Here is a 48,254-nt window from a genome sequence, read left to right on the forward strand (position 1 = left end):
GTCGGTGCCCGATGCCGACAGGGTCCCGCTGTTGGACAGCGTGCCCAGCGTGCCGCTGGACGCCACATAGACGCCATAGGTCACACCCGTGATCGTCGCCGTATTGCCCACCGACGTCTGGCTGTCGCCAATATAATAATTGCCGACCTGCATCACCAGATTGGTGCCGCTGGTCATGCCGGAAACCGCCAGACCCGTGATGCCGCCGCTGCTGGCCAGGCTGACACCGGTATAATTGGAACCCACACCACCCGAAACCAGCGTGCTGCCCGCCGAACCGTACAGATAGGTCGAGGTGCTGGACAGGCCCCCTCCCGACACGGTGCCACCGGTGATGCTGGCCGCCTGGGTGACCACCAACTGGCCGCTATTGCCCAAATTCAGGCTGCCGCTGGTCTGCGTGAAATTGCCAGCCACATTGACGATGGTCGACAGGGTGATATTGGCACCCAGATTGCTGATCGTCACGATGCTGGCGGCGACGCCCACAGCCTTGATATTGTCATGCAGCAGCAGGTCACCCGACGCAAAGACCAGATTGCTGCTGACCCCGAACGTGCCCAGGGTCGTGCCGCTGTAACCGGTCAGCGTGCCGATCGTGCCGCCGCTGCCGCCGATGATCGTGTCGACCCGGCCGCCATCCTTGTTGATATTGCCTTTGATGATGCCGCTATTGATGATGGTTCCGAACGTGCCGGCCACGGCATTACTGCTGCCCGTCAGGGTGCCGCTGTTATTGATCAGCGTGATCACGCCATTATTCTGGATGGCGTTGCCGCCACCATTGATGACGCCGCTGTTGGTCAGCGTACCGATGGTGCTGGAATTCAGGATGGCCCAGCTTGAATTGGTAATTGTACCGCTGTTGCTCAACTGGCCGATGCTGCCCTGGTTCCACAGGGCCGTGAAATTGTCATTGGTAATGCGGCCGGAATTCGCCAGCGTGTCAATGGTACCACGGTTGTTGACGCCGAACTGTGCGCCGCCCAGGGTACCGCTGTTGGTCACCGTGCCGACACGGCCCGTCGTGGCCACATAAAGGCCCGTGTTGGCACTGGTCAGGCTCGCGCTGTTGTTCAACGTAGTCAGCGTGCCGCCGACATAATGATTATTCACGTTCAGCAACAGCTTGTTGCCGACCGTGCTGGTGCTGCGATCCAGGGCCGTGATGCTGTTGATCGACACTGTGGCGCCGGTCATGTTCAGGCTGGACCCGCTGACCAGCGTATAGGCGCCCGCCAGGTAATTGCCTGTGCTGACAAAGGTGGACATCACCGTGCCGCCGGTAATGCCGGCCGCACCGCTGGCGATCACGCCGCCCTGTGTGGGATCGACAATCAAAGTGCCGCTGGTCTGGTTGAAACCGCCAGTAACATTGACGATGCTGTCCAGACGCAGCGATGCGCCGATATTGGACACCGAATGGCCGGTAACATTGATATCGTCATTCAGCAGCAGGTTACCGCCGGCGAACACCACGTTGGACAGCGTGTTGATGATGCTGCCCCGGTTGGTCACTGTGGCACCGGTCAGCGTGCCGATGGTGGCGCCGGTGCCGCCGCTGATGGTCAGGGCGTTGGTGCTGAGATTGACGATCTTGCCAGCAATCAGCCCACTATTGGTGATGGCACCCACGGTGGCGCCGGACGCGGCGTACAGGACGGTGGGGCCGCTGAGAGTGCCGCTGTTGTTGAGGCTGCCCAGGATACCGCTAAGATAGATACCCCTGCTGCTGGCGGTGATGGTGCCGCTGTTATTGATGAAGCCGACGGTGCCGCCATTGATGGAAAGACCCTGCGCACCCAGGATCCGCCCTGTATTGTTCAAGGTGCCGAGAGTGCCCTGGTTGTAGATGCCGCCGGTGGCGGCACTGATCAGCCCGCTGTTGGTGATCTGGCCAATCGATGAAACATTCTGGTTCAGGCCGATGCCGCTGCTGGCACCGCTGATGATGGTACCGGTATTGACGATGGTGGCAATGGTACCGGCATTGGCGATACCGCCAGCCGCCCCCGCCCCTGCCACGGCCACAATCCGGCCCTGGTTGGTGATGGTGCCGACCTGGGCGCCGAAATTCAAATAGATGCCGCGCGTCGTGCCCGACAGGGTGCCCGTATTGCTGAGGGTACCCACCGACCCGGTGGCGGCAATATAGACAGCGGTCTTCGCGCCGCTGATAGTGCCGGTATTGCTGAGGCTGGTCAGCGTGCTGCCGATATAATCATTGCGGACGGTGGTGATCAGATCATTACCGCTGACACTGCTCAGGGCCGACTGGCCGGTGACAGTGTTGGTGACCAGACTCAGTCCGGTATAATTAGACCCCGTGGCTCCGGCGATGATCGTATAGTCGCCGACGAGATAATTACTGATCGAGCTGAGGCCTGACACGACCGTGCCGCCAGTCAGGCTGACGGGACGGTTGACCACAAGCTGGCCGGCACCCGGAACAAGATGGATCGTGCCCGCCGTCTGGGTCAGCGTGCCGGTGATGCTGAGCGAATTGGTGATGCTCAGCGATGCGCCGGCGTTGGTGACGGTGTTGGTGCCGACATTGATATGATCGTTCAGATAGATCTTACCGGCGCTGAACATCAGACCGGCATTGGCGCTGGTGATGGTGCCGACGCTGCCCAGGGTGCCGGTGAAAGTTCCGATGGTGCTCAGCGTGCCGCCGGAGATGGTGGGCGTGATGGTGCCGGAATTCAGAACATTGCCGATGATCTGTCCGGAATTGGAGATCGAATTGATGCCACCGACACCCGTGATGGTCACGGCATTGATCGTGCCATGGATGGTGCCGGTCCGGGTATTGATCAGGGTACCAATGGTGCCCTGGCTGTAAACGGCGCGGTCGCCATAGATCAGGCCGCTATTGGTGAAAGTCCGGATCTGCGCTTCATTGTCCCAGGTAAAGGACGAATAGGTCAGCGTGCCGGTGTTGGTAAAGGCACCGATCGTGCTCTGATTGACCAGCCGGCCGTTGATCAGGCCGCTGTTGGACATGGTGCCCAGCGAGCCAGCATTCCACAGCGCATAGGTGGAAGCGGTGACGGTGCCGCTGTTGATGAGGGCCGCTACGCTGCCGGCCTGGATGAACAAGGCACGGCCATTGGCCGCCGTGTCGGTGATCTGGCCGTTGTTCAGCAGCGTACCCAGTTGCGACCCGGCCGTGCCCGTGATGGTGACGGCATAGGCGTTGGTGGTATTGATGGTGCCGCTGTTGGTGATGGTCAGATTGCTGTTGGGGTTCGCCGTCCCGCTCCACACCGTGCCTGTGGTGATAGAACTGCTGATGGTGATGTCAGCGGCGTGCGATGGCAGAACGACAACCAGATGAGCGGCAAGTATCGCCGGAGAGGCGCCCGCCATCAGCATCTGGCGGAGCTTCTTCTGTCCGAATGTTACCTGCACTTTGCGCCCCATTCATATCCATGGCGAACATCGCCATACCTCAAACGACACTATAGGCGGCTCTCCATTTGGGAACACACCTTAAAAGACAAAGTTTCTGAAATAAGAAATTATATTTCTACGAATAAGAAACCATATCTCCACGAATTGGTTGGAATCGAAAGGGATTAGGTAAAAAATCTGAAAAACAGGAATAAAAGCTGTTTTTCATAAAAATTTGCGGCCAAACGGGATTTGGACACAACGGGCAGCAAACTCCCTCCATGACTCTATGAAATACAATATTTTATTTTCTAAAACGCCAATTATTTAGGATCAGGCCAACTGCGATTGTTACGAATCGGGGCACAGTGCCCGATTTACAGCCGAATGACGAACCGATCAGGCGCCAGACCGGACGGGGCAGACCACGTATCGGGCATATGGCCACCTCCCCCCTCTTCCCATGGCGGTGCCGACCGCATTCCTTGATACCATCGACACCGGATGGGGAAGCCAATTGCCGTGCTTGCAATTAACGTAATAGTTACGTTATAATATAACTATCCCTATCGCCAACACCCGGCCCAGCCCGCGTCGAGTACGCAAGAGGACCCAGCCCATGCCCCCCCCGCCTTCCCGTCACTGTCCTGTCCGGCTTCCTGGGCGCCGGCAAGACCACCTTGTTGAACCATGTGCTGAACAACCGTGAGGGCCGCCGCGTCGCCGTCATCGTGAATGACATGAGCGAGGTGAATATCGACGCCGATCTGATCCGTGCCGGCGGCAGCGACCTGTCACGCACGGATGAGAAGCTGGTCGAGATGAGCGATGGCTGCATCTGCTGCACCCTGCGCGACGATCTGTTGCAGGAGGTGCGGCGGCTGGCGGCGGCCGGGCGGTTCGATTACCTGCTGATCGAAAGCACCGGCATCGCCGAGCCCCTGCCCATCGCCGCCACCTTCGATTTCCGCGATGAGGAGGGGCAAAGCCTGTCGGATGTGGCGCGGTTGGATACGATGGTGACCGTTGTCGATGCCGTGAACCTGCTGCGCGACTATGCCTCCACCGATTTCCTGCGGGATCGCGGGGAATCCCTGGGCGATGATGATAACCGGACCCTGGTCGACCTGCTGGTGGATCAGATCGAGTTTGCCGATGTCATCCTGCTGAACAAGCTGGACACCGCCACGCCGGAACAGGCGGATACCGCGCGCAAGATCATCCGGTCGCTAAATCCCGGTGCCGACCTGATCGAAACCGCACAAAGCCGTGTCGATCTCAACCGGGTACTGGATACCGGCCGCTTTGACTATGAAAAGGCACAGGAACACCCGCTCTGGTTCAAAGAATTGCACGGGTTCAAGGACCACAAGCCGGAAACGGAGGAATATGGCGTCTCCTCCTTCGTCTATCGCACCCGCCGGCCCTTCCATCCGGCCAAACTGCTGCAGTTTTTTCAGGAGGAATGGCCCGGCGTAATCCGTGCCAAGGGGCATTTCTGGCTGGCCACCCGTCCTGACTGGGTGGGCGAAGTCAGTCAGGCGGGCTCCCTGGTCCGGCATGAGGCCCTGGGTTTCTGGTGGGCCAGCGTCCCGAAGAACCGCTGGCCCGACAGTGATGAATACCGGCAGATGATCCAGCAGAACTGGCACCCGGTCTATGGCGACCGGCGCCAGGAACTGGTCTTCATTGGCACCGGCATGGACGAGGCGGCGATCCGCCGTCGCCTGGACAGCGCCTTGGTCGGCGATATCAACGCCCGCGACATGCCGGTCAATGCCTGGAAGCGCCTGCCCGATCCATTTCCCAAATGGAAAAGGCAAGGGGAAGCGTAAGGTGGCGATCACCATAAGCAGCCCGCTGGTCCGTAGCCCCGACATGGCCGTTCTGTCCAAAATCCTGAACCCGGATGTCAGCCTTGCCGTCTGGGACCGTTCACGACCCCACACGCTGCTGGATGGGATGGCGGGCCTGTGCCCTGCGCATCTGCCGCAGGGACGGGTCCTGGTCTGGTTACCGGATGCGCCGTCCGCCCTGTCCGGCATTCTGGCTGAAACGCCGATCGCTGCCACGGCATTGGGCCGGGCGTTGCGTGACGATATATTGATGCTGGTCAGGCGCTTCGCCGTCATCGCCGATACCGACATCGTCGATATCCGGCTCGACCGGCTGCGGCATGACGCCTGCTGGAAGTTCCACCGCGATCAGGTGCGGTTGCGCCTGCTGGCGACATATCGCGGGCCGGCAACGCAGATCGTGCCGCAGGTCCAGGCGGAGGAGGCATTGCGCGACCAGCAGCTCTATCACGGGCCGCTGGAGGAGTTTCCCGACGGGGCCGTCGCGCTGTTCAAGGGCACGCAGGCGGGACCGGTGGGGGGCGTGGTCCACCGCTCCCCGCCCATCGCCGGGACGGGCACCGTCCGGTCCCTGCTTTGCCTGAACCTGCCGTCGGATACCTCACCCCGGCTGTGGGAACCGTGACCCGGTCAGTGGCACCAGAGCGTGCCATCCACACCGGGGTGACAGCATTGGACCGAATTGGCCATGGCGGCGGCACGGGCACGGTAAAGGTCCAAGGCCCGCTGCCGCATGTCCCGCGTGTCGGTTTCAGCGGGTCCGCCGGTGACGGGCGCTTCGGGCGGGGCCTGCTGTTTCAGCTTTGCCTCCGCCTCCTTCTGGCGGGCCAACGCCTCTTCATACGCGGCAGGCCCACAATCCTGATTCTGATACAGCTTGCCGCAGCTTTCCTGCGCCAGGGCCGGACCGGGAACCAGAAGCAACAGCGCCGCCACCAGCAGCGCCTCAGGATTTCGGGACGACACGGGCGTTCTCCAGATGGAAATAGATGCCATTCACATCCTCGGCCGACAGGCGCAGGGTGCCTTCCAGCGTCACCTGATCCAGCGTGGCCGTCACCGGCTGCGTCGCGCTGACCTGGATCAGGTCGGCCGGGCCCGGCGGCGGGCAGAAGGGACAAGTGGGCGCCAGGGAGGACAGCAGAAAGGACCGGCTGGCCTCCCCCGTATCCAGCGGCAGGAAGAAGCCGGCCACGGTGATGGGCTGGCCATCCAGCGCCCTGACCCCCGGTCCAAAGACCGCGACAAGCCGGTCCACATCCTTGATCCGCTTTTCCGTCTCCTGCGTATCGGCCAGCTTGTCCCAGCCCAGGGTGGCGCGGGGCACGGCACGCGGGTCGTGCGGCACGGCCTGTGAGGCCAGGGCCGGGTCCTGTACCTGCTTGAAAGCCAGGGCTGGTAACGCACCCGCAAGCATGGCCCCAAGCAAGATGATCTTGACGGTCTTCATCCCCTTACCCCCTCGCCAAAAGCCGGGTGACATCCGCACGGTAAGCCCGGATGGCGGGCAAGGCGGCGGCCAGCAGGGCCACCAGCATGGAGAGCGCCAACAACCACGCCTCCCCCATCACGAACTGCCCCGCCGACAATCCCAGATCGCGGGCGCGAGCGGAAAAACCGGACAGGGCTGCCACGCCGCCATGGGCCAGGGCAATGCCCAGTAAGGTCCCGCCCAGCGCCACCAGCATCGCCTCCATCAGGATCTGTCCCATGATCCTGCCCCGGTGCGCGCCCAGCGCCCGCATCACCGCCAGATCATATTGGCGTTCCTGCAAGGCATTGGCCAAGGCCACGAAGGTGGACAGGCCCGCCGCCAGCACCAGAACCAGACCCAACAACCGCATGGCATCCAGCCCCACACCCATCAGGGCACGCAGGCGCAGCATCTCTGCCGCCGGGCTGGCCGCCTGCATACTGGTCTGGCTGTTGATCTCTCGCGGCAAGCGGGCGGCGGCCAGCGGCGTGGCATAGCGAACCAGGATCGCCGTCACCTCCCGGTCATGGCCATCGGCGTCGCCAGCGGTTTCACGATCGTGGTCGTGGTCATGGTCGTGGTCAGGTTCCTCGGCCTTATCATCGTCATGATGGTGATGATGTTGGTCATGCACCGCCCAGACGCTGGCCACGGGTGTGAGGACCAGACGGTCCAGCACCGTGCCCGTGCGCGCCAGGATGCCGACAACGCGGTAGGGCATGTCGGCATGGGTCTCTCCCCCCGCTGTCAGGCCATGGCTGCCGACAAGGGCACTGTCCAGACCAAGACCGGATGAAGCGGCGACCTCGGCCCCCAACACGGCTTCCATCGGACCTTCAAACATCCGGCCCGTGACCAGCCACCCGCCAAAAAGATCGATATAGGCGGTTTCCGTGCCCAGGATGCGGTAGCTGCCGAAACTGTCCCCCATGGCGACGGGAACGGCCTGTCTGACCATCTTGTTGCGGCGGAGTTCCTCCACGGCGGCCAGCGGCACATTGCCTGTGGGCACATCCACCTGCAGCAGGGCCGACAGGACCAGTTGCAGGGGGCTGCCCTTGGCCCCCACCACCATGTCGATACCCACCACATCGCGCGACAGCCGGTTTTCCAGCCCCCGTTCCAGCAACAGCAGAAAGGCGATCAAGGCCACGCCCAGCGCCAGCAGCAGCAGGTTCAACCCCGTGGTCAGCGGCCGGCGGCGCAGATAGGCAAGACTCAGTCCCAGCATGTTCATGCCGCCCGCTCCATCGGCTTGGACAGTTCCAGCAACACCGGCAACCGGGACATCAGCCGCCGGTCATGGGTAGCCACCAGCAGGGTGGCCCCACTCAACGCCGCCTGCTCCAGAAGCAGGTCGATAACGGCCTGGCAATTGGCATCGTCCAGGGCACTGGTCGGCTCGTCGGCCAGCAGAAGGGCGGGCTGGTTGGCCAGCGCACGGGCCACGGCCACCCGCTGCCGCTCGCCTTGTGACAGGTCGGACGGCGACGCATCCGCACGGTCGCCCAGCCCGACACGCGTCAGCAGTTGCCTCAGCCCCTTTTCATCCGGCGGCTTGCCGGCCAGCCGCCGGGCGAGACGCAGATTGTCGGCAACGCTAACGGCATGGATCAGGTGCAGTTGCTGAAAGATGATCCCCACATGATCGGCACGCAAACGGTCACGCCCCGCATCGCCAATGGCGCGCAGATCATGCCCCAGAAGCGACAGGCGGCCCTGGCTCGGCACCAGCAGGCCCGCCAGCGCGTGCAGCAACGTTGTTTTGCCACTGCCGCTGGGTCCCAACAGAAGACCGTGCCGGCCCGGCGGCAGGGTCAATCGTTCCACGAACAGAATGGAACGCCCACCGGCATGGTGGACCACTTTATCCAGGTCAATCAGATTGGAATCGCGCATGGCAGGTCACGTGTCCGGCAAGAGAATGCATACGATATATCATTACATTCATCGAAACAGCACGTACCGAACAGTGAATTCCCTGTCATGCGGACGGATACCGTGCCGACGGGCGCAGCGGCATGACAAGCCTTATCTGGCCCGATAGGGATCGGTCCGGGGAAGACCGGCCCGTCGGCGCAAGGCCCGGCTGGTGATGAAGTCACGCAAGGCGCGGGGAACGGCATCCCGGCGCGTCCAACGAATGGTCAACCGGGCCTGGCGGCATTCCCAGGCCAGTTCCCGGCCATTCTCATACCGGTGCTGTTCATACTCGGTCATGGCATCCAGAGCGGCATAATCGAACGGCTTGCCAGACATGGCCTCTACAAAACCGGTATGAAAGGCCTGATGACAAACAGCGTGACGGGCTGACCGCCAGGAACATGCACCGTGGATCATATCGTTCGTGGACATCTGTCAGACAGGAGTAATTATGTGATGTTATAACGTTATTATTAAAGTGACCCCGGATCAAGAGGGACGGATCGGTCGCGCCCAGCCCGGACAGCATAGGAGAGAGACCATCAACGGGTCAGAGCGTTATCGGCTCGGCGCTCATAGCCGAATTTGGTCATGCCGTGCGGCCTTCGCCCAACCACCCCGCCGCCAGCGCCCCGAACGCCGCCGGGTCCTCCAGCATCGGGTAATGCCCCACCCCCGCCAACACCCGCAGTTCTGCCGCCGGCAGCGCCGCGATCCAGGTGGTGCGGACCAGATCGGCGGTGATGGCCAGATCCTGCTCGCCGACCAGCACGGCAACGGGCACATCCAGCCCCGCGACACGGTCGGCGAAATCATCGCCGGACCAGCTTTCGAAATAGGCGGCGAAGGCGTCTTCGCGTGACTGGGCAAAGGAACCGGCCACCAGTTCACGATACAGATCGGGCGACAGAAGGTCAGACGTGGAATGGCGGATGATGCCTTCCCGCGCGCCGGCATCGCCCGCCGCCGCACGGAACAGCGCCCGTGTTGCCGCGTCGAACGGGGCAGCACCCGCCCAAACGGGTGTGACGGCCAGCAGCCGTTCCACCCGCGCCGGTGCCGCCACCGCCACGCGCAGCGCCGCCTTGCCGCCCATCGAATGGCCGATCAGGCTGAACCTTTCCCAGCCCAGCCGGTCGGCAAGATCCAGCGCATCGGCGGCGATGGTGGCAATGTCGAACGGCCCGCCCTGGTCACGGGACAGGCCATATCCGCGCTGATCCATCAGCGCAAGGGTCCAGGTTTCGGGGTCGAAGGCCGGCAGTGCCGGCCCATAGACCCCATGGTCGCCGAACCAGCCATGCAGCAGCAGCGCATGGCGGGGTCCGCGACCATGGAGACGATGGCCGATCATGGGCGATGATACCTTTCGATCTTCTGGTCGATGGCGCCGAACAGCGACCGTCCGTCGGACCCGAACATTTCCATCCGCACCCGGTCGCCAAAGCGCAGATAGGGCATGGCGGCCGCGCCATGCTTCAATTGTTCATGCGCCCGTTCCTCCGCGATGCAGCCGCTGCCACACCTTTCATGGTCGGCATTGGCCAGCGCGCCGGCCCCGATGACCGTGCCTGCGCGCAGTTCGCGCGTGCGGGCGGCATGGGCGATCAACTGGGCGTAATTGAACGTCGCGTCATGACCGGGTTCCAGTTCGCCCAGGCGTTTTCCATTCACCTCCACCAGATACCGGCCCGACAGCAACCGTCCGTCCCAGGCGGCGCCCAGTTCGTCCGGGGTGACGGCGACCGGCGCCATGCTGGAGATGCACTTGCCCTGCAAAAAGCCGAAGCCGCGCGTCAGTTCCGGTGGGATCACACCGCGCAGGGAATAATCGTTCAACAGGGTGATCAGCCGCACGTAACGCGGCGCCTCCTCCGCGCTGACGCCCATCGGCACGTCACCGGTGATGATCACCACTTCGGCCTCCAGGTCGATGCCCAGCCCTTCATCCTCCGTCAGGCGCAGCGGTGCCGCCGGCCCCAGCATCGGATCGGACACACCCTGATACATCAGGGGCACCTGGAAAAAATCGTCGGGCACCTTGGCCCCGCGCGCCGCCCGCACCACCGACATGTGATGGTAATAGGCGCTGCCATCCAGGAACTGATAGGCGCGCGGCAATGGCGCCAGGGCGATGGTCGGGTCGAAGGGGAATTCCCGTTCCACCGGGCCGGCGGCCAGCCGATCGGACAGCACATGCAGGATCGGCCCCACACGGTCCCAGTCATCCAGGGCGGCCTGCATGGTGGCGGCGACGCCGGTGGCGCGCACCGCGCGGGTCATGTCGGGGGAGACGACGACCAGCGTACCGTCGCGCCCGCCCTCTTTCACGGTTGCCAGCTTCATTGCAGAACCTCGCGCTTGTAACCATGGGAAGACCCGAACACTTCGGCCCGGCGCGACCAGTCATGCGTGCGGCTCCACAGATCCAGCACGTCCATCGCCTCCCGTTCGAACTGTGCTTCCTGTTCCTTGGTCGCGGTGCGGGCCGTCAGTTCCAGACGGTGGCCGGACGGATCGAAGAAATAGATGGAGAGGATGAAATCATCATGATTGGTGGGGCCGATGACATCGACCCCCTTCGCCTCCAGTTCCGCCTTGGCGCGCAGCAGGGTCGGCACGTCCGCCACCTCGAAGGCGAAATGCTGGACCCAGCCGGGCGTGTTGGTGTCCTTGATGCCCGGCGGGGATTGCGGCACCTCGAAAAAGGCGATGTTGGAACCGTCCTCCATCTCAAAGAAGATATGGATATGCGGGCTGTATTCGCCGGTGGAGGGCACATGGTCCTCCCCCATGGCATGGGTGAATTTCAGGCCCAGGACGGTGGTGTAGAACTCCACCGTCTCCTTGGCGTCCACGCAGCGAAAGGCCGCGTGGTGCAATTTCTTGCACAACATGGGGACATCTCCCTGTTTCGGGTGATCGAACCGGGCCGCCGGATGGCGGCGCCGGCGATTGACGGATGTTGAAAATCAGAACTTGGAGCGGACGCCGACGCGGAACTGCCGGCCGATAACGTCATAGAGATAGCCGTTGACGCCCGACTGGATGGTGCTGGAGGTCGACCAGTTGGGAGAGGCCGGCGGGTCCTGGTTCAGCAGGTTGTAGATCGACGCATAGATCTGCGTCTGGTCACCGATGCCGCCCAGCGTATAGGTGGCCGTCAGGTCGAAATAGGACACCGCCTTCACGCGGTTATTGTCGATATCCACACCTTCCTTGAACTCCCGGTGCAGATGGCCGGCGCCGATGAAGCGGTTGGTCAGCGTGGTGCTGAAGGAACCCGTGTCCAACGTGGCCGACGACAGCAGGCGCCAGCGCGGCACGGCCGTGGGGAAACGCTGTTCATTGGCATTGTCGCCGGCATAGTTCACCGTGATGCCATTGGCCGTGACGGAGCGTTCATCGGCATAGCTGGCGACGGAACGCAGGCTGAGCCGGCCGATATCGCCCAGATCGCCCTGCCACCCCGCCTCGAAATCGATGCCGCGTGCCCGTTCGGCGTTCAGGTTCTGCGGCAGCAGCGTGATATGGGTGATCAGGCCGGCGGCATTGCGGGTAATGAAACCGCACTGGTCGGTGGAACCGGCGGCGCAGCGGGCCAAGACGTTGGTGGCCTCCAGCGTCGTGATCGATCCCTTGATCTTGATATCGTAATAATCAGCCGACAGGGACAGACCGTCCAGCCAGGACGGGCGGTAGACAAAGCCCAGCGAACGGGTATCGGCCTTTTCCGGGGCCAGATCGCGATTGCCGGTGGTGATGGCGCGGATGGAATAGGAACTGTTGGTGACCGGATCGTCGATGGTCTGGTTCAAGGTGATGCCGGCCGCGAACTTCTCCGCCAGGTTGGCGGCGCGGATGTCACGGGACGCCACGCCACGGATGCGGAACTGATCATCCAGATCCCAGGTGGCGCCCAGCTTCCAGGTGGCGACCGACCCGCTGGTGGAATAATCGGTGAAACGCACGGCACCGTTCAGGTCGAGTTGTTCCAGGAATGGCAGGCCCTGGGCCAGCGGTACCACGGCTTCGGCAAACAGGTCCTTCACCGTGTAGCTGCCATGGGCCGGCTTGTAGTTGCCGACATAATGCGCGTCGACCAGCGACAGGCTGTCAGCCGTGGAGCGATAGCTTTCGCGGCGATATTCCGCACCGATGGCGGTGGAAACCGGGCCGGCCCAGATGGCGAACGGCTCGCCCCGCAGCGTGAAGGCGCCGACATCCTGACCGAAGCGGACATTCTGCACGGCGTTACCATTCACATAATCCAGCGCTGCCTGGGACATGTTGCCTTCGCCGAAAATATTGAACGGCGCGCAGAAATTATTGCGGTCGGTCAGGGTGGAACGGCAGACGATGCGCCCGTCCGGTCCCACCACGGCATCCACGGCCCGGTCGAAATTGGCCAGGATGGGGTTGTTGTCGAACCCGCCGAAGGAGAAATGGGTGCGGCCATGCTGGAAATAGCTGTCCCAGCTCCAGCCATTGCCGAACACGCCTTCCGCGCCGGCCACGTAACGCTGCTGCGCCCGCTTCGACCGGCCGCTGACGCCGCCCATGTCCAGGAACATGCGGCCGACATTGATGGTGGACAGGCCCAACTGCGCCATCTGCTGCTTCACGGCGGCAGGCAGATAGGCATTGTCGGCACGGATCACCTGATTGGTGATCTCGAACGCGCGGCCCACCACGTCGTTGCGCGCCTTGCCGTAACCCGCCTCCCCAAACACCGTGATATCAGGCATCAGTTCATAGGAGACGCGGCCATAAGCAGTGCCGTAGCGCAGCGGCAGGGCCAGACGGATGCGCCCGCCGACATCCTGGCTGTCACCGCCGATGGCCTGGATACCCGTCACCAGACCGGGATTGAAGGGCAGCAGTTCCACATTGGGACCGAACTGCTTGTTGTAAAGCGGGTTGGCCGTGCTGACGCCGTTCACCATAACCGTGCGTGGGCCGGTGATCAGGCCGCCCGTGGTCTGGTTCGACTTGCCCACATGGTCGGCCACCAGCCGGCGCGGCTGGCCGTTGGTGGGTGTCCAGGCGGGGTTCAGCACGGTCTTGCGGCTGGTGAACCAATCGCGGCTGTCGGGGAAGCCGGCCCCGCCTTCGGAATGGTATTCACCGCTGACGATGACATGGCCGCGCCCTTCCGCGAAGGGGGAGCCGACGGAAAGCTCTCCCTTGAAGGATTTGGCGTCACCTTCGTTGGAGATGCCATATTGCGCGCCGGTCTTCACACCCGTGAAGGTGCGGTCCAGCACATAGTTGACGACGCCGGCCACGGCGTCGGAGCCCCAGGCCGCCGAGGCACCGCCCGTGATCACATCCACCCGCTGCACCAGCGCCTGCGGCAACAGATTGGCGTCGACAGCGCCGATATCGCTGGTCGGCACCACCCGGTGACCATCCAGCAGGACCAGGGTGCGGTTGGGACCCAGTGCCCGCATGTCGAAGAAGTTCGATCCCGCCTCCGCCCCGGCACCTGAGGTGCCACGGCGCGGGGTGTTGGAGCCGACCAGGGCCGGCAACTGGTTGACGAAATCGGCGATGTTGGCGGGGGCAGCTTCCAGCAGGCGGGCCTGATCGATCACCGTTGTCGGCGTCGGCGCGTCATAGCCCTGACGGGCGACGCGGGTGCCGGTCACCACGATCTCATCCAGGGCGGCGGCCTGCTTCTCCCCCTCGTCCTGCGGATCGGCCCAGGCCGGGGCGGCGGCGCCGGAAACCAGGGCAAACAGGGCAATCCGGGAGACCCGGCAAATCAAGCCATGCCTTCCCTTGAATGATTTCTTCATGCCGCCCGAACGTTCTTTGTTATCCTGCATGCTCATTTCTATCCCTCCCGATGCTGTCGGCGCAATTCCATTGGTTTTGCGCTTCTGATTGCGGTGAACTGACACCGGGAATGTGCCACGTGACCTGGACAATCTACTTATGCCGGGGTCCGCGCCTTTGCCTGAAAGTCCGGTTTTCGATCCGGCGGCCCTCGCCTTCACGCGCGGGAGGGTTTATGTCTGAATGGACAAGAACGTCCGCGCCGAAGCGGCTGGCAATAACGGGAGGTGACCTTTGGGCGCGATGGAACCAGGCAAGGCCGTGTGGATCCTGTCCGGGCGTTTCGGCAGGGCGACCGTCAATCTGAACGACCGGGCGCTGGTCGAACATGCGCACCGGCAGATCAACATCCTGCTGAAGCTGGGCGGTGCGGATGCGCATTTCCTGGTGGATGGCAAGGAACTGGCGCTGGATGACACCTCCATGCTGCTGTTCAATTCCTGGCTGCCGCATGGGAAGCTGGCGGGGCCGCCCTGCCTGATCCTGTCGCTGTTCATCGAGCCGGACTGGCTGGGCGATGCCCTGCCCCACACGGCGGCGCGCGTGACCGAACTTTTCGCCGATGCGCAGGTGACATTGACGGAGGAGGTGCAGATCCAGGCCTCTCGCCTTGCCACGGCCATCACGGCGCAGAACCGTGCCTCGCAGGAACAGTGCGAAAGGCTGCTGCTGGATCTGGTCGATGCCATCGTGGCGCAATATGCGGGGGATGCGGCGGAACGCTCGCTGATGCCGCGCCGGCAGATGATCGATTTCCGCATCCGCAAGGCGCTGGCCTATATGCAGGCCAATTCCCTGCGCAGCCTGCAAATGGAGGAACTGGCCCGGCAGGTCGGCCTGTCGCGTTCCCGCTTCTTCGAACAGTTCCGCCGCTGCGTCGGCACCTCGCCCCAGCAATATGCCGATTATATTCGGGTGACGACGGCCACCCGGCTGCTGAGCACGACGGATTTGTCGCTGGCGGAGCTGGCGGATGAGCTGGGCTTTGCCGGCCACAGCAACTTCACCCGCTTTTTCACCCAGCATATCGGCGTGCCACCCAGCGAATTCCGCCGCCAGACGTCGGATGCGGAGATGATGGCCCTGCATTGACGGCGCAATCGGCCTTCCCCGGCACACCGGGGAAGGCCACTAACACTGTTTTGCGGTGATCAGAACCTTACGCCGCGCGAGCGGCGCGGCGGCAGTCGCCGCCGGACCAGATTGCGATAAGTTCCACTCATCGCAATTTGGTATAACAAGGTCAGCGCGTGGGCAGGGCCGCCACGGCGGCAAAGGCCGGCCGGGCGCGCAGCCCGGCATACCAGCGGGACAGGGCCGGAAGCTCCGGCCGGGCGATGGGCAGGGCCAGCCAGCGATGCGCGCTGATCCCCGCCGCGATATCCGCGATGGTGAAATCATCGCCGGCGACATGGGCCGAAGCGGCCAGCCGCGCATCCAGCAGGGTGAACTGCCCGGCGACCTGCGTTTCCGCCGCCTGTGCCGCCGGGCTGCCGGCCTGCGACCGGGTCTGCATCACGTCGCGCAGGCCGATCCCCAGCGACACCATTTGCCAGTCCAGCCACTGATCCACTACAGCGCGCGCCGCCGGCGTGGCGGGCAGCAGACCCGCCTGCGGGTGGCGGGCCGCCAGATAGCGCAGGATGGCGTTGGATTCCCACAGGATCACATCCCCGTCCTTGATGGTCGGGATGCGGCCATTGGGGTTCATGGCCCGATAGGCCGGATCGTCCAGGCCGCCGAACGGCCCGCCCAGATCGATACGGTCGAAGGACTGGCCGATTTCGGCACAGGCCCAGATGATTTTCTGGACGTTGGATGAATTGGCCCGGCCCCATAATGTCAACATGATCGAATCCCCGAAGCTGTCACAGCGATCCGGCATGGTAGCGCCGCCGGGCGGGACCGGGCTTTCCCACCAGTACGGAAGCTGTGCCGTGCGTCCGGTTTCAGGGGGTGGCGAGGGGCGGTTCACGCAGGCGGAAGCGTTGGATCTTGCCCGTCTGCGTCTTGGGCAGACGGTCCAGGAACGTGACGGCACGGGGATATTTATAGGGCGCGATGCGGGATTTCACGAAATCCTGCAGCTCCCGGACCAGCGCCGCATCCTGTGGCCGGCCGGGGACAGTGACCACGAACGCCTTCACCATGTTGCCCCGTTCCGGATCGGGAACGCCGATGACGGCGCATTCGGCCACGGCGGGATGGGCCAGCAGGGCCTGTTCCACCTCCGGCGCCGCGATATTATAGCCGGACGAGATGATCATGTCGTCGGCCCGCGCCACGAACCAGAAATACCCGTCCTCGTCCCGGCGATAGGTGTCGCCCGTGAGGTTCCAGCCATCGATCACATAGTTGCGCTGCCTGTCGTCTGCCAGATAGCGGCAGCCGGTGGGGCCGCGCACGGCCAGCCGCCCCGTGCCCGGTCCCTGGATTTCGCGCCCCTGCCCATCCAGCAACGTCGCGACATAGCCCGGCACGGCGCGCCCCGTGGCACCGGGGCGGATATCGGAACCTGCCGCCGAGATGAAAATATGCATCATCTCCGTGGCCCCGATCCCGTCCACGATGCGCAGACCCGTGGCATCGAACCAGGCGTCGGTGGTGGGCAATGGCAGCACCTCCCCCGCCGACACCGCCATACGCAGCGAAGAAACATCATAATCGGCCAGTTGCGTCAGCATGGCGCGATAACCGGTGGGAGAGGTGAAAACCATGGTGGCGCGGTGGCGCTGGATATCGGCGACCAGAGCCGACGGCGTCGCCTGATCCAGCAGGGCCGTCGCGGCGCGGAACCGGAGCGGGAAAGCCAGTACGGCCCCAAGGCCGAAGGTGAAGGCGATGGGCGGTGTGCCGATCAGGATATCGTCGGGCCGTGGTGCCAGGATGTGGCGCGCGAACCCGTCGCACATGGCCATCACGTCCCGGTGGAAATGCATGCAGGCCTTGGGCTGACCCGTGGTGCCCGACGTAAAGGCCAGCAGGCAGACATCATCCTGGCTAGTCTCCACCGCATCGAACTGGTCGGGCATGCCGGCCGACAGCGTTTCCAGTTCCGTGTCAGCGGCACCGAAACAGACGATGCGGCGCAGGCTGGGCCGTTCCGCCTGCACCGCCAGCAATTCGTCACGCAGACACGCGTCGCACAGGGCCAGCGTGATGGCGGCCTTGTCCACGATCTGACGCAGTTCGAAGGCGCGCAGCAGCGGCATGGTGGACACGGCCACCAGCCCCGCCTTGATCACGGCCAGCCACGCCGCCAGCATCATCGGGTTGTTGGGTGCGCGCAGCAGCACACGATTGCCCGGCACCGCCCCCATGTCCCGCACCAGCACATTGGCGATGCGGTTCACGCGGTCCGCCAGATCGGCATAGGTCCAGACAAGATCGCCGCAGAGGATGGCGGGGCGGGCGCCATGCCCTTCCGCCAGCGCCTTGTCCAGCAGTTCGACGGCGCAGTTAATTTTGTTCGGATACCGAAGTTCTGGCAGGTCGAACCGCAGGTCGGGCCATTGGTCGGCGGGTGGCAGGTTGTCGCGGGTGAAGCTGTCCAGATGGGCGGAAGGCAGAAGCGTGACTGACATGCGACCCCCAAGTTGCCGGATTTGATTATGTCTTGTCGATCACCCTCAGGACGGCCCGGACGGGCGCGGCATCGGCCGTTGCCAGCCGCAGCGGCAGGGCGATCAGTTCGAAAATCCCTTCAGGCACGGCGTCCAGCACCAGCCCTTCCAGGATGGCCATGCCGTGGCCGCGCACCGCCATATGGGCATCCATGGTCTTGGATGTCTGCGGATCCAGCGACGGGGCATCCACCCCGATCAGGCGCACCCCCTGCCCGGCCAGCCAGTCGATGGCATCGGCGTCCATGGCGGTGAAGGCGCTGTCCCACGCGTCATGCGGAAAACTTGCATAGGTGCGCAGCAGCAGGCGGCGCGTGTCGGCCGACACCCGGCCCGCCAGATGCGCCACCGCCACCCGGTCCAGGCCGGGCGGCATATGCAGCACCAGTGCCGGCCCCAGATAGATATCCAGATCCACGGCACCGATGGGCACGCCGGCTTCATCGTAATGAAGCGGTGCATCGGCGTGGGTGCCGGTATGGGTGGAAAGGGTCAGGCGGCTGACATTCACGGGACAGTCCGGTCCGATGGCCCAGACCCGGTCCTCGACATAATCGGTATCACCCGGCCAGACGGGAATGCCGGTGCGCAGGGGCTGGGTGATGTCGTACACCCGGCTCACAGCGCGGTCCTCAGGCTGAGCAGTTCGGGGAAGAAGCTGGTGTCCAGCGCCTTCACCAGATATTTGACGCCGCTGGTCCCGCCGGTGCCGGTGCGGTAGCCAATGATGCGTTCAACCGTCTTCATGTGGTTGAAGCGCCATTGCTGGAACCGTCCTTCCAGATCCACCAGCTTTTCCGCCAGTTCGTACAGGTCCCACCAGCGGGCCGTGTCGCGGTAGACGGCGCACCAAGCCGCCTCCACCGCCGGATGCGGGCGGTAGGGTTGGCTGAAATCGCGGTCCAGGCATTCGGGCGGCAGCGTGAAGCCGCGCCGGGCCAGCAGGCGCAGGCTTTCATCATAAAGCGAGGGTTCCGCCAGCGCCGTGGACAGCGCCGCAAAGGCCGGCGGGTCGGCGCGGTGGACCTGGATCATGGCCGCGTTCTTGTTGCCCAGCATGAATTCCAGCAGCCGGTACTGCCAGGACTGGAAGCCGCTGGATTGGCCCAGATGCGACCGGATGCGGGAATAGTCGGCCGGGGTCATGGTGGTCAGCACGTCCCAGCTCTGGATCAGCTGTCGCTGCACCTGCGCCACGCGCGAGATCATCTTGAAGGCGGGACCAAGCTCATCCTTGCGGATCTGATCGCGGGCCGCCTTCAGTTCGTGGATGCACAGCATCATCCAAAGCTCGCTGGCCTGATGGATGATGATGAACAGCAGTTCATCATGTTCCGGCGACAACGGGTGCTGTGATGCCAGCAGCGTTTCCAGGCCCAGATAACGGGCGTAAGAAATGTCGGGGCTGGCATGGAATGTGTCGCCGCCCGCCGTCATGCCCATCGGGCATCCCCTGCCTTGCTCGCTCATGTCACGGCTGCCTTGGTCTGGAAACGGTCCTGGCGGTATTCGCCGGTCCGCATGATGTCCGCCAGATGCGCCACTGCGTCCCACAGGTCGACATGGCGCAGGTAAAGCGGGGTGAAGCCGAAGCGCAGCGCGTCGGGCGCGCGGAAATCACCGATGACGCCGCGCGCGATCAGCGCCTGCATGATGGCGTAACCGTCGGAGTGCGACAGGCTGACATGGCTGCCGCGACGGTCGGCCTCGCGCGGGCTGATAAAACCGAAGCTGTCGCCGCACATCTGTTCCACCAGGGCGATGAACAGGTCGCCCAGGCGGCACGATTTCTCCCGGATGCGGCCCATATCGGCCCGCGCCATGATCGCCACCCCTTCCTCAAGCACCGACAGGGCCAGAACGGGCGGGGTGCCACACAGGTGACGGCGTATGCCATCGGCGGGGCGGTAGCGATCATCGAAATCGAACGGGGCCGCGTGACCCATCCAGCCGGACAGGGGCTGCGTCGCCGCCCCCTGATGGCGGCGCGCCACGAACAGAAAGGCCGGCGCACCGGGACCGCCATTCAGGTATTTGTAGCCGCAGCCGACCGCAAAATCCGCCCCGGCCGCGTTCAGGTCCACATCCAGGGCACCGGCGCTGTGCGACAGGTCCCAGAGGGTGAGCGCGCCGACGGCATGGGCGCGGGCCGTCAGGTCCGCCATGTCGTGCATCCGGCCCGTCTTATAATGGACCTGGGTCAAAAGCAGCAGCGCCACATCGTCCGTCAGCGCGGCCGGAATGTCCGCCGGTGCCGCCGTCCGCACCTCCACCGCGCCGCCCAGAAATTCCGCCAGGCCCTGCAGCATATAGAGGTCGGTGGGGAAATTGCCCGGTTCCGACAGGATGATCCGCCGGCCCGGCTGTAAACGCAGGGCGGCGGCGGCCAGCTTGAAAATGTTGACCGACGTGCTGTCGGCCACGATCACCTCATCCGGGGCGGCCCCGATCAGACCGGCGATGGCGCCGCCGACGCGGGACGGCAGATCGATCCAGCCGGCATCGTTCCAGGACCGGATCAGGCCACGCCCCCATTCCTGTTCGACGGCACGGGTCATGCGGGCCTTGGCCGCCTTGGGCAGAACGCCCAGCGAGTTGCCGTCCAGATACAGCACGTCCGGCGGCAGGTCGAATTCATCGCGGAACGGGGCCAGCGGATCGTCCCTGTCCAGGGTCTCCAGCATGGCGCGGGTGATGGTCATGGTCGCTCCCTTCTGATGGTTCCGATCATAACAAGGCTGGCGGCGAACATTGTCGGAAAGAGGCTTGCGTGATCCAAAAATTTCCGAACAATATTCCGGATAAATCACCATATCAGGAACGCATTCATGGACCGGACAGACCGCCGCCTGCTGTCGCTTGTGGAACGGGACGGCCGCGCCTCCTTCGCGGAGATCGCGGAGGAGGCAGGCATGTCAAAAACCGCCTGCTGGAACCGCCTGCAGGGGTTGGAGAAGGCGGGGCTGGTCAAGGGCTATGGCGCACGGCTGGACCGGGAAAAGCTGGGTTTTTCCATTACCGCCTTTGTCAGCGTCACCATCGACCTGGGGCGGCACGACGATTTTGAACAGGCGGTGGTGGGGGTACCGGCCGTTCTGGACTGCCACACCACGGCGGGGGAGTTCGATTATCTGCTGCGTGTGGTCGCCCGCGACGTGCAGGCCCTGGACGCGCTTTTACGCACGCAACTGGGTCGGCTGCCCGGCGTTCGATCCTTCTCCACCCGCATTTGCCTGAAGACCATCATGGAACAACGTCCCGTCATGGACGCATTTTAAAGAACGGTTACCCCCGTTGACAGCCGGATTTCAAGGGAATATTTTATATTTAAAATATCTGACGTCAAGCCATCGGTCAGACAGGAAAGGCGCATTCCCCATGAAGATTGCCTGCATCGGCGGCGGCCCGGCCGGCCTCTATTTCGCCATCCTGATGAAGAAGGCGGACCCCGCCCACGAGATCACGGTCTATGAGCGCAACCGCCCCTATGACACGTTCGGCTGGGGTGTGGTTTTTTCCGAGGAGACGCTGCGCAACCTGAAGGGCGGCGACGCCGAGAGCCAGCAGGCCATCATCGACAGTTTTGCCCATTGGGACGATATCGATGTGCATTTCAAGGGCCGTGTCCTCACTTCCTCCGGCCATGGTTTCTGCGGCATCGGCCGCCGGCACCTGCTGAACATCCTGCAAAGGCGCGCCAAGGATCTAGGCGTGAACCTGGCGTTCGAGACGGAGGTGGAGCCCGACCTGTCGCGCTTTGCCGATTGCGATCTGATCATCGCCGCCGATGGCCTGAATTCGAAAATCCGCACCCAGTTCGCTGGGCATTTCCAGCCATCCATCGACCGGCGGCGGAACAAGTTCGTCTGGCTGGGCACGAAAAAACGCTTCGACGCCTTCACCTTCATTTTCGAGCAGACGGAATGGGGCTGGTTTCAGGCCCATGCCTACCGTTTCGATAATGACACCTCCACCTTCATCATCGAGACGACGGAGGAGAACTGGCGCCGCGCGGGGCTGGACGGGGCCGGCACGGACGCGACCATCGCCTTCGGGGAAAGGCTGTTCGGCCGCTATCTGGATGGCAATCCGCTGCTGGCCAACAGCCGGCACCTGCGCGGGTCTGACTGGCTGAATTTCCCCCGTGTCACCTGCGACACCTGGGTCATGGACAATGTCGTGCTGATGGGCGACGCGGCCCATACGGCCCATTTCTCCATCGGGTCGGGCACCAAGCTGGCGCTGGAGGATGCCATCGCGCTGGCGGCCAAGATCAATGCCCGGCCCGGCGACCTGAAAACGGCGCTGGCGGAGTATGAGGCGGAGCGGCGGGTGGAGGTGCTGAAGATCCAGTCGGCCGCCCGCAACAGCACGGAATGGTTTGAGAATGTGGACCGTTACGCCCATCTGGAACCCGAACAGTTCGCCTATTCCCTGCTGACCCGCAGCCAGCGTATCGGGCATGAAAATCTGCGCCTGCGCGACCGGTCCTGGCTGGAAGGGTATGAACGCTGGTTCGCGGGCGATACCGGCGGCACCGCCCGCCCCACGCCACCCATGTTCACACCGTTCCGCATGCGCGGCCTCACGCTGGCCAACCGGGTCGTGGTCAGTCCGATGGCCATGTACAGCGCCACGGACGGCGTTCCGGGCGATTTCCATCTGGTCCATTATGGCAGCCGCGCCATGGGCGGGGCCGGGCTGGTCTTCACGGAAATGACCTGCGTTTCCGCCGATGCCCGGATCACGCCGGGCTGCACGGGCCTTTATGACGACACCCATGTCACGGCGTGGAAACGCATCACCGATTTTGTGCATGCCCAGTCGGAGGCAAAGATCTGTCTGCAATTGGGCCATGCGGGGCCGAAAGGATCGACCAAGTTGGGCTGGGAGGGCATGGACGCGCCGCTGGACAGCGGCAATTGGGACCTGCTGGCGCCTTCCCCCCTCGCGTGGAGCCGGGACAATTCCATGCCGCGCGCCATGACCCGCGCCGACATGAACCGGGTGCGCGACGATTTTGTCAACGCCACAAGGCGGGCGGTGGCGGCGGGGTTCGACATGCTGGAACTGCACGCGGCCCACGGCTATCTGCTGTCCGCCTTCATCTCCCCCCTGACCAACCGGCGGGAGGATAAATATGGCGGGCCGCTGGAAAACCGGCTGCGGTTCCCGTTGGAAGTGTTCGCGGCCATGCGCGCCGTGTGGCCGGCCGACAGGCCGATGTCGGTGCGCCTGTCCGCCACCGACTGGCACCCGAACGGGCTGACGCCCGACGATGCCGTGATCGTGGCGCGGGCCTTCCGCGATGCCGGCGCCGACCTGATCGACGTGTCGGCGGGCCAGACCTCAATCGAGGGCAAACCCGTTTATGGCCGGATGTTCCAGACACCGTTCAGCGACCGTATCCGCAACGAGGCGGGAATCGCCACCATGGCCGTGGGCAATGTCCTGGACCATGACCATGTGAATTCCATCCTGGCGGCGGGCCGCGCCGATCTGGTGGCGCTGGCCCGACCGCATCTGTCCGACCCCTACTTCACCCTGCATGCAGCGGCGGCGTTGGGCCATGATGCCCAGCCCTGGCCGAAGCAATATCTATCGGGCCGCGCACAATATCTGCGCAGCCGGCAGAATGCCGCCGATATGGCCATCGCGATCTGAAAGGACACCATCATGCTGGACGGACAAAAGGCGGTGGTGACCGGCGGCGGGCGCGGCATCGGTCTGGCCGTGGCACAGGTCCTGGCGGGCGCCGGGGCGTCGGTGTTTCTGGTGGGGCGCGACGTGGGCCGGCTTGAGCAGGCAGCCGCGTCCATCGGTGCCGCCGCACGCTGGGGTGCGGCCGACGTCACGGACGCGGCGGCGCTGGCAAATGTACTGGCGCAGGCGGGACCGGCCGACATCCTGATCAACAATGCCGGCGGGGTGGACAGCAAGCCCGTGAAGCGCCTGACGACGGAGGATATGCGGCGGTCGCTGGATCAGAACCTGATGGGCGCATTTCATGCCGGGCAGGTGCTGCTGCCCGGCATGGTGGAACGCGGATATGGGCGCATCGTCAATATCGCCAGCACGGCGGGGCAGAAGGGCTATGCCTATGCCGCCCATTACTGTGCGTCCAAGCACGCCCTGATCGGGCTGACACGGGCCATGGCGGTGGAACTGGCGCGCACGGGCGTGACCGTCAACGCCGTCTGCCCCGGCTATGTCGCCACCGACCTGCTGGAAAGCTCGCTGGACAATATCCAGGCCAAGACCGGCCTGTCGCGGGAGGATGCGCTGGCCGGCATCCTGACCGGTAACCCACAGGGCCGCCCGGTGCAGGCGCAGGAGGTGGCCGCCGCCGTGCTGTGGCTGTGCAGCCCCGGTTCCGGCGCCGTCACGGGACAGTCCATCGGCATTTCCGGCGGGGAGGTGACATGAGCGACACAACATTCTTCGACCATGAAACGGCAACCCCCACCGATGCGCATCGCGACCTGCGGCTGTGGCTGCGTCTGCTGACGTTGACCAACCTGATGGAGACGGAAATCCGCAACGGGCTGCGGCTGGCCTTCGACACCACCCTGCCCCGGTTCGACCTGCTGGCCGCCCTGCACAAGGCCGGCACGCCACTGACCATGGGGGAATTGTCGCGTCGACTGATGGTGTCGAATGGCAATGTCACCGGGCTTGCCGAACGGCTGCAGGAAGAGGGGCTGGTGGAACGCACCCGCCCGCCGGGCGACAAGCGGACACAGTATGTCACCCTGACCCCGGCCGGCTGCCGGACGTTCGAAACCATGGCCGCCCGGCATGAACAATGGGTGGCCGCCGCCTTCGCCGACCTGAGCGATGCCGACGCGGCCCAGTTGATGGCGTTGCTGGGCAAGGCCAAGGCATCCGCCCGGCGCCACATCACCACACAGCCAGGGGAAACAAGCCCATGACGGACACGGCTTTCCTGCGCCTGCCCTTTTTCGAGCCGCGTCATGCGGCCCTGGCCGCACGCCTGGATGAATGGGCGGCGGCCCATCTGCCCGGCCTGATCGATCACCATGACGTAGATGGAAGCTGCCGCGCCCTGGTGGCGGCCCTGGGTCGCGATGGCTGGCTGGATATCGCCGTCCGACTGGACGGGCGTTTTGACGTGCGCTCCCTCTGCCTGGTGCGCGAAACGCTGGGCCGGCACGAGGGGCTGGCCGATTTTGCCTTCGCCATGCAGGGGCTGGGCACGGGCAGCATCGCCCTGTTCGGTACGGACGAACAGAAACGCGCTTTCCTGCCCACCATCCGGGCAGGCGAGAAGATTGCCGCCTTCGCCCTGTCGGAGACCGGTGCCGGGTCCGACGTGGCTGCCATGGAAACCCGTGCCGACCCTGCCCCCGGCGGCTATGTCCTGACCGGGGAAAAGACCTGGATCAGCAATGGCGGCATTGCCGGCCAGTATGTGGTCTTCGCCCGCACCGGCGCCGGAACCAGGGGGATTTCCGCCTTTGTCGTGCCGGCGGATGCGGCGGGGCTGGAGATTGCGGAACGGATCGACGTAATTGCCCCGCACCCGCTGGCCACGCTGCGTTTCACGGATTGTTTCATGCCGGAGGCCAACCGGCTGGGCCGTGAGGGTGAGGGGTTCAAGATCGCCATGGCCACGCTGGACGTGTTCCGGCCCAGCGTGGGCGCGGCGGCCCTGGGTTTCGCCCGCCGTGCCATGGATGAGGCGGCGCGCCATGCCCTTGGCCGCCGCATGTTCGGCGCCACACTGGCCGACCTGCAATTGACCCAGGCACATCTGGCGGAAATGGCGCTGGATATCGACAGCGGCGCCCTGCTGGTCTACCGCGCCGCCTGGGCCAAGGACCGGCCCGACCTGTCAGGTGTGGATCGCATCACCTATGAGGCGGCGATGGGCAAATGGCAGGCCACCGACGGCGCGCAGCGCGTCATCGACAAGGCCGTGCAGATGTTCGGCGGCCTGGGCGTGAAAAAGGGCGTGAAGGTCGAGGAACTGTACCGCGAAATCCGGGCGCTGCGCATCTATGAGGGCGCATCGGAGGTGCAGAAGGTGATCATCGCCCGTCAGGTGCTGGCGCGTTATCAGAATGCGAACAAGGTGTGACCATGAACGGTGATTTCTCCATTCTCCAGCCCCCCGGCTGGGTCAAGCCCAAGGGCTATGCTAACGGCATCCGGGCGCGCGGCGATCTTGTCGTGACGGGCGGGCAGATCGGCTGGAACGGTGATTGCGTGTTCGAAACGCATGACTTCCTGGGCCAGATACGTCAGGCCTTGGCCAATGTCGTGGCCGTGGTGCGGGAGGCCGGGGGCGGACCGGAACATATCGTGCGCCTGAACTGGTATGTCACCGACATCGACGCCTACCGCGCCTGCCTGAAGGATCTGGGGCCGGTCTATCGCGACGTGATGGGGCGCAACTTCCCCGCCATGACCCTGGTGCAGGTGGCTGGGCTGGTGGAGCGTGAGGCGCTGGTGGAGATTGAGGGCACGGCCGTCGTGCCCTGCTGACCCTGTCAATTCCGGGAGGACAACATGCAAACCGCCACGCATTTCAGGCTGGAGATCAAGGACAATCTGGCCTTCGTCACGCTGAACCGGCCGGACCGCAAAAACCCGCTGACCTTTGAGAGCTATGCCGAACTGCGGGATTTCTTCCGGGGGCTGGTCTATCGACCAGACGAGGTGCAGGCCGTCATCATCAGCGGGGCCGGGGGCAATTTCTGCTCCGGCGGCGACGTGTTCGAGATCATCGAGCCGTTGACGAAGATGGACATGAAGGGGCTGCTGACCTTCACCCGCATGACAGGCGATCTGGTGAAGGCCATTCGTGCCTGCCCGCAGCCCGTGATCGCCGCCGTGGACGGCATCTGCGTCGGGGCCGGGGCCATCATCGCCATGGCATCCGACCTGCGCTTCGCCACGCCGGCGGCGAAGTGCGCCTTCCTGTTCACGCGGGTCGGGCTGGCCGGATGCGACATGGGGGCCTGCGCCATCCTGCCCCGTCTCATCGGCCAGGGGCGGGCGGCGGAACTGCTCTATTCCGGCCGCTCGATGACGGCGCAGGAGGGACGCGACTGGGGCTTCTGGAATGAACTGGTGGAAGCCGAAACGCTGCCGGCACGGGCCGAGGAACATGCACGGCAACTGATGGCCGGCCCGCGTTTCGCCCATATGATGACCAAGACCATGCTGAACCAGGAATGGTCCATGTCGGTGGATCAGGCCATCGAGGCGGAAGCGCAGGCCCAGGCCATCTGCATGCAGACCGAGGATTTTCGCCGCGCCTTCAACGCCTTCGCAGCCCGGACAAAGCCGGACTTCGTGGGGCGGTAAGCACGACAGCCGGTCGGTTTCAAACGCGGCCCCAATTGCTCTTCATCAACCCCCTGCATTCAAAAAAAGTGGTACGACGAAGGGCCTTATGCGTGCAAGGTTCCGTTCAGTTCCGGGGGTTCAGACGACCCGTCCCCGGCAGCGTCATCGCCACCACGGCCACGATGACACAGACCAGACCAACCCAGGCCGTGGGCGACAGGCTCTCTCCCAGGAACAGCAACCCCAGCCCCACACCGATGGGCACGCGCAGATAGGCCTGCGCCGTGGTGCCGATGGAACCCAGTGTCTGCATCAACCGGAAATAGATGGTGAAGGCGATGGCGGTGGAAAAGACCGACAGGCAGAGCAGAGCACCGATCGACGGCATGGATGGCGTCAGGGTCCAGGGCCGGTCCACCACAAGACTGACGGGCAGAAGCAGCACCGCCCCGCACAGCATGGACCCCGCCGCCGGCTGCATCGGGTGCAAGCCCTTGAAATTCTTCCCATAGATGGCAGCCCCGGCATAAGAGATGGTGGCCGCCACGATGGCCAGTTGGGCCAGCAACTGCGTGCCCAGCCCGTCCAGCGCTTCCACCCCGATGATCAGGCAGATGCCGACCATGCCCGCCACCACGCCGCACAGCTTGCGCCAGGTCACCGGCTCATGCCGGGTGATCAACGCCGTCAGCAGGAAGGTGAAGATCGGCGTCGTGGAATTCAGGATCGCGGTCAACCCCGCATCGATGGACTGTTCCCCCCAGGCCACCAGGGTGAAGGGCACGGCCGAGTTCATCACGGCCTGAAACATGAACTGGCGCCAGACCTTGGGATCGCGCGGCATGCCGATACCACGCCAGCGCATCACGGCCAGCAGGATGGACCCGGCGATCATGGTGCGCACGGCGATCAGCGTCACCGGCGGTATAGTCTCCACCCCGATCTTGATGAAAGTGTAGGACGATCCCCACAGCGTGGCCAGAACCAGCAGGAGCAGCAATTCCTTGATCAACAGCGGCCTGTCGCCCATCACCCAGCCCATCCGGCATTTCCCAGCGGCATTCTGAATAGCAGAGGGGGCATGGTGATGGCCGCCGCGTTGACACCATGCCCGGCATGCGCCATCGCCCTACGACAGAACTGAACCGAAAAGCGGGCTGATCGGCAGTTTTCAGGTCATCCTGGTCGATCCTGTTTCGCGCGCATCATCATTTCAGCCGGCATCGACATTGCCACCGCAGAGCGGGATCAGGATACGGCGCCCGCCCCACGCGGCGGGATCGGACAGCAGGGCCGCCAGACCGGCGGCACCTGCCGGTTCCACCACCAGATGCAGATGGCTGCGCAACAGATCCATGGCGCGCAGGATGGCCGCATCGGGCACCAGGATCGTCCCGTCCAGAACGCGGCGCAGACTGTCTACGGCATAGGGTACCGCTACGCGGACCGCGATTCCGTCGGCGATGGTGTCCGCCGTCTCCCGCCCCGTCACGGGCAGGCCCCGCACGGCATGGGCCATCACCGGCGCCCCGGCCGCCGCAACGGCCAGCATGCGGGCACCGGGGGCCGCCTGCTTCACCCAGGTGCCGATACCCGACGCCAGCGCCCCGTTGCCAAGCGGGGCCAGCACCATGTCGATGTCAGGCACAGTCTCCATCGCCTCCAGCGCGATGGTGCCTGCCCCCTCGGCGATCAGCACCTCATCACCGTCGACAACCAGCCGGTGGCCCTCCCGGTCGGCGAAACAGATTGCCTCCTGTTTCGCTGCATCAAAATCGGCACCGTGCAGGCGGACATCGGCGCCCAGGTCACGCATGGCCTGGAGCTTTTTCCGCACGGCATTTTCAGCGGCGAACACCGTCAGGCGGCGACCATGGCGACGGGCGGCCCAGGCCAGCCCCTGGCCGAAATTGCCCGCCGACCCGCACACCAGCGGCCTGTCATCATCGCCCAGGGCAGCCATGAAGTTGCAGGCGCCGCGTGCCTTGAAGCTGCGGATGGGATTGGCGGTTTCATCCTTGAACCACAGTTCGGCACCGAACAGCCGGTCAAGCACAGCGGATTGTCTGATCGGGGAGCCGCGAAACGCCGGATCGATCCGATCAAGGGCGGCCTTAACGCCGCCGGGTTCTGGATATCGCATGCAGGGGATTTTACGGCGCGGTTGCGCATCATTCCGGCAAAGTTGAGCTGTTTGGCGCTTTTCTCCTGCATTTGATGCTGTCATCCTGCCATCATCATGCGCATAGCCGATCTTGACCCGTTCGACCGAAAATTGCTGGCCCTGGTGCAGAAGGATGCCGACCAGACAGCAGATATGCTGGCCGAGAAAGTCGGGCTGTCGGCGTCCGCCGTGTCGCGCCGGCTGAAACGGCTGAAGGCTGAGGGGGTGATCACCGCCACCGTCGCCGTGGTCGATCCCGCAAAGGTGGGGAAGCCCACCTTTTTCATCACGGGCCTGGAGATCGAGCGTGAACGGCCGGAAATGCTGGCCAGCCTGCGCCGATGGCTGGCGGCGGAGGATCAGGTGCAGGAGGTTTTCTACGTGACGGGCGGCACCGACTTCATCCTGATCATCGCCGCCCCTGATGTGGAAGCCTATGACGCGCTGATGGGCCGGTTGATGGCGGATAATGCCACGGTCCGCCGCTTCACAACCAATGTGGCTCTGGGCATTTCCAAGCGCGGGCTGTCGGTGCCGATCCCGACGGACATTCAGGATTGATCAGGCTGTGATGTCGATCCGGGGGATGGATGCGGCAAAGGCCGATACAGCCCCGCCCGACGGTGCAAACGCCTCCGCCATGGCACGGTCACCTTCGGCCATGTCCTGTTCGGCGCGTTCCATCTCGGCCTTGGTGCCGGCCGATCCGTCCTTGCGGGCAAGGTTCTTCATCTGCTGATGGATGGACCGCAACTGGTCCATCATGTTGCGGATTTCCCCCTCGTACTGCGCATCGCCGGCACGGGCGGCACCCGCCTGGATGATGGCATCGCGGCGGGCCTGGAGATCGTCATTGGCGGTGGCGCCGGACGCCTCTTCCTCCGCCTTCTGATCCTTGCCAGGGGATACGCCAGGGGGAACAGCGGCGGCCCCCGGGGTGGCGGTCTGCTCTGCCGCGACGGCCTGTTCCGCCTGCGCGGGGGTCTGGTCGGAACCGGGCTGATTGGCGGTCTGGCTGGCCTGCTGGGCAACGCTCTGCGCTTCGGCACTGGCCGTGGCGGCTTCGCCCGAAGCGGCAGCCTGCGCACCATTTTGCGCGCCATCCGATGAACTTGCCTTCGTGTCGGCACCACCGCCGGTATAATCCTTGGCGGATTCACCCAATTCCTTGGCCACCGAGGCGGCTTCCTTGGCGATGCGGGCGGCGGCCTTCTTGTCGCCGCTGGCGGCGGCAAGCTGGGCCTGCAGCTTCAGCATTTTCAGCTTCTGCTTGGCCTCCTCCTTCTTGCGGGCGGCTGCTTCCTTGGCATCCTCACCACCGCTGGCCAGCTTGTTGACCAGCGTATCGGTATCCTTCTTTTGCGCGTCCAGGCGGGCGCGCGTATCCGGGTCGATGAAATCCTGGATACCCTTGGACGTGGTGCTGGACCCGGTCGCCGCATTCTTTTGCAGCCCCTGCCAGATATCCTGCGCCTTGGATTGGAATTGCCGTGAGGAAACGGCAAACACACCACTGGCCGACCCCAGAACCGACACCATGACACACCCCATGTCTGCTGTCAGGTCGAAGGCGCCCCTCCTTCAGCCCGAATGAATCAAATTTTATTCATTCGAGCCGGTTTACGCAACCATGATTCAGTACCTGCGACAAGATTTGCGCGGTAAAGGCCGCATCTATACGGTTTCCTTGGCTTTTTCCGCAGCATTTTCGTCGGGCTTCTTTTCATCGCCCCAGAAAACGAGGAATGCGATCAGACCGACGGCGACCGCCATGAACAAGCCCGGCGCCCGCAAGAGCAACGGCACCAGGGTGCTGACGGCCATATTGACCATTTCCGCCGCCTTGTCCTTTTCGCGCCGCTTCTGTTCCGCGCGGTGCCAGTGGGCCATCAGGCCCAGGATGATGGGAATGGGCAGCAGGACGACACCAGCCACCGCCAGCAGGGCGGGGCCGGTGCCGATCCAGGTTTTCAGCCAGACGACGGAACCCGCAAGAGCCAGTGCAAAACCGACCAGACCCAGGAAGGCCATGACGGCATAAAGGATGCCGTCACGCCCAACCTGCCGGGCGGCCGTGCCGATGTCGCGGGTAAGCAGCGGCATCAGCAGCGGGACAAGCCGGTCCAGCATCGCGGCTTAACGCCGGCACAGCAGCGCGATGGCAAAGCCTGCCGCGACCGCGACGCCCAGCGATTGCATCGGCCGGTCGCGGACATGGGTTTCAACCTTGCCTTCCAGGCCCTTCAGTTCTTCGCGCAGGTTCTGGATGGCGGTGACGGACGCATCCTTCACATTGGATGCCATCTCACCCACGCGGGCCTTGTAGCCGTCGGCCTTGTCGGACCCGGCCGCGGCGACGGTGGAGGCAAGCGCCGCCAGATCATTGCGCAGTTGCTTCAGTTGCGCTTCAAAATCCGTCACGCCAGCTTCGGCGGTGTCCTTAACGGAAGCCATTGGTTCCTCCTTCTACTTGAGGTCGTTGCACCCTTCTAGAACGCCGCCGCGCCGTAAAGGTTCCAACCCTTCGTGGAGAAAAGCGTCAACCGCAGGCCTGCTGTGCCACCAGGGCCCGTTCCCGTTGCCGGTCATCCAGCAGGGCCAGCATCCAGATCACGAAACCACCCAGCGCCAGTGCCGACCCGACCCATCCGGTCGATGCCCAGCCGTGCCCCCCGGCGATGGCCAGCCCGCCCAGCCAGGGACCCAGGGCGTTGGCAAAGTTGAAAGCGCTGTGGTTGAGCGCCGCCGCCAGCGTCTGGGCGTCGCGCGCCACATCCATCAACCGGGTCTGCAAGGCCGTGCCCAGCCCGCCACCGCAGCCGATCATGAACACGGTGACCATGACCGACCAGAGATCGTTGACCGCGAAGGTGAACAGGGCCAGCGACAGCGCACTCCACAACAGGATGCCGCCGACCGACGGCATCAGGGCGCGGTCGGCAGCCCAGGCGCCGGCCAGATTGCCCACCGTCAGCCCGACACCGAACACGGCCAGCGCCAGGGGCACCGTTGCCGGTGCCACCCCCGTCACCTCCATCATGGTGGAGGCAAGGTAGGTATAGACGCAGAACATGCCGCCGAAACCGATGGCCCCGATGCCCAGCGTCAGCCAGACCTGCCGCTGGCCCAGCGCGCTCAGTTCCCGCAGGGGGCTGGCCCCTGGCACCGGCCGGTCCTTCGGCGCGTAAAGGGCCAGAAGGATGACCGTTGTCACGCCCAGCGCACCGACCAGGGCAAACCCCCAGCGCCAGCCCACCACCTGCCCGATGGCATTGGCCAAGGGTACGCCGATGATGGTGGCGATGGTCAGGCCCAGCATGACGCGGGCCACGGCCTGCGCCCGCCGGTTGACGGGAACCAGACCCGACGCGACCAGCGCCGCCACCCCGAAATAGGCCCCGTGCGGCAGACCCGACAGGAACCGGAAGGCCAGCATCGCCTGATAGCTGGGGGCCAGGGCCGACGCCGTATTGGCCAGCGCGAACACCACCATCAGACCGATCAGCAGGCTTCGCCGCGACAGCTTCGCCGCCAGAACGGCGATGACGGGCGCGCCGACGACCACACCCAGCGCATAGGCGCTGATCACATGGCCGGCCGTCGGCTCGTCAATGCCCAGGTCGGGGGCGAAGAAGGGCAGAAGGCTCATCACCGCGAATTCGGTGGTGCCGATGGCGAACCCGCCCATGGCAAGCGCAAACAGCACAAGGCCGGGGCGGACAACGGGGGCGGACATGGGGCTCTCTTCCGGGCAACGGACCGGCGCATCGCGCCGCACAATCTGCCTTTATGTGAACATCCAGTGGCTTGGGTGACAACGTTGCCCCACGTTATCGCAGTGCAGCATAAATTGCATGGCTAAGGGAATGGTTGGCTCAGCCCCCGCTTTGCCGTGCGTAATCTCGGGGCGGACAGCCCAGCACACGTTTGAAGGCGGTGCTGAAGGCGCTTTCCGATTGATACCCCACCGACAGCGCAATGGCGGATACGCTCTCCCGCCCCGACAGCAACCGGTCACCGGCCAGCAGCATGCGCCAGCGCGCCACATATTCCATCGGGGCGGCTCCCACCATTTCCTTGAAACGCTGGGCAAAGCTGGACCGTGACATGCCGGCATGGCGGGCCAATGCCGGCAAGGTCCAGGGATGGGCGGGATCGGCATGGATGGCACCGATGGCCGCCCCCAGATGCCGGTCAGACAGCGCAAACAGCCACCCCACCCCGGCCCCCCGCAGCCCGTCCAGATGCAGGCGCAATGCCTGGACCAGCATCATATGGGCCAGATGCCGCACGATCAGGAAGACGCCGGGCCGATCCTCCCGCAGTTCCAGCATCATCCGTTCCATCGCCCAGCGCAGGCCGGAACGATCGCCGGCATCGCGCAGATGGATCAATGGCGGCAGCAGCGACAGCAACAGCCCTGCGTGCCGCCCTTCCAGGGCGAAGCGGCTGCTGACGCAGAAGAACTCATCACCGGTACCCACCTGCGCCACTCCGCCCCGCCGGGCGTCGGAAAACACTTCCTGCGCCGGCAAAGGCGGGACATCGGGGCTGCTGGCCATACGGAAGGGCCGCCCCGCCGGCAGCAGGAAACAATCGCCGGGTTCAAGCGGGATCGGCCCCGCCTCTCCTTCCACCCAGAGCAGACAGCGTCCCCGGACGATGGCGCCGGTCTTGATATTGTCCTGCTGGTTCGGGAACTGCACCGCCCAATCCCCACCCGCCGCAAACCCGGCCGACAGGAGGTTGCGGGGTTTCAGCAGGGACAGGATGTCGGACAGCGGGTCCATGGCATTTCCGGACGATCACGAAGAAACTATGGATTTCATAGCATGGATCGTCCGGGCCGACAGCGTCATCCTGCATGCACGGGTCCTGCAACAGGGCCCCACCCTATATAAAGGTGTTCCATGCATATCTTTGTCACCGGCGCCACCGGCTTCGTCGGCAGCGCCATCGTCACAGAACTGATCAGCGCCGGGCACCGGGTCACCGGTCTGGTGCGCAGCGATCTGGCCGCCGATGCCCTGACCCGCCAGGGTGCCGCCGCCCACCGGGGCGATCTGACCGACCTGGATAGCCTTTGCCGGGGAGCAGAGAATGCCGACGGTGTCATCCACACCGCCTTCAACCATGATTTCTCAACCTATCGCGACAATTGCGAGATGGACCGGCGTATCATCGCGGCGCTGGGGTCGGCGCTGGCGGGCAGCGACCGGCCCCTTCTGGTCACCTCTGGCATCGGCATCCTGCCGCAAAGCAAGGTGTTGACGGAGGATGTGGCACCCACCACGGGTGCCCATGCCCACCCCCGCGCCGCATCGGAACAGGCGGCGGTGGCACTGCTGGACCAGGGGATCAATGCCGGCATCGTCCGCCTGCCGCCCAGCGTCCACGGGGTCGGCGACCATGGGTTCGTGCCCACCCTGATCGATCTGGCCCGGCGTACTGGGGTCGTGGCCCATGTCGGGGATGGCAGCAACCGCTGGCCCGCCCTTCACCGGCTGGATGCCGCACGGCTCTATCGTCTGGCGCTGGAAAGGGCGCGGCCCGGTGCCCGCTGGCACGGGGTGGCGGATGAAGGGATACCGTTCCGCGACATCACCGCCATCATCGCCCGCCACCTGAACCTGCCACAGGTTTCAACCGACGGCCCCGCCGCCGCCGCGCATTTCGGCTGGATGGCCGGCTTCGCCGCCATGGACGTGCCGGCCAGCGCCGAGAAAACCCGTGCCGAACTGGGATGGGAGCCTGTGGAACTGGGCCTGCTGGCCGACCTGGACAGCGATGCCTATTTCCCGGCGGGTTGAACCGCCTTGTCCCACGTCGCCACCTTGGCGCGCGTCTGCGACAGCAGGCCGTCCAGGGTGGCCCGGTCCTGCACCTGCCCGCGCAGAATGACGGCATGGATGGCGCGGGTGGCGGCGATATCCTCCAGCGGATTGCCGTTCAGCAGCACAAGGTCAGCCGCCTTGCCCACCGTGACCGAGCCATACCGATCCAACTTGCCGAACCAGGCGGGACCCGCACGGGTGACACTGGCCAGCGCCTGCGCCGGGGTCAGACCATAGCGGACATAGAGCGACAACTCATCATGCAGGCCGATGCCGGGATAGTTGAAGGAATTCAGAAACCCGGCATCGGTGCCGCCGATGATGGTCACACCCGCCTGTTGCAGCAGGGGCAGAACGGATGCCGTCACCTCAAACTGTTCATGGCGGGCCTTAACCTGTTCCGGTGTGGCCTGGGCCGCGCGCTGCACCCGCCATTCATAGGTCTTGCGCAGGCCGGGGCCGATATAGGCCAGATAATCATCCTTGGCATGATCTTCCCGGTCCAGATAGGCGATGATGCGCGACCCGTTCAGGGTCGGCGTCACGAACACGCCCCTTTCCGCAAGATGCCGGAAACCCTGCTGGGCATAGGCCGGGTCGTAACCCTGATCCAGACGGCGCGAGGCCTCCGCCCGGTCGATACGGCCGGCGGCATAATCCGCGGCGATGGCGGATTCGTCCTTCACCCCGGCATTCAGCGCATAATCCAGATGTTCAACGGAACTCAGCCCCGCCTCCACCGCCTGCCCCAGTGTCAGGGCCATGGGAATATGGCCGGAGGTGTTGAAGCCGGCGGCACGGGCCCGCTTCACGGCATACAGGAACAGTTCCGGCTTCAGGGTGCTGTCGGTGATCTTGACAAAATCGACCTTCAAATCCTTCAGTTTGGCGATGGCCTGATCCACCTCCGCCTCGCTGCCGGTTTCCAGAGTGCCCTTCCAGACAGGCTTGATGCCTTCGATCTTGGGGCCGGATGACAGAAGGTTCGGGCCGAACAGCGTGCCCTCGGCAATCTGCTGCCGCCAGGCCAGCACGTCATAGGGGAGGTCTCCCGAACAATCCCGCACGGTCGTGATGCCATAGGCGACATAGAGGGGCAGCAGCGCCTGATTCTCGGCGATCAGGTCCGGCCCGCCACCAAAATGCACATGCATGTCCCAAAGGCCGGGGATGAGATAGCGGTTGCCGGCATCCAGGCTGCGCGTGGTGTTCCACGTTTCCGCGATCTCCGCATCCGGCCCGACCGCCAGGATCTTATCACCGGCCGTCACCACCGCCTGATCGGGGATCAGCCGTTCCGTTTCCACATCCACGATGGTGGCATGGCGGATGACCAGATCGGCACTGCCCTTCCCCGTTGCGGGTGCGGAGGGCGTCAGGACCAGTGTGGTCAACAGGGCGGCGAGCAGTTTTTTCATGGGTGGAACTCCGGCACTGGGGCACGCCCACCCTATGCGCGTGACGGATCATGCGCAAATTGGATATATGGGTAATTATTATCCATATCTTGAATGATATCCGTCATGTTTGATCCCCGCCTGCTGCGCGCCTTCGTGACCATTGCGGATACGGGCAGTTTCACCAGTGCCGCCGACCGGCTGCACATGACGCAGTCAACGATCAGTCAGCAGTTGGGCCGGCTGGAACAATCGGTGGGTCAGGGACTGATCGACAGGGCGGCCCGCCCCGTGCGCCCCACCCCGGCGGGGGAGCGGCTGCTGGGTCCCGCAAGGCGCATTCTGTCCTTGCAGCGGGACGCAGCGGCCATGCTGTCCGACCCGGTGGGAACATCGGTCCTGCGGATCGGCCTGCCGGAAGATATCGCAACGGTCCCCGTGATGTCGGCATTCGCCCGCTTCTCCACCAGCCATCGGGAGATACGCCTGGACGTGACAACCGGCCTGTCGCGCGACATCGCCCGGCGATACCGGGCCGGGGATTTCGATATTGCCATCGTCAAGGAAGCGGCGGCACAGCCGGACCACCGCGCCAGCTTCGCCGAACCCATGGCGTGGTTCCAGGCGGCGGACGGCTTGAATGACTGGCCCGACCCGATCCCGCTTGTCGCCTTCCCGCCCGGTGCCCTTTACCGTGACGCGATGTTTGAACGGATCGAAGGGCTGGGCCGCCGCTGGTACATCGCCTTTACCGGCAGTTCGCTGGACAGTGTGGCGACGGCGGTCACCACCGGCATGGGGCTGTCGCTGCTGCCGGTGGCCGCCATGGCGGGCCGGGCCGTCCGACCCTATCACGGTCTGGGCACCGCGCCCGCCATGGAAGTATCCCTTTATGCCTGGGAAAGCAGCGGCCCCATCGCCGAACTGGGCACGATGATGACGGCAGTGCTGGCCGCACGGAATGCCATGGCGCCATGGGGTGGTCAGGCCGCCGCTGCAACCTGATCACACCAGTCATCGATATGGATGTCGCGCGGCCAGGGGGCCGCCGTGCGGCCTTCCAGCAGATCCTTCAGGCTCAGCAGGAAGATGCCCCATTTGGTGCTGCAATGGTGCATGAACTCCACCGGTTCCCGCCAGCCCTCATGCCGGAACAACAGGATCGTGTAATCCCCCTCCCGCCGCAGGTCCCAGGTGACATGCGTGCCGATCCATTCCGCCGGCCCGTCGGTGACAAGCCAGCGCAGATGTGTCGGCGCCTCCACGGCCACCACCTGCATATCGAAGAAACCACGGTCGCCGAACCCGAAATGCAGGCTGCCGCCGACCGCTTCCCCCCGGCCCGTGGTTCCCTCCGTCCACCAGCGCGACAGGCCCTCCACGCTGACCAGCGCGTTGAACACGGCCTCAGGCGCGACATTCTTGAAGCCGATACGATGCAGGATGTCGGTCATGATGCTTCCTTTCAGAACAAGCGGGGGCGTTTCCCGGCGTGGGATTACGCCGAGAGGGGGAGAAGGATGCGGCGGCTTCCCCGATCAGGAAGCGCTGGTTTCCTCAACGGAAATGGCGTCGTCCAGGCGACGGACGACCTTTTTCCAGCCTTCGCCCATGCTGGTGAAGGCGGTCTCGTTGCGCGGCAGTTCGAAGCCGGCATGAACGACCCGCAGGCGTGTCCCGCCCGCGACCCCGGTCAGGGTGAAGGTCACGATGGTGTCGAGAAGCGAGCCATAGCCGACATTGCCGGCATCCCCGCCCCGCCAGGCATAGGACAGGCGCTCCCCCGGCACGACCTCCAGCACCTGACACCGTATGGTGCCGTCCCAGGCGCCGGCGGGCGTGGTCTGAAAGGTGAAATGCTGTCCCACGATGGCGGCGAAGCCGGCGGGGCGCATCATCCATTTCGCGATCAGGTCGCCGTCGGTCAGCGCCCGCCACACCCGATCGGGTGAATGGGGATATGTGGCCTCCTCCACGATGTCGCGGGTGCGGGGTCTGGTCAAACTCACGCTCATGGGTCCATTTCCTCCAGCACGCTGTGCAGATCGGCCAGCCGGTCGCGCCAGAAGGCGCGGTAATGGTCCATCCAGGCCGACAGGGGTTCCAGCCCTTCCGGTCGGGCGCGGTAATAGACCTTTCGCCCTTCCGGCCGTTCCAGCACCAGACCGGCCTGTTTCAGGGCCTTCAGATGCTGGGACACCGCTCCCTGCGTGACGCCACTGCCGCGGGTCAGGTCGACGACGCTGACCTCCCCTTCGGTGGCGATCCGTTCGAACATGCCGCGCCGCGTCGGGTCCGCCAGCGCGCGCATGATGTGGTTGATGGCTTCGGCTTCGATCATGGAAAATTATTAGTCCAGACTAAATCATAAGTCAACGCTAATGATTCATTTCCGCCGCTTCAGCAGCAGGCCCAGCAGCGCAAAGCCGCCGCCCAGCAGACAGGTCCCTTCCCAACCCCAGGCGGTCCAGACCTGTATGGCGCTGGCTGATCCCGCCGCACCGCCCAGGAACATGCCCGTCATGAACAGGGTGTTGATCCGGCTGCGCGCCGCCGGGTCCAGGGTGAATATCTGCTGCTGATGCGACACAAGCGCGCCCTGGATGCCGAAATCCAGAATGACGACGCCGACGACCAGCGCCGCCAGCCCGACCCAGACGCCGAACAGGACCCAGGCGGCCAGGGTCGCGGCGGCCCCCAGCCAGATGGCGGGATGTGCGCCATGCCGGTCGGCCAGACGGCCCGCCACGGGTGCCGCCAGGATGCCGACCGCACCCACCACCCCGAACAGGCCCGCCGTCTCCGCCCCCAGACCGAAGGCCTGCAGCCGGAAGGCCAGAACCGTCCAGAACACCGTGAAGGATGCGAACAGGCTGGCCTGTACCAGGGTCGCCACACGCAGATCCCGTTCCCGCCGCCAGAGATCGACCAGCGAGCGCATGATCGCGGCATAGCGCGAACGCGGTCCCGTCCGCTCCTCATCCTCCGGCAGGACCAGCACCATCAGCACCGCGCCGAACAGGGCCAGGGGCACCCCCAGCCAGAACATCTCCCGCCATCCGGCATGGGACGCGACAAAGCCTGCCAGGGTACGGCTGAACAGGATGCCGGACAGCAGCCCCGCCATGACCGTGCCCACCGTGGCCCCCCGCCGTTCCGGGCTGGACAGGCTGGCGGCCAGCGGCACGATCTGCTGCGCCACCGTCGCCATCGCCCCCACCAGCAGGGAAGACAGCGACAGCAGCAGCGGGGACGGCGCGACCGCTGTGAGGGCCAGCGCCAGGGACAACGCCACGAACTGCCCGATGATCAGCCAGCGCCGGGGCAGCATGTCGCCCAGCGGCACCAGGAAGAACAGGCCCAGCGCATAGCCCAATTGTGTGGCGGTGGAGACCGGTCCGGCCCCACCCTGACGGTGGAACTCCGCGCTGATCAGGCCCAGCATGGGCTGGTTGTAATAGATATTGGCGACGGCAAGCCCGGCCGCCGCAGCCATGCCGAACAGGGCATCCTTGCCCAGGGGTGCGGCGCTGGCCTGAGGGTGGAAACTGGACGATTGCATCTCCGGGTCCTTTCCCGACTGCTGCGATGCACATCATCTATGCCCATAACGGCTTTCGTATTAGTCTGACAGATCGTTAAGCCAGTATCACGGAAACCGATATAATGGACACGCAGGACGCCCTGGTCTTCACCCAGGTGGTCAGCGCCGGCAGTCTGGCCGGGGCGGCGCGGCGGCTGGGCATCACGCCCATGGCGGCCACACGCCGGCTGGCCAGCCTGGAGGCGCATCTGGGCGTGCGGCTTCTGCATCGCTCCACCCGCGCCCTGTCCCTGACGCCGGAGGGGGAAACCTTTCTCCCCTATGCCCAATCCCTGCTGGATAGCGAGGCGGAGGCTTTGGCCCGCCTGCGGTCGGACAAGGCGTCGGCCACCGGTCTGTTGCGCGTATCCACCACGGTGGCCTTTGGCACCCGCTATGTGGCGCCCCTGGTGCCGCGCCTGCTGGACCGGCATCCCGAATTGCGCATCGCGCTGGACCTGTCGGACACCATGCCGGACCTGATCGCCAGCGGCACAGACCTGGCCATCCGCATCGCCCGCCTGCGCGACAGCGGGTTGATCGCAAAAAAGCTGGCTGACAATCCCCGCCTGCTGGTGGCAAGCCCTGATTATCTGGCCCTGCATGGACATCCCGCCACTACCGCCGATCTGGCCTTCCATGCCTGCCTGTCCCTGTTCGGGACCAGCCATTGGACCTTCATCGCCGACGGGGTCGAAAAACACGTGCGCGTGAACAGCCGCTTCACGGCCAGCAATGTCCAGGGCTGCCGCGCCGCCGCCCGCGCCGGGGGCGGCATCACGCTTTTGTCGGAATGGAACGTGGCGGAAGACCTCGCCAACGGCCGGCTGGTCCGGGTCGATCTGGCCGATGCGGCACCGGAAGCCATCAATATCTGGGCCGTCTATCCCACCACCCGCCTGCTGCCACAGAAGGTGCGGGTGTTCATCACAGAACTGCGTGCGGCATTGCTGGCCGACGGGATGAAGGTCGCGGACGGAAAATAAACACGGACTAATTTTATCCGCGTTTTTCTGCTTGACGCACCAAACGCGGATCGATACAGTCCGCGTTATGGCACACATCACCGCAAGCGTTGAATATGGGATACACGGCCTGCTCTGGCTGATCGGGAATGAGGATGCGGCCCTGTCCAGCCGCGACCTTGCCGAGCTTCAGGGTATTTCGCCCAGCTTCCTGGCCAAGATTTTTCAGAAACTGGAAAAGGCCGGGATCGTAAAGGCGAGCGAGGGGGTCAGGGGCGGCTACCGCCTGGCCCGCCCGGCGGACGAGATCACGTTCCTGTCGATCGTGGACGCGATCGAAGGGGACAAACCCCTGTTCGAATGCCAGGAAATCCGTGGCCGCTGCGCTGTATTCGGCAATAACCCGCCGGGCTGGGCCACCTCCGGCGTCTGCGCGGTACATGCCGCCATGATGCAGGCCGAAAAGGCCATGCGCGACAGTCTGGCGTCGCAGACCCTGGGCGGCGTTGCCCAACGTTTCGGGTCAAAGGCGCCGCAGGAATTCTTCACCGATGTCCAGGCCTGGATCGGGGACCGTATGCAGGGACGCACCGCGCGCGGCGGCCGCCCACCCCGCGACGACCAGGACTGACCTGATTTCCATCTGAGAAACCGGCGGTGGGCAATGGCCCGCCGACGCCACCCCCTTGACCGCTTTTCCCGACCCGCCGTCCGGCGGGAACGAACCCCCATGCCCATTGATGAGAGGATACAATCATGACCAAGCAGATCATCATTGCCGGTTCCGGCTTTGCCGGCCTCTGGGCCGCCCTGTCTGCCGCCCGCGCCGTACATCTGGCCGGCAAGGGGGAAGAGGTGGCGATCTCCATGATCTCCCCCACCCCCAACCTGATCATCCGCCCCCGCCTGTATGAGGCGGTGCTGGAAAATATGGCGCCCGACATCTCCGCCCTGTTGGCCGCCGTCGGCGTGACGCATCTGGCCGGCATCGTGGATGGCATCGATGCCGAGAAGAAGCAGATCACCTTCCTGCCCCGTGACGGCGCACCGCAGACCCTTTCCTATGACCGGTTCGTGCTGGCCACGGGCAGCCGCCTGTTCACGCCGCCCTTTCCGGGCCTGAAGGAATATGGCTTCAATGTCGATACGCTGGGCGGGGCGCAGGCGCTGGATACGCATCTGAAATCGCTGGCCAGCCGGCCCGAAAGCCTGGGCCGCAACACCGTCGTGGTGGCCGGCGGCGGCTTCACGGGCCTGGAAACCGCCACCGAGATCCCCACCCGCCTGCGCGCCATCCTGGGCGAACAGGCCGCCATCCGCACCATCATCGTCGATACCGCACAGGAGATCGGGTCGGAATTTGGCACCGGCCCCCTGCCCGTCATCCGGGAGGCCCTGGCCGAAACGGGTGTGGAGCCGCGTGCCGGTCTGCGCGTTGCCGCCATCGATGCCGAGAGCGTCACCCTGTCGGACGGGGAACGGATCCCGACACAGACGGTGATCTGGACCGCCGGCATGCGCGCCCATGCGCTGGCGGCGCAGGTGCCGGGGGAGCATGACAATCTGGGCCGGGTCGTGGGCGATGCCTTCCTGCGGGCGCCCGCCGCCGACGGCATCTTCGTCACGGGCGACATCGTGCGTGCCGCAACGGACGATGTCGGCAATATCGCCCCCATGACCTGTCAGCATGGGCTGAGCCTGGGACGTGTCGCCGGCCATAATGCGGCGGCCGAGCTGGTGGGCCTGCCGACCCATCCCTACAGCCAGCCCAAATATGTCACCTGCCTGGACCTGGGCCCCTGGGGAGCGCTGTTCACCGAGGGCTGGGACCGGCAGGTACGGTTCACGCGGGAAGAAGGCAAGAAGATCAAGCAGGAGATCAACCAGATCTGGATTTACCCGCCCGCCCCCGACCGTGACGTCGTCTTTGCAGTGGCAAACCCGGATTATGTGATCGTCCCCTGAGGTCCGGCGGCGCGGGTACCCCACACCTGCGCCCCACCCGCCCACAATCGATAGCGGCATATCATGCCGTGGCGCGTGCCCGATTTTTGCGGCCGCGACCGATCCGCCCCCGACAACAGCGCCTTTTCCCGGTACAGCGCGCCTAGGCTCAAGGACAGGACCTCCTTCCAAGGCCAAAGCCGATGCTGAAGCGCAACCGTTCCCTGCTTGATATCGACCGCGATCACCTGATCCACCCCGTCACCTCCTTCCATGGGCACGAGGCGCGGGGCGCCACCCTGCTGGAAAGCGGCAAGGGCATGTGGCTGAAGGACATGGACGGGAACGAGTTGCTGGACGCGTTCGCCGGTCTTTGGTGCGTCAATGTCGGTTACGGCCAGGAAAGCATCGTGGAGGCGGCCGCCGAACAGATGCGCCGCCTGCCCTACGCCACCGGCTATTTCCATTTCGGCAGCGAGCCGGCGGTAAAGCTGGCCGAACGGCTGGTGGAACTGGCGCCGGCCAGCCTGACGCGTGTCTATTTCACGCTGGGCGGGTCGGATGCGGTGGATTCTGCCGTTCGCTACATCACCCATTACTGGAACGCCGTGGGCAAGCCCACCAAGAAGCATTGCATCGCGCTGGAACGCGGCTATCACGGGTCGTCGTCCACGGGTGCCGGCCTGACGGCGCTGGCCAATTTCCACCGCCTGTTCGACCTGCCGCGCCCGTGGCAGCATCATATTCCGTCGCCCTACCCCTACCGTTCCGAGGTGGGCAGCGAGCCGGAAGCCGTGATCGCCCGCTCGCTGGCCCAGCTTCATGCCAAGGTCGATGAACTGGGCGGTCCCGACAATGTCGCCGCCTTCTTCTGTGAGCCGATCCAGGGGTCGGGCGGCGTCATCGTCCCACCCAAGGGCTGGCTGAAGGCCATGCGCGACGCCTGCCGCGACCTGGATATCCTGTTCCTGGCGGACGAGGTCATCACCGGTTTCGGCCGCACCGGCCCGATGTTCGCCTGTGAGCATGAGGGGATTGAACCCGACCTGATGACCATGGCCAAGGGTCTGACCGCCGGCTATGCCCCCATGGGTGCCGTCATGATGTCGGAAAAGATCTACCAGGGCATCGCCGCCGCCGCGAAGGGCGGCGATGTGGTCGGCCATGGCTTCACTTATTCCGGTCATCCGGTCAGCGCCGCTGTCGGGCTGGAGGTCATCCGGCTTTATACCGAAGGCGGCATCCTGGCCAATGGTCAGGCGCGCGGCGCCGATTTCGCCGCCGGTCTGGAGTCCCTGGCCGATCACCCGCTGGTTGGTGATGTACGCGGCCAGGGTGTGCTGGGTGCCATCGAACTGGTGGCGGACAAGGCCGCAAAGACCCGCTTCGATGCATCGCTGAAGCTGCCCGACCGGCTGTTCAAGCAGGGCTATGCCAATGGCGTGATTTTCCGCGCCTTCGGTGACAACATCATTGGACTGGCACCCGCGCTCTGTTGTAACGCTGCCGAAATGTCATTGATTTTCCAGCGCATTCGGAAAACCCTGGATGATCTGCTGGAAGCACCGGATGTCCGGGCGGCCCTGGCTTGATCCCTTGTACCGATGGTCATGATCATGACCATCGGTACGGCGGCGGTCGCCGCCGCGCGGCACATGCCGCGTAAGCCCAAGCCAACCGATGTTGGCGCCCGGCGTTTGAGGGGCCGGCAATCCTGACCGATGGTCAGGTTGCCGGCTGTTGGTAACAGTCTTTGACCTTCAGGAAAAAGGCGCTCGACATATGATACCGGGACCCAAGTTGGATCGGATCGACCTGAAGATCCTGGCACAGTTGCAGCAGGCGGGCCGCATCACCAATGTCGAGCTGGCAGACGCCGTGGGCCTGTCGCCCAGCCCTTGTCTGACCCGCGTCAAGCGGCTGGAAAAGGCGGGCTACATCACGGGCTACGGCGCCCATATCAATCTGGCCAAGCTGGGTGAATTCCTCACCGTCTTCACCCAGGTCACCCTGACCGAACACCGGTCGGGCGACTTCTCACGGTTCGAGACGCGCATCCGCAAGATCGATGAGATCGTGGAATGCCATCTGGTCAGCGGTGGGTATGATTACCTGCTGAAATTCGTGACCCAGGGTGTCGCCCATTACCAGACCATCATCGAAGGCATGCTGGAGGGCGATTTCGGGATTGAGAAATATTTCAGCTATGTCGTGATCAAATCCCCCTTCATCAAGCATCATTTGCCCATCCAGACCCTGTTCGGGGATCAGGGATAGGGCGGAGTCCTCTCACCCTCCCACCCGCTGACACGGGCGGGCCCCTCCCTCTCCCACTTTGTGGGCGAGGGGCGGGTATGACGCCCTTCTACCGCTTGCGGGAGAGGGAGGGGTCCATCGGCACAAGCCGACGGGAGGGTGAGGGCAGTATCCATGACCACATTCTCCCCCCTACGGATCACGGCCCCATGCCCGACACACTGTCCGACCTCCTCCCCGCCCTGGTGGCCTTCCGCCGCGATATCCACGCCCATCCCGAACTGGGCTTCAAGGAGCATCGCACCGCCGCCCTTGTCGCCACCGCCCTGAAGGGGATCGGGCTGGAGGTGCATGAAGGTATCGGCGGTACCGGTGTCGTGGGTGTGCTGCGCGCCGGATCGTCGGACCGCACCATCGGCCTGCGCGCCGACATGGACGCCCTGCCGATTCAGGAGGCGACCGGACTGCCGCATGCCAGCACCCATCCCGGCATCTTCCATGGCTGCGGCCATGACGGGCACACGACCATGCTGCTGGGGGCCGCCCGCCATCTGGCCCGCACGCGGAATTTCGACGGCACCGTGAATTTCATCTTTCAGCCGGCCGAGGAAGGTCTGGGCGGGGCGCGGGAGATGGTGAAGGACGGCCTGTTCGACCGGTTCCCATGCCAGCGGGTCTTTGCCCTGCATAACTGGCCCGACCTCCCGGCCCACCATGTCGCCACCCGGCCCGGCCCCATCATGGCCGCCGCCGACAAGTTTGAGATCGTCGTGAAGGGCAAGGGCGGCCACGCCGCCATGCCGCATGTCACCCCCGACGCCATCCTGGCGGCCAGCGAGATGGTGGGACAGCTCAACACCATCATCGCCCGGCGCATCCCGCCCATGGCGACCGCGGTCCTGTCGGTCACCCGCATTGCCGGCGGCCATGCCCATAATGTCATCCCCGCCGCCGTCACCCTGGGCGGTACCGTGCGCAGCTTCGATCCCGCCATCCAGGACCGGATCGAGGCCAGCCTGCGTCAGGTGGTGGAAGGCGTGGCCCTGGCCCATGGCGTAACAGCGGAGATTGTCTACGACCGCTATTACCCCGCCACCATCAATGATGCCGAGGCTGCCGCTGCCGCCCTGGCCGTGGCCGCTACAGTCTCCCCCCACGCCTTCACAGCGCCGGAACCAGCTTTCACCTCGGAAGATTTCGCCTTCATGCTACAGGCGACCAGGGGCGCCTATCTCTGGCTGGGTCAGGGGGCAGACCACGGGCAAAGCGCCTGCGGCAGCCCCCTCCACCATCCCCATTATGATTTCAACGACGCCATCATCCCCACCGGCATCCGCCTGCATGCGGGACTGGTGGAGGCGCATCTGCGTGCCTGACTGCGCGCCTGAGCCGGCATGTCCTGATTTGCTGTTTATATGACATTCAGGACATGACTTTACCGGTCTATTCTTCCCCCATCACCCCCCGAACGGGGCGTATCGGAGAAGAAAATGAGTACGCAGAATTCCAAAGGCACGGCCCTGGTCACGGGTGCTTCCACCGGCATCGGCGCCCTTTATGCCGACCGTCTGGCCCGTCGCGGTTATGACCTGATCCTGGTGGCACGCAGTGCGGACCGCCTGCGCGGTGTGGCCGATCGCATCACCGCCACCACCGGCCGTGCCGTTGATATCCTTCCCGCCGACCTCAACAACCCCGCCGATCTTCGCCGGGTGGAGGAACGTCTGCGCCAGGATGTGTCCATAACGCTGCTGGTCAACAATGCCGGCTTCGGCGCCGCCACGCCGCTGCTATCCTCCGACGTGGATGAGATGGAGCGGATGATCGGCGTCAACGTCACGGCCCTGACCCGCCTGACCTATGCCGTCATTCCGAGCTTCGTGGCGCGGGGCGCCGGCACTGTGGTCAACATCGCGTCCATCGTGGCCATCGCACCGGAAATCCTGAATGGGGTCTATGGAGCGACAAAGGCCTATGTCCTGGCCCTGACCCAGTCCTTGCAGCATGAGGTCGGATCGAAAGGGGTGCGGGTTCAGGCGGTCCTGCCCGGAGCCACGGCCACTGATTTCTGGGATATGGCGGGCGGCCACGGCACCCTGCCGGCTGACTGGGTAATGCGCGCCGACGATCTGGTTGATGCCGCCCTGGCCGGCCTTGATGCCGGAGAAGTGGTGACCATTCCGCCCCTGCAGGATGGTGGCGAATGGACTGCCTACGAGGCAGCCCGCCGCACCATGTCGACGCACTTGTCGGCTTCAACGCCGGCCGCCCGCTACCGCAACGTCTGAACTGGAGCATCCAAATGTTTGATAATAAAGGCACTGCCCTGGTCACGGGCGCCTCTGCCGGTATTGGCGCCACCTATGCCGACCGGCTGGCCCGCCGTGGTTATGACCTGATCCTGGTGGCCCGCGATGCCGTCCGGTTGGAAGCCCTGGCCCTGCGGTTGCGGGCGGAAACGGGCCGCAAGGTCGACGTCCTGCCCGCCGATCTGGGCAGTGCGGCTGGTCAGGATCTGGTCGCCAACCGGCTGGTCAGCGATGCGGCCATCAGCCTGCTGATCAACAATGCCGGCCTGGGTCCCAATGGCCCGGCGCTGGCCAGCGCCCCCACCGCCTATGATCCCATGCTGGACCTGAACGTGGCGGCCGTGCAGCGCCTGACCCTGACTGCCGCCCATGTG

The 48,254-nt window shown here is 64.6% G+C and carries 47 protein-coding genes and 1 pseudogene; 21 read left to right on the forward strand and 27 right to left on the reverse strand.

Annotated features, from left to right (window positions below; genetic code table 11):
- Positions 1-3,414 (reverse strand): hypothetical protein (locus tag KBA48_RS15400; RefSeq protein ID WP_292907893.1); only part of this gene is annotated, 3,414 nt, incomplete at its 3' end.
- Between the two features lie 611 nt (positions 3,415-4,025).
- Here KBA48_RS15400 and zigA point away from each other — a divergent pair.
- A pseudogene (zigA, locus tag KBA48_RS15405) lies at positions 4,026-5,231 on the forward strand (zinc metallochaperone GTPase ZigA); the annotation flags it as partial.
- A gap of 1 nt (position 5,232) precedes the next feature.
- Positions 5,233-5,877, forward strand: coding sequence for a DUF1826 domain-containing protein (locus KBA48_RS15410; RefSeq protein WP_292907895.1), 645 nt, complete (start codon positions 5,233-5,235; stop codon positions 5,875-5,877).
- Positions 5,878-5,882: 5 nt separating this feature from the next.
- On the opposite strand, the gene KBA48_RS15415 is transcribed toward KBA48_RS15410, so the two are convergent.
- From KBA48_RS15415 to KBA48_RS15455, 9 genes are all read right to left on the reverse strand, one after another.
- Positions 5,883-6,218, reverse strand: coding sequence for a hypothetical protein (locus KBA48_RS15415; protein ID WP_292907897.1), 336 nt, complete (start codon positions 6,216-6,218; stop codon positions 5,883-5,885).
- Entirely contained in the window at positions 6,199-6,702 is a 504-nt protein-coding gene (locus tag KBA48_RS15420; RefSeq protein ID WP_292907899.1) for a DUF3299 domain-containing protein, read from the reverse strand. Before KBA48_RS15420 ends, KBA48_RS15415 begins: the two co-directional genes overlap by 20 nt.
- Before the next feature lie 4 nt (positions 6,703-6,706).
- Entirely contained in the window at positions 6,707-7,963 is a 1,257-nt protein-coding gene (locus tag KBA48_RS15425; RefSeq protein WP_292907901.1) for an FtsX-like permease family protein, read from the reverse strand.
- Positions 7,960-8,625, reverse strand: a complete 666-nt coding sequence (locus KBA48_RS15430; RefSeq protein ID WP_292907903.1) for an ABC transporter ATP-binding protein — start codon at positions 8,623-8,625, stop codon at positions 7,960-7,962. The genes KBA48_RS15425 and KBA48_RS15430 overlap by 4 nt, the downstream gene beginning before the upstream one ends.
- Positions 8,626-8,757: 132 nt before the next feature.
- Positions 8,758-8,985: a hypothetical protein gene (locus KBA48_RS15435; RefSeq protein ID WP_292907905.1), complete on the reverse strand. Its 228-nt coding sequence runs from the start codon at positions 8,983-8,985 to the stop codon at positions 8,758-8,760.
- 253 nt (positions 8,986-9,238) lie between these two features.
- Positions 9,239-10,003 carry an alpha/beta hydrolase gene (locus KBA48_RS15440; protein ID WP_292907907.1) on the reverse strand — a complete coding sequence of 255 codons (765 nt, stop codon included), beginning with the start codon at positions 10,001-10,003 and terminating at the stop codon, positions 9,239-9,241.
- Positions 10,000-10,995, reverse strand: coding sequence for a fumarylacetoacetate hydrolase family protein (locus KBA48_RS15445; RefSeq protein ID WP_292907909.1), 996 nt, complete (start codon positions 10,993-10,995; stop codon positions 10,000-10,002). Before KBA48_RS15445 ends, KBA48_RS15440 begins: the two co-directional genes overlap by 4 nt.
- Positions 10,992-11,546, reverse strand: a complete 555-nt coding sequence (locus KBA48_RS15450) for a VOC family protein (RefSeq protein ID WP_292907911.1) — start codon at positions 11,544-11,546, stop codon at positions 10,992-10,994. Before KBA48_RS15450 ends, KBA48_RS15445 begins: the two co-directional genes overlap by 4 nt.
- Before the next feature lie 75 nt (positions 11,547-11,621).
- On the reverse strand, positions 11,622-14,486 hold the full coding sequence (locus KBA48_RS15455; protein ID WP_292907913.1) for a TonB-dependent siderophore receptor: 2,865 nt from the start codon (positions 14,484-14,486) through the stop codon (positions 11,622-11,624).
- A gap of 265 nt (positions 14,487-14,751) precedes the next feature.
- Between KBA48_RS15455 and KBA48_RS15460 the strand changes: the two genes are divergently transcribed.
- Positions 14,752-15,582 carry an AraC family transcriptional regulator gene (locus tag KBA48_RS15460; RefSeq protein WP_292907915.1) on the forward strand — a complete coding sequence of 277 codons (831 nt, stop codon included), beginning with the start codon at positions 14,752-14,754 and terminating at the stop codon, positions 15,580-15,582.
- 151 nt (positions 15,583-15,733) lie between these two features.
- On the opposite strand, the gene KBA48_RS15465 is transcribed toward KBA48_RS15460, so the two are convergent.
- From KBA48_RS15465 to kynU, 5 genes are all read right to left on the reverse strand, one after another.
- Positions 15,734-16,339 (reverse strand): glutathione S-transferase N-terminal domain-containing protein, encoded by a 606-nt coding sequence (locus tag KBA48_RS15465; RefSeq protein ID WP_292907917.1) that lies wholly within the window; start codon positions 16,337-16,339, stop codon positions 15,734-15,736.
- Positions 16,340-16,439: 100 nt separating this feature from the next.
- On the reverse strand, positions 16,440-18,074 hold the full coding sequence (locus tag KBA48_RS15470; RefSeq protein ID WP_292907919.1) for an AMP-binding protein: 1,635 nt from the start codon (positions 18,072-18,074) through the stop codon (positions 16,440-16,442).
- Positions 18,075-18,099: 25 nt separating this feature from the next.
- On the reverse strand, positions 18,100-18,735 hold the full coding sequence (gene kynB / locus KBA48_RS15475; RefSeq protein ID WP_292907920.1) for an arylformamidase: 636 nt from the start codon (positions 18,733-18,735) through the stop codon (positions 18,100-18,102).
- Positions 18,732-19,583, reverse strand: coding sequence for a tryptophan 2,3-dioxygenase (gene kynA, locus KBA48_RS15480; RefSeq protein WP_292907922.1), 852 nt, complete (start codon positions 19,581-19,583; stop codon positions 18,732-18,734). The genes kynB and kynA overlap by 4 nt, the downstream gene beginning before the upstream one ends.
- Positions 19,580-20,815 (reverse strand): kynureninase, encoded by a 1,236-nt coding sequence (gene kynU, locus KBA48_RS15485; protein WP_292907924.1) that lies wholly within the window; start codon positions 20,813-20,815, stop codon positions 19,580-19,582. The genes kynA and kynU overlap by 4 nt, the downstream gene beginning before the upstream one ends.
- Before the next feature lie 126 nt (positions 20,816-20,941).
- Here kynU and KBA48_RS15490 point away from each other — a divergent pair, with 126 nt between their 5' ends.
- The 7 genes from KBA48_RS15490 to KBA48_RS15520 all read left to right on the forward strand — a co-directional run bounded on the left by KBA48_RS15490 (position 20,942) and on the right by KBA48_RS15520 (position 27,446).
- Complete coding sequence (locus tag KBA48_RS15490) at positions 20,942-21,391, forward strand: Lrp/AsnC family transcriptional regulator (protein ID WP_292907926.1); 450 nt, start codon at positions 20,942-20,944, stop codon at positions 21,389-21,391.
- Positions 21,392-21,491: 100 nt separating this feature from the next.
- Entirely contained in the window at positions 21,492-23,777 is a 2,286-nt protein-coding gene (locus KBA48_RS15495; protein WP_292907928.1) for a bifunctional salicylyl-CoA 5-hydroxylase/oxidoreductase, read from the forward strand.
- A gap of 12 nt (positions 23,778-23,789) precedes the next feature.
- Complete coding sequence (locus KBA48_RS15500; RefSeq protein ID WP_292907930.1) at positions 23,790-24,539, forward strand: SDR family NAD(P)-dependent oxidoreductase; 750 nt, start codon at positions 23,790-23,792, stop codon at positions 24,537-24,539.
- A complete protein-coding gene (locus KBA48_RS15505; RefSeq protein WP_292907932.1) occupies positions 24,536-25,045 on the forward strand; it encodes a MarR family winged helix-turn-helix transcriptional regulator in 510 nt (169 codons plus the stop codon). Before KBA48_RS15500 ends, KBA48_RS15505 begins: the two co-directional genes overlap by 4 nt.
- Entirely contained in the window at positions 25,042-26,214 is a 1,173-nt protein-coding gene (locus tag KBA48_RS15510; RefSeq protein WP_292907934.1) for an acyl-CoA dehydrogenase family protein, read from the forward strand. The genes KBA48_RS15505 and KBA48_RS15510 overlap by 4 nt, the downstream gene beginning before the upstream one ends.
- 2 nt (positions 26,215-26,216) lie before the next feature.
- Positions 26,217-26,621, forward strand: coding sequence for a RidA family protein (locus KBA48_RS15515; RefSeq protein WP_292907936.1), 405 nt, complete (start codon positions 26,217-26,219; stop codon positions 26,619-26,621).
- Between the two features lie 24 nt (positions 26,622-26,645).
- Complete coding sequence (locus KBA48_RS15520; protein WP_292907938.1) at positions 26,646-27,446, forward strand: enoyl-CoA hydratase family protein; 801 nt, start codon at positions 26,646-26,648, stop codon at positions 27,444-27,446.
- A gap of 106 nt (positions 27,447-27,552) precedes the next feature.
- Here the strand turns inward: KBA48_RS15520 and KBA48_RS15525 are convergent, their stop codons facing one another.
- A complete protein-coding gene (locus KBA48_RS15525; RefSeq protein WP_292907940.1) occupies positions 27,553-28,470 on the reverse strand; it encodes an EamA family transporter in 918 nt (305 codons plus the stop codon).
- Between the two features lie 171 nt (positions 28,471-28,641).
- Positions 28,642-29,571 carry a threonine/serine dehydratase gene (locus KBA48_RS15530; protein WP_292907942.1) on the reverse strand — a complete coding sequence of 310 codons (930 nt, stop codon included), beginning with the start codon at positions 29,569-29,571 and terminating at the stop codon, positions 28,642-28,644.
- Positions 29,572-29,667: 96 nt separating this feature from the next.
- Between KBA48_RS15530 and KBA48_RS15535 the strand changes: the two genes are divergently transcribed.
- Positions 29,668-30,153 carry an Lrp/AsnC family transcriptional regulator gene (locus tag KBA48_RS15535; protein WP_292907944.1) on the forward strand — a complete coding sequence of 162 codons (486 nt, stop codon included), beginning with the start codon at positions 29,668-29,670 and terminating at the stop codon, positions 30,151-30,153.
- Here the strand turns inward: KBA48_RS15535 and KBA48_RS15540 are convergent, their stop codons facing one another.
- From KBA48_RS15540 to KBA48_RS15560, 5 genes are all read right to left on the reverse strand, one after another.
- Positions 30,154-31,131, reverse strand: coding sequence for a hypothetical protein (locus tag KBA48_RS15540; protein WP_292907946.1), 978 nt, complete (start codon positions 31,129-31,131; stop codon positions 30,154-30,156).
- A 135-nt stretch (positions 31,132-31,266) separates the two neighbouring features.
- Positions 31,267-31,722 (reverse strand): hypothetical protein, encoded by a 456-nt coding sequence (locus KBA48_RS15545; protein WP_292907948.1) that lies wholly within the window; start codon positions 31,720-31,722, stop codon positions 31,267-31,269.
- A 6-nt stretch (positions 31,723-31,728) separates the two neighbouring features.
- Entirely contained in the window at positions 31,729-32,046 is a 318-nt protein-coding gene (locus KBA48_RS15550; RefSeq protein ID WP_292907950.1) for a hypothetical protein, read from the reverse strand.
- Positions 32,047-32,131: 85 nt separating this feature from the next.
- Positions 32,132-33,328 (reverse strand): MFS transporter, encoded by a 1,197-nt coding sequence (locus tag KBA48_RS15555; protein ID WP_292907952.1) that lies wholly within the window; start codon positions 33,326-33,328, stop codon positions 32,132-32,134.
- A 139-nt stretch (positions 33,329-33,467) separates the two neighbouring features.
- Entirely contained in the window at positions 33,468-34,382 is a 915-nt protein-coding gene (locus KBA48_RS15560; protein WP_292907954.1) for an AraC family transcriptional regulator, read from the reverse strand.
- A gap of 120 nt (positions 34,383-34,502) precedes the next feature.
- On the opposite strand from KBA48_RS15560, the gene KBA48_RS15565 reads away from it, so the two are divergent.
- Positions 34,503-35,402 (forward strand): SDR family oxidoreductase, encoded by a 900-nt coding sequence (locus KBA48_RS15565; protein WP_292907956.1) that lies wholly within the window; start codon positions 34,503-34,505, stop codon positions 35,400-35,402.
- On the opposite strand, the gene KBA48_RS15570 is transcribed toward KBA48_RS15565, so the two are convergent.
- Positions 35,384-36,844: an amidohydrolase family protein gene (locus tag KBA48_RS15570; RefSeq protein ID WP_292907958.1), complete on the reverse strand. Its 1,461-nt coding sequence runs from the start codon at positions 36,842-36,844 to the stop codon at positions 35,384-35,386. The two genes, KBA48_RS15565 and KBA48_RS15570, sit on opposite strands and share 19 nt — an antisense overlap.
- Positions 36,845-36,949: 105 nt before the next feature.
- Between KBA48_RS15570 and KBA48_RS15575 the strand changes: the two genes are divergently transcribed.
- Positions 36,950-37,828 (forward strand): LysR family transcriptional regulator, encoded by an 879-nt coding sequence (locus tag KBA48_RS15575; RefSeq protein ID WP_292907960.1) that lies wholly within the window; start codon positions 36,950-36,952, stop codon positions 37,826-37,828.
- Here the strand turns inward: KBA48_RS15575 and KBA48_RS15580 are convergent.
- From KBA48_RS15580 to KBA48_RS15595, 4 genes are all read right to left on the reverse strand, one after another.
- On the reverse strand, positions 37,807-38,277 hold the full coding sequence (locus KBA48_RS15580) for an SRPBCC domain-containing protein (RefSeq protein WP_292907962.1): 471 nt from the start codon (positions 38,275-38,277) through the stop codon (positions 37,807-37,809). The genes KBA48_RS15575 and KBA48_RS15580 overlap by 22 nt on opposite strands.
- A gap of 84 nt (positions 38,278-38,361) precedes the next feature.
- Complete coding sequence (locus KBA48_RS15585; RefSeq protein WP_292907964.1) at positions 38,362-38,838, reverse strand: SRPBCC domain-containing protein; 477 nt, start codon at positions 38,836-38,838, stop codon at positions 38,362-38,364.
- On the reverse strand, positions 38,835-39,164 hold the full coding sequence (locus tag KBA48_RS15590) for a helix-turn-helix transcriptional regulator (protein WP_292907966.1): 330 nt from the start codon (positions 39,162-39,164) through the stop codon (positions 38,835-38,837). Before KBA48_RS15590 ends, KBA48_RS15585 begins: the two co-directional genes overlap by 4 nt.
- Before the next feature lie 45 nt (positions 39,165-39,209).
- Positions 39,210-40,385, reverse strand: coding sequence for an MFS transporter (locus KBA48_RS15595; protein ID WP_292907968.1), 1,176 nt, complete (start codon positions 40,383-40,385; stop codon positions 39,210-39,212).
- Positions 40,386-40,489: 104 nt separating this feature from the next.
- On the opposite strand from KBA48_RS15595, the gene KBA48_RS15600 reads away from it, so the two are divergent.
- The 8 genes from KBA48_RS15600 to KBA48_RS15635 all read left to right on the forward strand — a co-directional run.
- Entirely contained in the window at positions 40,490-41,392 is a 903-nt protein-coding gene (locus KBA48_RS15600; protein WP_292907970.1) for a LysR family transcriptional regulator, read from the forward strand.
- Between the two features lie 67 nt (positions 41,393-41,459).
- Positions 41,460-42,002 (forward strand): Rrf2 family transcriptional regulator, encoded by a 543-nt coding sequence (locus KBA48_RS15605; RefSeq protein WP_292907972.1) that lies wholly within the window; start codon positions 41,460-41,462, stop codon positions 42,000-42,002.
- A gap of 125 nt (positions 42,003-42,127) precedes the next feature.
- The gene (locus KBA48_RS15610) at positions 42,128-43,336 is read left to right on the forward strand and encodes an FAD-dependent oxidoreductase (RefSeq protein ID WP_292907974.1); all 1,209 of its coding nucleotides are present in this window, start codon (positions 42,128-42,130) and stop codon (positions 43,334-43,336) included.
- A gap of 182 nt (positions 43,337-43,518) precedes the next feature.
- A complete protein-coding gene (locus KBA48_RS15615; protein ID WP_292907976.1) occupies positions 43,519-44,907 on the forward strand; it encodes an aspartate aminotransferase family protein in 1,389 nt (462 codons plus the stop codon).
- 190 nt (positions 44,908-45,097) lie between these two features.
- Complete coding sequence (locus KBA48_RS15620) at positions 45,098-45,592, forward strand: Lrp/AsnC family transcriptional regulator (protein ID WP_292907978.1); 495 nt, start codon at positions 45,098-45,100, stop codon at positions 45,590-45,592.
- Between the two features lie 188 nt (positions 45,593-45,780).
- Positions 45,781-46,947 (forward strand): M20 aminoacylase family protein, encoded by a 1,167-nt coding sequence (locus KBA48_RS15625; RefSeq protein ID WP_292907980.1) that lies wholly within the window; start codon positions 45,781-45,783, stop codon positions 46,945-46,947.
- Between the two features lie 114 nt (positions 46,948-47,061).
- A complete protein-coding gene (locus KBA48_RS15630) occupies positions 47,062-47,859 on the forward strand; it encodes an SDR family oxidoreductase (protein ID WP_292907982.1) in 798 nt (265 codons plus the stop codon).
- A 14-nt stretch (positions 47,860-47,873) separates the two neighbouring features.
- On the forward strand, positions 47,874-48,254 hold a 381-nt coding region (locus tag KBA48_RS15635; RefSeq protein ID WP_292907984.1), incomplete at its 3' end, for an SDR family oxidoreductase.

It is taken from the genome of Niveispirillum sp. (assembly GCF_017996735.1).
In the GTDB taxonomy this organism is placed as follows: domain Bacteria; phylum Pseudomonadota; class Alphaproteobacteria; order Azospirillales; family Azospirillaceae; genus Niveispirillum.

Coding starts and splice junctions, on each gene's coding strand:
- KBA48_RS15420 (WP_292907899.1), bottom strand. CDS start 6,702: ATGAAGACCGTCAAGATCATCTTGCTTGGGGCCATGCTTGCGGGTGCG.
- KBA48_RS15425 (WP_292907901.1), bottom strand. CDS start 7,963: ATGAACATGCTGGGACTGAGTCTTGCCTATCTGCGCCGCCGGCCGCTG.
- KBA48_RS15430 (WP_292907903.1), bottom strand. CDS start 8,625: ATGCGCGATTCCAATCTGATTGACCTGGATAAAGTGGTCCACCATGCC.
- KBA48_RS15435 (WP_292907905.1), bottom strand. CDS start 8,985: ATGTCTGGCAAGCCGTTCGATTATGCCGCTCTGGATGCCATGACCGAG.
- KBA48_RS15440 (WP_292907907.1), bottom strand. CDS start 10,003: ATGATCGGCCATCGTCTCCATGGTCGCGGACCCCGCCATGCGCTGCTG.
- KBA48_RS15445 (WP_292907909.1), bottom strand. CDS start 10,995: ATGAAGCTGGCAACCGTGAAAGAGGGCGGGCGCGACGGTACGCTGGTC.
- KBA48_RS15450 (WP_292907911.1), bottom strand. CDS start 11,546: ATGTTGTGCAAGAAATTGCACCACGCGGCCTTTCGCTGCGTGGACGCC.
- KBA48_RS15455 (WP_292907913.1), bottom strand. CDS start 14,486: ATGAGCATGCAGGATAACAAAGAACGTTCGGGCGGCATGAAGAAATCA.
- KBA48_RS15465 (WP_292907917.1), bottom strand. CDS start 16,339: ATGTTGACATTATGGGGCCGGGCCAATTCATCCAACGTCCAGAAAATC.
- KBA48_RS15470 (WP_292907919.1), bottom strand. CDS start 18,074: ATGTCAGTCACGCTTCTGCCTTCCGCCCATCTGGACAGCTTCACCCGC.
- kynA (WP_292907922.1), bottom strand. CDS start 19,583: ATGAGCGAGCAAGGCAGGGGATGCCCGATGGGCATGACGGCGGGCGGC.
- kynU (WP_292907924.1), bottom strand. CDS start 20,815: ATGACCATCACCCGCGCCATGCTGGAGACCCTGGACAGGGACGATCCG.
- KBA48_RS15490 (WP_292907926.1), top strand. CDS start 20,942: ATGGACCGGACAGACCGCCGCCTGCTGTCGCTTGTGGAACGGGACGGC.
- KBA48_RS15495 (WP_292907928.1), top strand. CDS start 21,492: ATGAAGATTGCCTGCATCGGCGGCGGCCCGGCCGGCCTCTATTTCGCC.
- KBA48_RS15500 (WP_292907930.1), top strand. CDS start 23,790: ATGCTGGACGGACAAAAGGCGGTGGTGACCGGCGGCGGGCGCGGCATC.
- KBA48_RS15505 (WP_292907932.1), top strand. CDS start 24,536: ATGAGCGACACAACATTCTTCGACCATGAAACGGCAACCCCCACCGAT.
- KBA48_RS15510 (WP_292907934.1), top strand. CDS start 25,042: ATGACGGACACGGCTTTCCTGCGCCTGCCCTTTTTCGAGCCGCGTCAT.
- KBA48_RS15515 (WP_292907936.1), top strand. CDS start 26,217: ATGAACGGTGATTTCTCCATTCTCCAGCCCCCCGGCTGGGTCAAGCCC.
- KBA48_RS15520 (WP_292907938.1), top strand. CDS start 26,646: ATGCAAACCGCCACGCATTTCAGGCTGGAGATCAAGGACAATCTGGCC.
- KBA48_RS15525 (WP_292907940.1), bottom strand. CDS start 28,470: ATGGGCTGGGTGATGGGCGACAGGCCGCTGTTGATCAAGGAATTGCTG.
- KBA48_RS15530 (WP_292907942.1), bottom strand. CDS start 29,571: ATGCGATATCCAGAACCCGGCGGCGTTAAGGCCGCCCTTGATCGGATC.
- KBA48_RS15535 (WP_292907944.1), top strand. CDS start 29,668: ATGCGCATAGCCGATCTTGACCCGTTCGACCGAAAATTGCTGGCCCTG.
- KBA48_RS15540 (WP_292907946.1), bottom strand. CDS start 31,131: ATGGTGTCGGTTCTGGGGTCGGCCAGTGGTGTGTTTGCCGTTTCCTCA.
- KBA48_RS15545 (WP_292907948.1), bottom strand. CDS start 31,722: ATGCTGGACCGGCTTGTCCCGCTGCTGATGCCGCTGCTTACCCGCGAC.
- KBA48_RS15550 (WP_292907950.1), bottom strand. CDS start 32,046: ATGGCTTCCGTTAAGGACACCGCCGAAGCTGGCGTGACGGATTTTGAA.
- KBA48_RS15555 (WP_292907952.1), bottom strand. CDS start 33,328: ATGTCCGCCCCCGTTGTCCGCCCCGGCCTTGTGCTGTTTGCGCTTGCC.
- KBA48_RS15560 (WP_292907954.1), bottom strand. CDS start 34,382: ATGGACCCGCTGTCCGACATCCTGTCCCTGCTGAAACCCCGCAACCTC.
- KBA48_RS15565 (WP_292907956.1), top strand. CDS start 34,503: ATGCATATCTTTGTCACCGGCGCCACCGGCTTCGTCGGCAGCGCCATC.
- KBA48_RS15570 (WP_292907958.1), bottom strand. CDS start 36,844: ATGAAAAAACTGCTCGCCGCCCTGTTGACCACACTGGTCCTGACGCCC.
- KBA48_RS15575 (WP_292907960.1), top strand. CDS start 36,950: ATGTTTGATCCCCGCCTGCTGCGCGCCTTCGTGACCATTGCGGATACG.
- KBA48_RS15580 (WP_292907962.1), bottom strand. CDS start 38,277: ATGACCGACATCCTGCATCGTATCGGCTTCAAGAATGTCGCGCCTGAG.
- KBA48_RS15585 (WP_292907964.1), bottom strand. CDS start 38,838: ATGAGCGTGAGTTTGACCAGACCCCGCACCCGCGACATCGTGGAGGAG.
- KBA48_RS15590 (WP_292907966.1), bottom strand. CDS start 39,164: ATGATCGAAGCCGAAGCCATCAACCACATCATGCGCGCGCTGGCGGAC.
- KBA48_RS15595 (WP_292907968.1), bottom strand. CDS start 40,385: ATGCAATCGTCCAGTTTCCACCCTCAGGCCAGCGCCGCACCCCTGGGC.
- KBA48_RS15600 (WP_292907970.1), top strand. CDS start 40,490: ATGGACACGCAGGACGCCCTGGTCTTCACCCAGGTGGTCAGCGCCGGC.
- KBA48_RS15605 (WP_292907972.1), top strand. CDS start 41,460: ATGGCACACATCACCGCAAGCGTTGAATATGGGATACACGGCCTGCTC.
- KBA48_RS15610 (WP_292907974.1), top strand. CDS start 42,128: ATGACCAAGCAGATCATCATTGCCGGTTCCGGCTTTGCCGGCCTCTGG.
- KBA48_RS15615 (WP_292907976.1), top strand. CDS start 43,519: ATGCTGAAGCGCAACCGTTCCCTGCTTGATATCGACCGCGATCACCTG.
- KBA48_RS15620 (WP_292907978.1), top strand. CDS start 45,098: ATGATACCGGGACCCAAGTTGGATCGGATCGACCTGAAGATCCTGGCA.
- KBA48_RS15625 (WP_292907980.1), top strand. CDS start 45,781: ATGCCCGACACACTGTCCGACCTCCTCCCCGCCCTGGTGGCCTTCCGC.
- KBA48_RS15630 (WP_292907982.1), top strand. CDS start 47,062: ATGAGTACGCAGAATTCCAAAGGCACGGCCCTGGTCACGGGTGCTTCC.